Consider the following 54,769-nt stretch of genomic DNA (forward strand, 5'->3'; position numbering starts at 1 on the left):
ATCCCCCACCCCAACAGGACCCTGTCCCGGGGACGCCCATCCCCCTGGACCCGCTCGGGGTCCGGGGCGCTGCACGGCGACGTCGCGCTCAGGAGCGCGTGACGCTCCCGCTCAGAATGGGGTCAGGCGAGGCCCTTGATGATCTCGCGCATGAGGTCGGCGGTCTCGGTGGGGGTCTTGCCCACCTTGACGCCGGCGGCCTCGAGGGCCTCCTTCTTCGCCTGCGCGGTGCCGGCGGAACCGGAGACGATCGCGCCGGCGTGGCCCATGGTCTTGCCCTCGGGGGCGGTGAAGCCCGCGACGTAGCCGACGACGGGTTTGGTCATGTTGTCCTTGATGTACGCGGCGGCACGCTCCTCGGCGTCGCCGCCGATCTCGCCGATCATCACGACGCCCACGGTCTCCGGGTCCTTCTCGAACGCCTCGAGGGCGTCGATGTGGGTGGTGCCGATGACCGGGTCTCCGCCGATGCCGATGGCGGTGGTGAAGCCGATGTCGGCCAGCTCGTACATCATCTGGTAGGTCAGGGTGCCGGACTTGGAGACCAGGCCCAGCTTCCCCGCACCGGTGATGTTCGCCGGGGTGATGCCGGCGTTGGACTTCCCGGGGCTGATCAGGCCCGGGCAGTTCGGGCCGATGATGCGGGTGGTGCCCTTCGACTGGGCGTAGTTGAAGAACTCGGCGGAGTCCTTGACGGGGATGCCCTCGGTGATGACCACCAGGAGCGGCATCGCCGCATCGATCGCCTCGAGCGCCGCATCCTTCGCGAACTTCGGCGGCACGAAGACCACCGAGACGTTCGCGCCGGTGGCCTCCATGGCCTCCCTCACGGTGCCGAAGACGGGCACCTCGTGGCCGCCCTCGAAGGAGACGGACTGCCCGGCCTTGCGCGGGTTCACGCCGCCGACGATCTGGGTGCCGGAGTCGAGCATGCGCTGGGAGTGCTTCATGCCCTCCGAGCCCGTCATGCCCTGGACGATGACCTTGCTGTTCTCATCAAGGAAGATAGACATGTCGGGTGCTGCTCACTTTCCTGCGGCGGCCGCGGCGACCTTCGCGGCACCGCCGTCCATGGTGTCGGCCTGGGTGACGAGGGGGTGCGCGAAGTCGGCGAGGATCTTGCGACCCTCCTCGACGTTGTTGCCGTCGAGGCGCACGACGAGCGGCTTGGTGGCGGCGTCGCCGAGCTTCTGCAAGGCGCCGACGATGCCGTTGGCGACCGCGTCGCAGGCGGTGATGCCGCCGAAGACGTTCACGAACACCGCGGTGACCTGCTCGTCGCCGAGGATGACGTCGAGGCCGTTGGCCATCACCTCGGCGCTCGCGCCGCCGCCGATGTCGAGGAAGTTGGCGGGCTTCACCCCGTGCGCCTCGCCGGCGTAGGCGACGACGTCGAGGGTGGACATGACCAGGCCCGCACCGTTGCCGATGATGCCGACCTCGCCGTCGAGCTTGACGTAGTTGAGGTCGAGGGCCTTGGCCTTCGCCTCCAGCGGGTCCTCGGTCTTGGCGTCGACCAGGGCCGCGTGATCCTCGTGGCGGAACTCCGCGTTGTCGTCGAGGGTGACCTTGCCGTCGAGGGCCACGATCTCCCCGGCGCCGGTCTTGACAAGCGGGTTGACCTCGACCAGGGTCGCGTCCTCCTCGCGGTAGACGTCCCACAGCTTCTGCAGCACGGGGGCGACCTTGGCGCCGGTCTCGGCGTCGAAGCGCGCGGCCTCGACGATCTCCTGCGCCTTCGCCGCGTCGATGCCCACGTTCGGGTCCACGGCCACGCGGGCCAGGGCCTCGGGGCGCTCGACGGCGAGCTGCTCGATCTCCATGCCGCCCTCGACGGAGCACATGGCGAGGTAGTTGCGGTTCGCGCGGTCCAGCAGCAGCGAGAAGTAGTACTCCTCGGCGATGTCCGCCCCGGCGGCGACCATGACGCGGTGCACGGTGTGGCCCTTGATGTCCATGCCGAGGATCTCGGCGGCCTTCTGCTCCGCCTCCTCGGGGGACTTCGCGATCTTCACACCGCCGGCCTTGCCGCGGCCTCCGGTCTTCACCTGCGCCTTGACGACGACGACCGGGGTGCCGAGCTGCTCGGCGGCAGCCTTGGCAGTGGCCGGATCCTCCGCGACGACTCCTCCGAGCACGGGCACGCCGTGCTTCTCGAAGAGATCGCGGGCCTGGTACTCAAACAGGTCCACGGGGTGCATTCCTCTCAATGTCGGCAGCGGGCGGCAGGCCGCCTTCGGCCTCGATGCCGCCCCTGAGAACACGGCCAGCCTAACGCGCTCGGGCCCTGCAGACCGCGGCCCGGAGCAGTGTGCGCGGAGTCTCACGTCGCGATCAGGAATGCGCCTTCCGGCCGCGGGGCGTCCAGGTGGCGGCGCTACCATGCCGGGATGAGCCGACGCTCCCGCAGCCTCCTGGGGCGCATCAAGGACCACCTCGTCATCAGCGTGGTCACCATCGGCGTGCTCTTCATCGTGCTGCGCCTGGCGGGTCTGCGCTCGACCTTCGCGAGCTTCATGCTCTCGCTGCTGATCACCATCGGCCTGAACGTCGGGCTCTCCTACTACGCCGACTACCGCGCTCGTCGGCCCCGCTCCCCCGCTCCTCGGGGCGGCGGCGACATCCGCTGGCGCGAGGAGGACCGCTGATGTCCGACTGGAAGACCTACGCGAAGGCGGCGCGGAACACCGCCCGCAAGCAGGGGCCCGACGTCGCCGGTTACGTGCGCGCCGCCGGGAAGGCTCTCGAGGCCGGGGCCGGCGAGGAGCGGCCGCGCACCGCGCACCAGGAGCGGCCCCTCGGGGAGCGGCTCCAGAAGGACGCCGCCGCCTACTACACCGTCGCCGAGCGGCGGGTGAAGCGGGCGAACCTCATCCCCCGCCTGCTGCGGGCTTTCCGCGACGCCGTGCTGATCGGTGCCTCGCTGCTCGCGATCTGGGCGGTGCTCGCCGCGGCGGGGATCCCGATCCCCTTCACCGGCGTGGTCATCGCGGTGCTCGTGATCATGGTGCTCTCCGCCGGGGTGTCCGTCTTCTCCGCGCGACGTCGCGACGCCGACGACGGGTCCGGCCGGGGCTGAGCCCGCCCCGGGCACGCCACGGGACCCTCGCCCACGGGACCTTCGCCGACGGGAGCGCGAACACCCGGACCTAGCCTGGAGCGGCCCCGTTCCGTCCCTGCCCGGACCGCCGCCGTCCCGGCGACGTCCTGCCCCGAGGTGCTCCCGACCGTGCCGTCCTCCCCCGCTTCTCCCCGTCGTCCCGCAGGTCCCGCCCCCGCCACCGGGCGCGGCGCGTGGCATCGCCGCGCCTCCCGCCCCATTCTCCTGTGGATGCTCGCCCTCGTCCTCGTGGTGATCGGGCACCAGTGGGTGCCGCAGGCGCGCTGGCTGATGGTCCACATGGTCACGCTGGGGCTGATCACCACGTCGATCATGATCTGGGGGCAGCACGTCGCGGAGGCGCTGCTGAAGACCCGTCTGGCCGAGGAGACGAGGGGCCGGCAGCTCGCCCGGCTGCGCCTGCTGACCGTCGGCGTGATGCTGACGATCGCGGGGATGCTGCCGGAGTGGCCGTGGCTCGTGGTCCTCGGCGCGCTGGCCGTCTCCGCGGCGCTGCTCTGGTACGCCGCGGCGCTCGGTGCGCAGATCCGGGCGGCGCTGGCGCCTCGCTTCGCCGCCACAGTCCGCACGTACGTCGCGGCGGCGTGCCTGCTGCCCGTCGGCGCCGTGCTTGGCGCGGTGATGGCCTTCAGTCCGGGCGAGCCCTGGCAGGGCCGGCTGCTGCTCGCCCATCAGGTCGTGAACGTGTTGGGCTTCGTGGGGCTCACGGTCACCGGGACGCTGCTGACGTTGTGGCCGACGGTGCTGCGCACGCGCCTCCCGGCGGACGCGGCGCAGCGCGCCTCGGGCGGGCTGCTCGGCATGCTGATCGCCGTCCTCCTCGCGGTCGCGGGGGCGCTGACCGGCTCGACCCTGATCGGCTGCGCCGCGCTCCTCGGCTATCTCGGCTCGTTCGCAGCCGTCGCGATCACCCTGGTGCGGGTCGCCGTACAGAGCGCACGCCAGGAACACCGGGTGCCGCCGGCGCTGTTCCCGATCCTGTCGATCGCCGCCGGGATGGGCTGGTTCGTCGTCGCGACGACGGGACTGCTGACGATGTGGTGGCGTTCGGCCGATGCGCAGATGGTGTCGTCGCTCGTCGCCGCCGACGTCCAGCAGCTCACCGTCCCGTTCGTCGCCGGCTTCCTGCTGCAGGTGCTGTTCGGTGCGATGAGCCATCTGCTGCCGGTGACCCTGGGCGGTGGTCCCCGGGCGACGTCGGCGGGTCTCGCCGTGATGAGCCGCGGAGCCGTGCTGCGCGTGGTCGCCTACAACCTGGTCGTCGCCTTGTTCGTGCTCGCCGAGGCGGGCACCGCCGGGTCCGGGGCGCTGTTCTCCGCTCTCACGCTCGGGACGGCGGAGGTCTCGGGCTTCGGCTCGCTCTCCCGCGTGATCCTGTCCCTGCTCGGCCTCGCGGTGCTGCTGGCGTTCGTGGTGCTGATGGTGCTCGCCGTCCGGGAGAACCGGCGCCACCGCGGCGCCGTGCCCGTGTCCCTGGAGCCCCCGACGTCGCAACCCCCCGCTCCCGCCGTCGAGCAGCTCGTCCCCCGCCTGGAGCGACGCGCGCTCACCGGGGCGCTGCTTGGCCTCGGCTCGGTGCTCGGAGCCACCGCGCTCGGCGGTTCCCTCGACCGTGCCCAGGGTTCTCTCCCGTCCTCGGCAGGTGCGGGCGCCGGAACCACCACGGCGGTGTCGCCCACCGGGAAGACGACCACGATCGCGGTGTCGATGGCCGAGATGCGCTTCGTCCCCGACCTGCTCGAGGTCCCGGTCGGGAACACCCTGGTGATCGAGCTGAGCAACGACGACCCTCACGACGTGCACGACCTCGTCCTCGCCACCGGCGCCTCGTCCGGCCGCCTGCAGCCGGGCGCGTCGACCGTCCTCGACGGCGGGGTGGTCACCCACGATCTGGAAGGTTGGTGCTCGATCGTCGGCCACCGTGCGATGGGCATGACCCTCACCGTCGTCGCGACCGGTGCGTCTCCGGGAGCGACCGAGGGCGATGCGGCCCACGGCAACGACTCCGGTGCCGACGAGCTGGCCCGTGTGCCCGCCGACATGACCGCCGCGCCCGGATCGGGCTACACGACGCGCGATGCGCGTCTTCCCGCGCCCTCCGGGACCCCGCAGCGGCTCACGCTCCAGGTCACCGAGGTCGCCGCCGAGATCGCGCCCGGGGTCACCCTGGACGCGATGACGTACGACGGCACCGTCGTCGGACCGGTGCTGCGCTCCGAGCTCGGAGCCCGGCTCACCGTCGACCTCGTCAACAACGGGTCGATGGGGCACTCCCTCGACCTGCACGCCGGTCGCGTCGCGCCTGATCCGGTGATGCGCACGATCCCGCCGGGCGAGCGGCTCGAGTACTCGATCACCACCGACCATGCCGGGATCTGGCTCTACCACTGCTCCACCATGCCGATGTCGGTGCACCTCGCCGCCGGGATGATCGGGGCGCTCGTGGTCCCGCCACCGGAACTCGCCACCGCCGACCGCGAGTACGTGCTGGTCCAGTCGGAGCACTATCTCGTCCCGGCCGGCGCAGCGGGCTCCGACTCGGCGATGCACGAGGGCGCCCTGCCGGTCAGCCCCGCGAAGATCGCCGCCGAGAGGCCCGACCTCACCGTCTTCAACGGCCACGCCACCCAGTACGTCCATGCCCCGCTCGAGGCCCGGGTGGGTGAGCGGGTAAGACTCTGGGTACTCGCCGCGGGCCCCTCGCGCGGAATCTCCTTCCACGTGGTGGGCGGCGTCTTCGACACCGTCTTCAAGGAGGGCGCCTACCTGCTGCGCCCCGAGGACGGCAGCGGCGGCGGGGCGCAGGCGCTCGACCTCGCTGCCGCCCAGGGCGGCTTCGTGGAGCTGGTCTTCGACGAGCCGGGCACGTACACCGCCGTGAACCACTCTTTCGTAGAGATGGAGCGCGGGGCGCGGGCGCTGATCCGCGTCACCGCCTGAGCCGCGGGCCGGGCGGCGCGAGGGGGCTCAGAGCTTGGTGATCGGCGCGTAGCGCAGCAACAGGCGCTTGGTGCCGTGCGGGGCCTTGAACTGCACTTCGACCTGGGTCTTGTCGCCCTGACCGGCGACCTCCGTCACCGTGCCCATCCCGAAGGAGTCGTGGGTGACCCGGTCCCCCGGCGCGAGCTGCGGCAGCGAGGCGGCCGGGGTGGGCTTGCGCCCCGACCCGAGGCTCGGCCGCTTCACATCGGAGCGACCGCCGCCGATCCCGCCGCTGAACGAGGGGCCCCGTCGGCCGCCCCCGCCGTAACCGCCGGAGGAGGACCCCCCGTAGCCGCCGGAGGAGTAGCCGGCACCGCTCAGGGTCGAGCCGGAGCGGGCCACGTCGAGGGTCTCCTCGGGCACCTCGTCGAGGAAACGGCTGGCGGGCATGAACTGCGCCTGTCCCCAGGTGGCGCGCATCTGCGCCCGGGTCAGGTACAGCTTCTCGCGCGCCCGGGTGATGCCCACGTAGGCGAGACGCCGCTCCTCCTCGAGCTCATCGGGATCCGAGAGGGTGCGGTTGTGGGGGAAGGTGCCGTCCTCCATGCCGGTCAGGAACACCACGGGGAACTCGAGGCCCTTCGCGGTGTGCAGGGTCATGAGGGTGACGAACTGGTCCTCGGCACCGGGCAGCTGGTCTGCATCGGCGACCAGCGAGACCTTCTCCAGGAAGCTGTCCAGCAGCGAGGCGGCGGGGTCGGCAGAGATACCGTCCTCCTCCTCGAGCTCGCTCGCGATCGCCGCCTCCGCCTCGACCTGGGCCTCGAACTCGGCGGCGACGGAGAGCAGCTCGGCGAGGTTCTCCAGGCGCGACTCGTCCTGGGGGTCGTCGCTGCCCTGCAGCTCGGCGTAGTAGCCGGAGCGGGTCAGGACGGCCTCGAGCAGCTCGGCGGGGCCGTCGCCCCGCTCGGCCTGGGCCTGGAGGTCCTCGAGCATCGCCACGAAGACCCGCACGGCGTTCAGCGAGCGGGTCGCGATCCCGGGGGCCTCCTCGGCGCGGCGCAGCGCCTCGCCGAAGCCGATCCGCTCCCGCTCGGCGAGCATCGCGATCGCGGCCTCGGCCCGGTCCCCGATGCCGCGCTTGGGGACGTTGAGGATGCGCCGGAGGTTGATCTCGTCGGCCGGGTTGGCCAGCACCTGCAGGTAGGCGACGGCGTCCTTGATCTCGCGGCGCTCGTAGAAGCGGGTGCCGCCGACCACTCGGTAGGGCAGGCCCACGCGGATCAGCTGGTCCTCGAGCGCGCGGGACTGGGCGTTGGCGCGGTAGAAGATCGCCACATCCCCCGCCCGGCGGCCGTCGTCGACGAGCGCGTCGATCTGCCGACCGATGTATCGGGCCTCCGACTGCTCGTCGTCCGCGACGTAGAGCGTGATCTTCTCGCCGGAGCCCTGGTCGGTCCACAGGTTCTTCTCGCGGCGGCCCTGGTTGCCGGAGATCAGCGCGTTGGCGGCGCTGAGGATGTTCTGGGTCGAGCGGTAGTTCTGCTCCAGCACGATCGTGCGCGCGGAGGGGAAGTCCTGCTCGAACTCGATGATGTTGCGGATGGTCGCGCCGCGGAAGGCGTAGATCGACTGGTCCGAGTCGCCCACCACGGTGAGGGAGGCGTGCGGGTCGTTGCCCACCAGCTCCCGCACCAGCTGGTACTGGGCGGTGTTGGTGTCTTGGTACTCGTCGACCATGAGGTGGCGGAAGCGGCGCCGGTAACCCTCGCGGATCGCGGGGTTCTCGCGCAGCAGCGTGACCGTCAGCCCGATCAGGTCGTCGAAGTCGACGGCATTCGCCTGGCGCAGGCGCTCGGTGTAGTTCGTGTAGATCCGCGAGAGGGTCTGGTCGAAGCCGTCCTTCGAGAGCTCGGCGCGGTCCGCGAAGTCGATCGGGTCCACGAGGTCGTTCTTCAGCGACGAGATCCGCGAGGCGATCATCCGCGGGGCGTGCTTCTTGGTGTCGAGCTCGAGGTCCTTGGCGATCGTGGTGATCAGCCGGAGGGAATCCGCGCTGTCGTAGATCGTGAAGGAGCTCTTCAGGCCCGCGGCCGCGGCGTCGCGCCGCAGGATCCGCACGCAGGCGCTGTGGAAGGTCGAGACCCACATGCTGCGGGCGATCGGGCCGACGAGCTCCTCGACCCGCTCGCGCATCTCGGCGGCCGCCTTGTTGGTGAAGGTGATCGCGAGGATCTCCCCCGGCAGCGCTTCGCGGGTGCGCAGCAGGTGGGCGATACGCCGGGTGAGCACGCGGGTCTTGCCCGAGCCGGCGCCCGCGACGATCAGCAGGGGGCTCCCCCGGTGCTCGACCGCCTCGCGCTGGGCAGGATTGAGGTCGTCGACGAGGCCCGCGAGGTCTGCCAGCCCTGCGGCGGGCGCTGCCGCGCGCGCGGGCGCCGGGGCGAGCACCGGGGCCGGAGGGAGCTCGGCGAACGGGGGCTCGTCCTCCTCCGGCGGAGCGTCCTCCTCGTGGGGCGGGATCTCCTCGTCGAGCGGCGGCTCCGCCCCGACGGGAGGCGCTCCGCCGCCGGACGGGGGCGCGACCTCCACGCCGTCCAGGCGGCGGAAGGCGTCGGGCAGGGAGAGATCGTCGAAGAGGGAACTCATGAGGACCTCAGGATAGAGCGAGGGTCAGACGAGCACGGCGACGAACACGTTGACGATGATCGCCAGCGGGATGCTGAACCACACGGCCGACGGGGTCTCCTCGCGGCGGCGGTTCGCGATGTAGGCCAGGACGGCGGCGGCGATGCCGATCAGGAGCTTGATGCCGAGCTTCATGTGGTTCGGGTCGCCGACCACGGAGACCAGCGCGGCGAGGATGATCCCGAGCATCAGGGCTCCGGCGATCGCGTGGGCCATGCCCGGATTCGGGGTGCGGGTGCGGGCGGCCGCGACCCAGGTGCCGAGGCCGACGGCCCAGCAGATCAGATGGAGGGCGACGAGGACGGAGAGGAGGATCGACATGCGTCCAGATTACGGTCCGCCGCCTGGGAGGACCCGCTCCGGACCGTGCGAGAATCGCCGCATGTCCGCGGCCGACGACCCTGCTCCCGAGACCCCGGCTCCCTTCCTCGCGGAGCTCGCCGAGGATTTCGAGACCCCGACCCCTCCCCGGGTCTCCCCCGCCCGTGCGGTCGCGGCCGCGCTGTCCGTGCTGCTGGTGCTCGCGATCCTGGCCTGGGCGCTGCCCTGGGCGACCGGCGCCACCTGGCCGCTGATCCTCGAGGCCCTCACCACGATGCCCGCCTGGGCGCTGCCGGCGATGCTCGTGCTGGGATCCGCGGCGCTCGTGCTCGAGGCGCTCACCGTGCGCACGGCCGTGGCCGGCTCCCGGCTCGGGACGGTCCTGCCGGCGCATGCCGCGGCGACCGGCCTCGGTCTCGCCCTCCCCGGGGGGACCGTCCTGGGCCTCGGACTGTTGGGCTGGCTGCTCCGCCGGGCCGGAGTCGCCGTCGGCGCGATCGTCACGGGGATCCTCGCCGCCTCGCTCGTGGACCTCGTGGTCTCCTCGATCCTCGTCCCTCTGCTGGGCCTCGGCGCGTACGCCCTCTCGGCGACGGCGCTGCCCCTGCCGGGCGGGATCTGGGCGGCGGTCCTCGTCGTCGTGGGGAGCGTGCTCGCCCTGGCCCTGACCGGCCTCGGCCTGCGCCGCAGCGTGCTCGCGGCGGTGCTCGAGCGCCTCGCCCAGCTGGGAGACGCGATCCCCACCGCGGGCGTCCTCGCCCAGCGGGACGCTCTCGTGGACCTGCTGCGCCGTCGGCCCCTCTCCCTGGCGCTGCCCACGCTCGCCGCGCGGATCATGCAGTGGACGGCGCTGCTCCTCGCGCTGCGTGCCGCCGCTGTGGAGGTGCCGCTGCTGCTGACCATCGCCCTCTTCGCCCTCGGCCGCGTACTCGCGCTCGTCCCGATCACCCCGGGCGGGGCGGGGATCACCGAGACCGTCGGCGCGGCGGCGCTCGTCGGGCTCGGGGTGGTCGCGGCGGACGCCGCCGCGGCGATGCTGCTGCTGGCCGTCGCGACCCTCGTGGTGCCGCTGGTCGGCGGCGGGATCGCGGTCGCGGCCGCGATGGCCCGCTCCTTGGGCTCGGCTCAGCCCTCGTCATCCCGCTCGTCGTAGTCCGGGGTGTCGATCCCGAGCGTGTGCGAGGGATGGGCGGGGAGCACCGCCGCGGACTCGGCCGCGAGCGGGTAGCCGCCGATGCTCGCTCCCTCCCGGGTGCCGATGAACTCGGCCACCTCGTCCACGTGACGATGCGCGTCGTCGCCGCGGCCCAGGAAGCCCGCCCCCGCATAGCCGCCGAGGCGTCGGCCGCTGACCCGCTCCTCGGCGAGAGCGGCCTGCTCGAGCCGGCCCGCCGCGACGCGCAGGCCGCTGCTCAGGCGCCCCAGCTCCGCGTACTCCTGCCCGGTCCAGCGGTCCAGCAGGTCCTCGCCGAAGCGCCGGGTCGGGGCGTCCTCCGAGCGGGAGAGCTCTCCGAGGGAGTTCGCCAGGCGCAGGCGCAGCAGGGTGAGGCGGTCCGCCGCCCGACGCATCTTCTGCGCCTGGGAGCGCAGGTCACGCACTGGTGCGGGCATCCCGTCCCTCCTCACCGCCGGGGTCGCGCTCATCGTAGCGGGAGGTGGTCGACCCAGTCGTCCAGGATGCGCAGGGCACGGGCGCGGGCGTCCGCGTCGGAGAGGAAGACGTCGTGCCGGGCCCCGTCGACCGGCTCGATGCGCACCCGCGGCCCGAGGCGGCGTGCGGCGGCCGCGAGGGAGCGGACGTCGAGCACGGTGTCGGCACGGCGCATCGGCTCGGAGAAGCGGTGCGCGATGCGGGTGCGCCGCGAGTGCAGGACCAGGATCGGCAGGGCGAGGGGTCCGGCGGCACGCAGCCGGCGCTGCCCGTCGAGCACGGCGGCGAGGGTCGCGGCGGGGAACGGGTGGCCGCCCGGCGGCTTCATCGCGAGGTCGTAGTCGTACAGCCCGCCGTGATCGCGGTGCGTGGTGCGGGCGTAGTGCGAGGCGCCGACGGGCAGGATCGGCCGGCGATGCAGGCGCCCCGCGAGCGCCCGCACGGGGGCATCGGCGAGGCGCCGCGTGGCCGGTCCGAGGTGCATCTCGAGCCAGGGAGAGTTCAGGGCGAGGGCCCGGACGGTGCCGGGGCGGCGCTGCGCCCACAGCGCGGCGGTGAGTCCACCGGTGGAGTGGGCCAGGAGGATCGGGGGGCGGTCGCGACCGATGATCCGCAGCGCGCGGTCGATCTCCTCGTCGTAGCGGCTGAGATGGTCGACCTCGGTGGCGGTCTGCCCCGCCAGCAGGGCGCGGCCGTGCTTGCGCAGGTCCAGGCCCCAGACATCGAGGCCGCGGGAGCCGAGGTGCTCCATCAGCTCCCGGTCGAAGACGTAGTCGGACCAGCCGTGCAGGAGCAGGATCGGGGGGAGCTGGTCCGCTCCCTCGCGCTCGCGGTGCACCAGGACCGCGACGACAGGGCCCTCGTCATCGGGGGCGAGGTCGAGCTCTCGGCGTGTGTAGCCGGCGCCGAGGACCCGATCCGGGATCACTCCGTGCGGGAGGTGGAGCGCAGCATGTCCACCACCTCGTGGCGGTGGTAGCGGCGGTGCCCGCCGAGAGTGCGCATGTAGGAGAGCTTCCCGGCCTGGGCCCAGCGGGTGACCGTCTTGGGGTCGACGTGGAACATCTTCGCGACCTCGGCAGGAGTGAGCAGCTCCTCCGGAGCGTCGTCGCGCTCCGTGGTTCCGTTCGACATGTCTCGGGCCCTCCTGCGTGGCAAATGGATGGGGAGAGTACCGCCCGGGGGTACGGCGGCTCATGGACTCCAGGGTACCGCTCACCGGAAGACGACACGCAATCCCTTTCACGACGAGTCACAAGGGATCTCCAGCACTCCGGGCCGTGGGGGTTCGCCGGATCCTGGTACCGCCATGTACTCTTGGGATCCGAATCAATGCCATCTTCCGGGTCGAACAGAACACCCGGGCAGCAGACGCACAGGGGGTCAGATCCATGGGTCGCGGCCGACAGAAAGCCAAGCACACCAAGGTGGCACGGGACCTCAAGTACTACAGCCCCCCGACGGATCTCACCGCCCTGCAGCGCGAGCTTCAGTCGCAGCGCGGCGAGACCACCACTCCCGCCGAGAGCGACGAGTGGACCGAGGACAGCGACGAGTGGGCCGAGGAGGACGCCCCCTCCGCCCATCGCCGCTGAGGCTGTCCGGCGATCGCCGGCACCGTGACGACTGCCGAGGGCCGACCCACCGGGTCGGCCCTCGCATCGTCTCTGCTCGTCTCCGGGGACGGCCCCGGTCGGTAGGGTCAGACCCAGCCGGGGTGCTGGCCGACGAGCTGCACCGACCCGCCCTCGACACCCTTGGCGCCGGTGACGATGCGCTCGAGCTCCCGGGAGGGGGCACCGAGGCCGTCCGCCGCCAGCACCTCACCGATCACCCGGGCCCCGAGCCCGCGCTCGGCGAGGAGGGCGAGCACCGCGTCGGCCTGCTCGGGGGCGACCACGGCCACCATCCCGAGGCCCATGTTGAGGGTTCCCTCGAGGTCCGTCTGAGGGACCGAGCCCCACGCGGCGACCTGGGAGAAGATGGCGCCGGGGGTCCAGCTCGCGCGGTCCAGCCGTGCCCCGAGGCCGACGGGCATCACCCGGGCGAGGTTCGCGGCGAGGCCGCCGCCGGTGACATGGCTGAGCGCGTGGACCGCCCCGCGGGTGCTCTCCGCGCGCAGCACGGCGAGGACGTCGGCGGCGTAGATCCGGGTGGGCTCCAGCAGTTCCTCCCCGAGGGTCCGGCCGAGGTCCTCGATATGCGCGGCGAGGTCGAGGCCCTGCGCCGCCACGATGGCGCGCACCAGGGAGTAGCCGTTGGAGTGCAGTCCCGAGGCGTCCATCCCGATCACGACGTCGCCCGCTCGGACCCGCTCGGGCCCGAGGAGGTCCTCGGCGTCGACCACGCCGACGGCAGCGCCGGCCACGTCGTAGTCCTCGGGCGCCATCAGGCCGGGGTGCTCCGCGGTCTCGCCGCCGACGAGGGCGCAACCGGCCAGCTGGCAGCCCTCGGCGATGCCGCGCACGATGTCCGCGATCCGCTCGGGGACCACGGCGCCGCAGGCGATGTAGTCGGTCATGGCGAGCGGCTCCGCGCCGACCACCACGATGTCGTCGACCACCATGCCCACGAGGTCCCGACCGATGGTGTCGTGCACGTCGAGGGCGCGGGCGATCGCGATCTTGGTGCCCACGCCGTCGGTCGAAGACGCCAGCAGGGGGCGGCGGTACTCCTTGAGCGCGCTGACGTCGACGAGCCCGGCGAAGGCGCCGATCCCCCCGAGGACCTGCGGTCCGTGCGTCGCGGAGACCGCAGACTTCATCAGCTCGACGGCGCGGTCGCCCGCGGCGGTGTCGACGCCGGCGGCGGCGTAGGTGAGCGCCGGACCGGGTTCGGTGGGCTGGGTGGTGTTCATGCGTCCTTCCCGACGAGAATGCCCTGGGCCGAGGCGACCGGATCGGGCAGGGCGACCGGGTACGACCCGGAGAAGCAGGCCGTGCACAGGGACTCGCGCTCCTGTCCGGTGGCGGCGATCATCCCCTCCTCGGAGATGTAGCCGAGGGAGTCGGCGCCGATGGAGCGGGCGATCTCCTCGGTGTCCAGGCCGTTGGCGATGAGCTCGGCCCGCGAGGCGAAGTCGATGCCGTAGAAGCATGGCCAGCGCACGGGCGGCGAGGAGATCCGCACGTGGACCTCCGCGGCTCCGGCCTCCCGCAGCATCCGCACCACGGCCCGCTGGGTGTTGCCGCGCACGATCGAGTCGTCGATCACCACCAGGCGCTTGCCGGCGATGACCTCCTTGAGCGGGTTGAGCTTGAGCCGGATGCCGAGCTGGCGGATCGTCTGGCTGGGCTGGATGAAGGTGCGGCCGACATAGGCGTTCTTCACCATCCCCTGGCCGTAGGGGATGCCCGCCTCCTGGGCGTAGCCGATCGCCGCGGGGGTGCCGGACTCGGGGGTCGGGATCACCAGGTCCGCGTCGACGGGATGCTCGCGGGCGAGGCGCCGGCCCATCTCGGCCCGGGACTCGTTGACGCTGCGGCCCGCGATGCGGGTGTCGGGCCGGGCGAGGTACACGTACTCGAAGACGCAGCCCTTGGGCTGGGCCGGCAGCACCTGCTCGCTGCGCAGTCCCTGCTCGTCGATCACGATCATCTCGCCGGGGGCGACCTCGCGAACGAAGCTCGCGCCGCAGATGTCCAGCGCCGCGGTCTCCGAAGCGACCACCCAGCCGCGCTCGAGCCGGCCGAGGACCAGCGGGCGGATCCCCTGCGGGTCGCGGGCGGCGTAGAGCGTGGTCTCGTCCATCACGGTGAAGCAGTAGGCGCCCCGCAGCCGCGGCATGACCTCGCGCAGCGCGTCCTCGAGAGGACCCTCGGTGTTCAGCAGGGCGGTCACCAGGGCGGTGTCGGTGGTGTTCCCGCGGGCGATCTCGCCGCGGCGCTGCTCGCCGTGCCGCTCGCGGACCAGGTCGAGCAGCTCCTCGGTGTTGACCAGGTTCCCGTTGTGGGCGAGCGCCACGGTGCCGACGGGCCGAGGGCCGAGGGTGGGCTGCGCGTTGGACCACACGGATCCGCCGGTGGTCGAGTAGCGCGTGTGCCCGATCGCGATGTGGCCCTGCAGCGTCTCGAGCGAGGCCTCGTCGAAGACCTGCGAGACCAGGCCCATGTCCTTGTAGACCAGGATCTGCGAGCCGTCGGAGGTCGCGATGCCCGCCGACTCCTGACCCCGGTGCTGCAGCGCGTACAGCCCGTAGTAGGTCAGCTTCGAGACGTCCTCGCCGGGGGCGAAGACGCCGAAGACACCGCAGGAGTCCTGCGGCCCCTTCTCCCCGGGGAGCAGGTCATGGGAGAGATTTCCGTCGCCGCGTGCCACCGGCACATTCTGACACAGAGGCGCGGTTCAGGATCTCGGCGTCCGCGGGCCCCGGTGGCGGATCGCATCGATCAGCGCGGCGATCGCGGCGAGCGGGACGCCGACGAACATGATCGCCAGCAGGATCAGGTTCAGGACCGAGGGCAGGTCCGGCAGTCCGAGGAAGGGTGAGGCCAGGAGCGCGCCGACGGCGGGCACCGCGAGGCAGATCGCGACCCACAGCCCGAGGGCGGGGGTGCGTCCGCGGCGCACGAACACCGCGGTGCTGGTCTCCGTTGTGTCCGACGCATCCGTCGTGTCCGTCACGTCCGGGGACTCCGTCTCCGCGGGCGCGGCCTCCGGGGTTCCGGTCCCCGCGGCGGTCTGCGGGTCCTGCGCGGTGGGGTCGTCCTGGGGGTTCACAGCACTCCTGCGGCCTCGACCGCGGCGGTCGCCACGGCCGGATCGGTGGTGGAGGAGCCGGCGGTGCGTGCGGAGAGGTGCACGGAGCCGACGCCGGTGGCGCGCACGAGGGGGACCACGTCCGCGGGACGCACCCCTCCCCCGGCGCAGATCTCGAGCAGGTCCTCGGCAGCCTCGACCATGAGCGCGAGGTCCGCCGCGCCGTCGAGGGCGCGCGCCGCGCCGCCCGAGCTCAGCACCCGGTGGACACCGAGGCCGAGCAGGGTGGTGACAGCCTCCGCGCGCGCCGCGGCGTCCGGCAGGACGTCGACGGCCCGGTGGCAGGTAAAGGTCACGCCGCGGGCGGCGGACTGGGCGGCGCGCAGCGCCCCGTCGCGGATCGTCTCGAGACCGGGCACGTCGAGGGCCCCGTCTGCCGTGAGCGCGCCGAGGACGACGCCCGCGGCGCCCGCGGCGACGGTCTCGGCCGCCTGCTCCGCCATGAGCTCGATCTCCTCGTCGGTGTAGACGAACTCCGCGGGACGTCCTAGGAAGTCGCCCTCGCCGGCGCGGCAGCGGATCAGCACGTGCACGTCGAAGTGGGGCTTCGCGTCCCGGGCCGCGACCAGCGCGGCGGCCCGCTCGACGCAGGCGCGGACCAGCTCGGGCGGTGGGGTGATCCCGCCGCGGTCGAGGTCGGTGCACAGCTCGACGCGGTCCGCGCCGGCCGCTGCGGCGGTCTCGAGCCCGGCCAGGTCCTGGACCGCGATCTCGACGGCGATGCTCATGACTCCTCCGGGGTGCGGACGGCGCGGCGTGCCCCGGGCAGCGGCAGCATCTCGGAGAGGTCGCTGCGCTCCCCGCTCGCGCGGACGCGGCCGTCGGCGACCGCCTCCGCCCAGGTCACGGAACCGGTCGCGAGACCCAACCAGGTCTGCGCGTCGGTCTCCACCACCGCGGGCGGGGTGCCGCGGGTGTGCCGGGTGCCGGCGATCGCCTGCACCGCGGCGAAGGGCGGCACGCGCACCTCGACGGCCCCACCGGGGTACTCCTCGGCGAGGTCCTCCAGGGTCGAGCGGACGGCCGGGGCGAGCACGGTGCGAGGTGCGGTGCCAGGGTCGAGGGCCCAGGCCCGCAGCGCCGCCCGCCCGGTCCCGGGATCGGTGCGGCGAGGACTCACGGCAGCAGGTCGTGGACCGCGATGGTGTCGGCCCGGTCGGGGCCCACGCCGATCGCGCTGATGCGGCAGCCGGCGAGCTCCTCGAGGCGGCGCACGTAGTTCTGCGCGTTCTCGGGCAGGTCCTCGAAGGTCCGCGCCTCGGAGAGGTCCTCGCTCCAGCCGGGCAGGGTCTCGTAGACGGGCACCGCATGGTGGAACTCGGTCTGGGTCATCGGCATCTCGCGGTGGATCACGCCGTCCACGTCGTAGCCGGTGCAGATCGGGACCTCGTCGATCCCGGTGAGCACATCGAGCTTGGTGAGCACGATGTCGGTGAAGCCGTTGATGCGCACTGCGTGGCGGATCATCAGGGCGTCGTACCAGCCGCAGCGGCGGGGACGGCCGGTGTTCACGCCCACCTCGCCGCCGGTCTTCTGCAGGTACTCGCCCCACTTGTCCTCGAGCTCGGTGGGGAACGGACCCGCACCCACACGGGTGGTGTACGCCTTGACGATGCCGATCACCCGGTCGATCCGGGTGGGGCCGACGCCGGTGCCGGTCACGGCGCCGCCCGCGGTCGGGTTGGAGCTGGTCACGAAGGGATAGGTGCCGTGGTCGACATCCAGGAAGGTGGCCTGGCCGCCCTCCATCAGGACCACCTCGCCGCGGTCGAGGGCATCGCCGAGCAGCACGGTGGTGTCCACCACCATCGGGCGCAGGCGCTCCGCGTAGGACAGCAGCCCGTCGACGATCTCGTCGACCTCGACCGCGCGACGGTTGTAGAGCTTGACCAGCAGCTCGTTCTTCTGGCGCAGGGCGCCCTCGACCTTCTGGCGCAGGATCGACGCGTCGAAGAGGTCCTGGACGCGGATCCCGAGGCGGCCCACCTTGTCGATGTAGGCGGGCCCGATGCCGCGGCCGGTGGTGCCGATCGCGCGCTTGCCGAGGAAGCGCTCGGTCACCTTGTCGAGGGTCTGGTGATAGGGGGCGACGATGTGCGCATTGGCGCTGATGCGCAGCCGCGTGGTGTCCACGCCACGCGCCTCGAGCACTCCGATCTCCTCGAAGAGCGCCTCCAGGTTGACCACCACGCCGTTGCCGATCACCGGGGTGACCTGCGGGGACAGGATGCCTGCGGGAAGGAGCTTGAGCTCGAACTTCTCCCCCGCGACGACCACGGTGTGCCCGGCGTTGTTGCCGCCGTTGGGCTTGACGACGTAGTCGACGCGCTCTCCGAGCAGGTCGGTCGCCTTCCCCTTCCCCTCGTCGCCCCACTGGGCTCCGACGATCACGACGGCGGGCATGGCGACTCCTGGGGCGAGGGGTGGGGTGCGGGTGCAGGACCTCGGCGATCCTACCAAGCAGAGGCTGGGCTCAACGGAGCAGGGTCGGGTCGGCCTCGCGGACGAAGTCGGCGATCCGATCGGCCTCGACGGTATCGCCGATGCGGGACGAGGCCTCGCCCAGCATCACCAGGGCGCGGAGGAAGCCCCGGTTGGGGGCGTGGGAGGCGGGGATCGGGCCCTGGCCGCGCCAGCCCGCCCGACGTAGCGCATCGAGTCCGCGGTGGTAGCCGGTGCGGGCGTAGGCGTACGCCTGGACGTCCTCGCCGTCGGCGAGCGCCTCCTCGGCCAGGGTCGCCCAGGCCAGCGGGGACTCGGGGTGCCGCGCGGCGACGTCGAGGGGCTCGGCGTCCTCGAGCTCGGCGGCGACCTCGACGTCCACGAAGTCGTCGGGGAGCCGGGTCTCGGGGATCCCCAGGAGGTTGGTGCCGGTGAGGTTGTCGGTACGATCAGCCATGCACGCATCGTAGGCGCCGTCGCCTGACGATCCCTCGGACCGAACAGAAAAGACCTATGGCACGAACGCAGGACGGCTCGGAGCTCCTCACCGGGCCCGGAGCAGGGGGGCTGCTCCGCTCCGCCGTCGGGAACTCCGGCGGGGTGCTGCACAGCTGGCAGCTCGACCATGTCGATCACCGACCCGGTCGCAGCACCAAGGCCCTCTACCGCACCATGGTGTCGTGGCCCGAGCTCGACGGCCCGCAGGCTCCGGCCCGCGAGGAGCTCTTCGGAGCGAGCGCCCACATCGGCGAGCGCGAGAAGGACCTCTACGTCGCCGAGCAGACCCTGGTGATGACCGACGGCGACATCAACGTCCGGGTGTGGCGCTATCCCCACGACCCGTGGCTGCCGATGCTGCCGCAGGTCTGCTACCCCGATGTGGTCGGTCGGACCCTCGCCGGGCTCGGCGTGACCCTCGGCCCGGACCCGACGGCCCCGATCGTCATCGACGTCGTCTCCTACCGGCCCGGGCGCCGCGCCGTGCTGCGCGCCGCACAGGGAGGTCATGCGGTCTTCCTCAAGGTGATGCAGCCCCATCGCAGCGGCGAGATCGTGGATCGGCACGAACGGCTGCTGGCCGCCGGGGTGCCGGTGCCGACGGTGATCGCCCACCACGACGGCCTGGTGGTGCTCGAGGAGCTCCCCGGGCGCCCGCTCTCCCGGGCCGTGATCGACGAGGGCGTGGACGCCTGCCGCGCCGAGGACCTGGTCGCCCTGCTGGACCGGCTGCCGGCCTCGATGTACCCGCTGCCGCTGCGCCCGCCGTGGACGGACTCGGTCGAGTTCTACGCCGGGATCGTCGCCTCCTCGCTGCCCTCGCTCGGGCCACGCCTCGATGCCCTCGTGCGCACGATCCGCGACGGCCTCGCCGCCCTCGAGCAGCGCATGGACATGCGCCCGCACGACGTGGTGCACGGCGACTTCTACGAGGCGCAGGTGTTCGTGCAGGACGGTCGCGTGGTGGGGATGCTCGACATCGACACCGTCGGCCCGGGCCGCCGTGCGGACGACCTCGCCTGCCTCCTGGCCCATCTCAGCGTCCTCGCCGACTACGGCAACGCGGGACGGATCGACCGCGCGATGCAGGAGCGGGTCGAGCTCGCGATCCGCACCTGGCACACGGTCTTCGCCGATCGCGTGGATCCCACCGAGCTCGCGCTGCGCTCGGCCGGCGTGGTGCTGTCGCTGGCCACCGGTCCGCATCGGCAGCAGGAGGCCGCGTGGGAGGCGGCGACCGAGGCGATCGTGCGCGTCGCCGAGGAGTGGGTCTCGGCCGCGCGCTCCGCCGAGACGGCCCGCCTCGCGCGGACCCCTCCCCCCGCTGCGGCACCGGTTCCCGCGACGCCCTCCGCGCCTGCCGTCCCGTCCGCCACACAGCCCGCGCCGGTCCCGTCGGCGGCACCGTCCGCACGGTCCGCAGCCGTCCCGTCGGCCGCACCGTCCGCCCCCGTCCCGTCGGCCGCACCGCGCTCGGCCGGGCCGGAGTCCGCCGCACCTCCCCGGCATTCCGCCCCCGCACCGTCGGCCGGGCCGGTGCCGTCCGCCGGTCCGGTGCCGTCGGCGGCCCCGGACCCCGCAGGCCCGTCGGACCCCGACGACGACGCCCCCACGCAGGAGCGTCGCATCAGCTCGATCCTGCCCCGCTGACGTGCGCGCGGTGCTGCAGCGGGTCGACGGGGCCCGGGTCGAGGTCGACGGCGACGTCGTCGGCGAGATCACCGGCGAGGGCCTGCTCGCCCTCGTCGGCGTGACCCACGACGACGGGCCCGAGCAGGTCGCCCTGATCGCCCGGAAGATCGCCGAGCTGCGGATCCTCGCGGGCGAGCGCTCGGTGCTCGACGCCGGGGCCTCCGTGCTGGTCGTCTCCCAGTTCACGCTCTACGCCGACGTGCGCAGGGGCCGCCGCCCCTCGTGGAGCGGCGCCGCGCCCGGTGCGATCGCCGAGCCCCTCGTCGAGCAGGTCGCCGACGCCCTCCGCGAGCGCGGGATCACGGTCGCGACCGGCCGCTTCGGGACCCACATGCGGGTGGGTCTGACCGGCGACGGACCGGTGACGATCCTGCTCGAGGCCTGAGCACCCGGAGCCTCGGCTGGAGGATCAGCCGCGCAGCATCCGGTGGAGCTCGGGGACCGTCGCGGCGTAGGGCAGGTCGGCGGCGCGCTCGGCGTCCCCGCCGTAGCCCCAGCCCACCAGCACCGCGTCGAGGCCGTGCACGGCGGCACCTTCCGCGTCGTGCAGCCGGTCCCCCACCATCACGGCCCCGTCGGCCGCGGAGACGCCGAGCCGCTCGAGGACGCTGGCGATCACCTGCGCCTTGTGGGTGCGGCCCGCGGCGAGATCGGTGCCGCCGATCAGGTCGAGGTCCGCGGTGAGGCCCTGGTGCTCCAGCACCCTGCGCGCTGTGGTCTCGGGCTTGTTGGTCGCGATCGCGACGGTGCGGCCGTCGGCCCGCAGCCCGGAGATGAGGTCCGCCATCCCGGCGTAGGGGACGCTGAACGTGTATCCCTCGGCGAGGTAGTGGTCGGTGTAGGCCAGGCGCAGCGCCTCGGCCCGCTCGGCGTCCAGCCCCAGCTCGGAGCGGAAGGAGTCCACCAGCGGCGGCCCGATGAAGGACTGCAGGCGCTCCGCACCGGGATGCTCCTCGCCGCAGGCGGCGAAGGCGTGCTCGAGGGCGGCGAGGATGCCGGGCGCCGACTCGACGACGGTGCCGTCCAGGTCAAGCAGCACGACGGGCACGGAGGTGAGATCACGGGAGGTCACTGCGGTCATGGCCCGACCATATCCAGGAGGCCGGTCATCGGCCTCGATGGCCCGAGGCGCGGGCACCGGGCCGATGGCGAGCCGCGGCCCGGCCGGCACCCGCGCCGCCGAGCGCCCGCCGGCCGCGTCGGGATTCGACCCCGCCCATGGCCACCGATGGCCACCGAATGCACGGCCGGCCTCGGCCCGCGTAGGCTGGGCCCATGACCTACACACTCGTGCTGCTCCGCCACGGCGAGAGCGACTGGAACGCCAAGAACCTGTTCACCGGCTGGGTCGACGTGGCCCTCACCGAGAAGGGCCGCGAGGAGGCCGCCGGCGGCGGTCGCCTGCTGAAGGAGGCCGGCATCCTCCCCGATGTCGTGCACACCTCGCTGCAGCGCCGCGCGATCATGACCGCGAACCTCGCCCTCGACGCCGCGGACCGCCACTGGATCCCGGTGCGCCGCGACTGGCGCCTCAACGAGCGCCACTACGGGGCGCTCCAGGGTCTGGACAAGACCGAGATCCGCGAGAAGTACGGCGAGGAGCAGTTCATGGCGTGGCGCCGCTCCTATGACACCCCGCCGCCGGAGATCGAGTTCGGCTCCGAGTTCTCCCAGGACCAGGATCCGCAGTACGCCGATCTCGGCGAGAAGCTGCCGAAGTCCGAGTGCCTCAAGGACGTCGTCGAGCGCTTCCTCCCCTACTGGGAGGAGGGCATCAAGCCCGATCTGGCCGACGGCAAGACCGTGCTGATCGCCGCCCACGGCAACTCGCTGCGCGCGCTCGTGAAGTACCTCGACGGCATCTCCGACGAGGAGATCTCGGGCCTGAACATCCCCACCGGCCAGCCGCTCGTGTACGAGCTCGACGAGGACTTCCAGCCCGTCGAGAAGGGCGGCCGCTACCTCGACCCGGTCGCCGCGAAGGCCGCCGCCGAGGCCGTCGCCAACCAGGGCAAGAAGTGAGCTGACCCCAGCCGACGAGAACGGCGCCCCCACCGAGCGGTGGGGGCGCCGTGTCGTTGCCACGGGCCGTCAGCGCCTCCGACGGGTGCCGAACAGGCCGCGCGTGATCTCGCGGCCCAGCACGGTCCCGGCCGAGCGCAGGAAGGACTTCACGGCGGGGTTCTGGAAGAAGCCCTCGTCCTTGCTCGCCGTCTTCGCGGCGGGCTTCGCGGCCCGCTCGGCCGGAGCGGCCGTGCCGTCGGCCGCGGGGCCGGCACCCTTCCCCGCTGCGGCGTCCTGGGCCTCGGCCTCCTTCGCGGCCCGCTGCTGCAGGATCTCGTAGGCGGACTCGTTGTCCACGGCGGTGCCGTACTGCGCCTGCAGCGGGGAGGCGGCGACGGCGGCCGTGATCACCTCGGCACCGGCCGGCTCCATCGAGCTCTCCGGTGCCCGCACGGCGGTGATCGCGACGGGCGTCGGCGCGCCGTCCTCGCTCATCACGGTCACGATCGCCTCGCCGGTGCCGAGCGCCGGGATGACCTCCTCGAGGTCGTGCTCGGAGGTGGGGAAGGTTTTCGCGGTGGCCTTGAGCGCCTTCGCGTCGTCCGGGGTGAAGGCGCGCAGCGCGTGCTGGACGCGGTTGCCCAGCTGGGCGAGGACGTCGCCGGGGATGTCCTTCGGGGTCTGGGTGATGAAGAAGATGCCGACGCCCTTGGAGCGGATCAGCCGCACCGTCTGGACCACCTGGTCCAGGAACGCCTTGGAAGCGTCCTTGAACAGCAGGTGCGCCTCGTCGAAGAAGAACACCAGCTTCGGCACCTCGGCATCGCCGACCTCGGGCAGCTCCTGGTACAGCTCGGCCAGCATCCACATCATGAAGGTCGAGAACAGGGCGGGTCGGGAGGCGACGCCGGGGAGCTCGAGGCAGGAGATGATCCCGGTGCCGCCCTGTGTGCGCAGCAGCTGCTGGGTGTCGAAGGCGGGCTCGCCGAAGAAGACGTCCGCGCCGGAGGCCTCGAAGGCGGTGAGGCTGCGCAGGATCACCCCGGCGGTCGCGCTCGAGATCCCACCGATGCCCTTGAGTTCGCCCTTGCCCTCGTCGGAGGTGAGGAACTGGATGAGGGCGCGGAGGTCCTTGAGGTCCAGGAGCGCGAGCCCCTGCGCGTCGGCGTAATGGAAGATCAGCCCGAGCGAGGACTCCTGGGTCTCGTTGAGCTCGAGCACCTTGGACATCAGCACCGGCCCGAAGTCGGAGACGGTGGTGCGGATCGGGACGCCCTCGCCCTGCCCGCCCAGGGTGTAGAACTCCGTCGGCGCGGCGCGCGAGACCCACTCCTGGCCGCGGGCGGCGGCGCGCGCGGTGAGCTTCTCCGAGGCGGCACCCGGCACGGCGATGCCCGAGAGGTCGCCCTTCATGTCCGCGACGAAGACCGCCGCCCCGGCATGGGCGGCCTGCTCCGCGATGACTTGGAGGGTGCGGGTCTTGCCGGTGCCGGTCGCGCCCGCGATGAGGCCGTGGCGGTTGAGCATCGCGACCGAGAGGTTCACCGGCACGCTCGGATCCGGCTCCCCCGCGCCGCCGTCCGCGAGGAGGGCGCCGAGGTGGATGCGCGCCCCCTCGAAGGCGTAGGCGCTGCGGATCTGCTCGGCCTCGGCGGAGCCGGCGGGCACGGCGGGAGCCGCGGCGGGAGCCTCGGGCGCCGCCTGCGGCTCGGGGACGGCGGAATCCTGCTGCGGGCTGGTCATCGGGGCCTCCTCGCCGGCGGACCGGCTGCATCGCGATCGGGACGGGTCGATCGTAGCGGGGTGGCGGGGATCACCCAGTACCGTGGCCCCATGACCACCGCCCCACCCGTGCTCGTCGAGTCCGAGGACGAGCTCGAGCCCGCCGCGGTAGCGGCCATGCTCACCGCGCCGTCCTATCCCTCGCTGCTCGAGCTGCTCGGCATCATCGGCGCCGACGCCGAGGACCTGCTGCCCCTCGTCGGTCCGGCGACCGCGGACCACGCGCTCCTCGCGGAGGTCACCTCGCTCGCGAACCAGCTGCGCGCCGCCGCCGGGCTCGAGGTGCCCGAGGTCGACCTCGCCGCCCGCAAAGATGAGCTCGACGCTCTCCAGCAGGGCATCGCCCCGGGTGAGGGGCTGCTCGCGATCCTCGCGCTCACCGTCTCCACCGCGACAGTGCGGCGCTGGCATGGCGCCCGCGGGCTCTCCCCGGAGCTGTCGTGGACGGTCCTCGCGGATCTCGGCCGGCAGATGCGGGTGCACCGCACGGGTACGGGGCGGCTGGGCCTGCACCAGCTGAACTGGGTCACCGGGAACTGGGCGGGCCGTCTGGTGCACCTGGGTCGGCTGCAGTTCGACCTGAGCCGTCGGCGCGTCGCCCGGCTCGAGCACGGCGCGGAGCGCACCGGCCCGGACGAGCCGCAGCGCTGGGTCGTCGGCACCCACATCCCCGCGACGGGCCCCCTGGACCCCGCCGAGGTGGACGCCTCCTTCGACGCCGCCGTCGCCTACTTCACCGAGCACTACGCCGATCTGAACGCGGACCGCCCGGCCGACGCCCCGCGCTTCGGCCACGAGTTCACCTGCGACTCCTGGCTGCTGAGCGACCAGTTCGAGGAGATCACCGGGTCCGAGTCGAACCTCGCCCGCTTCGCCGCGCGCTGGCAGCTGATCGGCACCGACCCCCAGGGGGCCGACGGCGCCCTCTTCTTCACCTTCGGGCTGCGCCCGCCGGTGGATCCCGCCGCGCTCCCGCGCCGCACCCGGCTCGAGCGCGGCGTGGCCGATCGCCTGGCCGACGGGCGGGGCTGGACCACCGGGAGCGGTCGCCTGCTGCGCTGACTCCCCCGGGCACCCGGCCCGCCTCAGAGGTCCCGGGCGCGCTCGTGGTAGAGCTCGATCACCTGGTCGAAGGCGAGCACGGGGTCGATACCGCGGCGCATCGAGATCGCGAAGGCGCTGCGGGTGAGCGCGAAGCTGACCTGCACGACGATGATCGCGAGCTCCCGGGAGTACTCCTCCTCGAGCGCCTCGTCGAGCACGTCGACGAGGTCGGTCTGCATCGCCTGCAGATTGCCGGTGGAGATCGAGTGCAGGCTCGGCTCCTGCGCCATGACCCGCTTCTTCAGCTCACGCAGCTCGGGGTCGACGGGGATCCGGGAGATGCCCTCACGGATGACGGCCAGCAGGGCGGCCCGCACCGGCAGCGTCTCGAGCTTCTCCCGCAGGGATGCGACGGCTCGCGGCCCCTCGTCCCCGACGACGCCGAGAATCGCGGACTCCTTCGTGGACCAGTGGTTGAAGAAGGTGCGGGGAGAGACGCCCGCGCGCCGGGCGATCATCTCGGAGGTCACCCCCGAGAGCCCGTCCTCGGCGACCAGCTCGAGGGCCGCCCGGTGCATCGCCAGCCGGGTCGCGTGCTTCTTCTGTTCCCGTAGCCCGGCGGGTGCGGTCTCGTTCTCGCTCACGGGGACATCGTAGGTCCGAGAGATCACAGAATCTGCACTCGATGCAATAGTGCAGTCAATGCAACAACCAGTTAGCATGGCTTCGTCGAGGCACGAGGACGTGCAGCGGCCGCCGACGCACCTCCCGCGCGCGCCATCCGCATCCGTCCACTCATCTCCCCGAGGTACTCGTGAGCACATCTCCCACCGCGACCACGACGCCGGCCGCCTTCACCGGCCTGGACCGCCAGGGCAAGCTCGTCTTCGTCGGCCTCATGCTCGGCATGTTCGTCGCCTCCCTCTCCCAGACCATCGTCGGCCCCGCGCTGCCGCGGATCGTCGCCGAGCTCGGCGGCGTGGAGTACTACAGCTGGATCGCGACCGCCGCGATGCTGGTCTCCGCCGTCGCGGTGCCGATCGTCGGCAAGCTCTCCGACCTCTACGGCCGCCGCTGGTTCTATCTCGGGGGGCTGGCCGTCTTCATGATCGGCTCGATCCTCTCGGGCATGGCGACCGACTTCTGGTTCCTGGTCTTCGCCCGCGCGGTGCAGGGTCTGGGCATGGGCACCCTGATGCCGCTGAGCCAGACGATCATCGGCGACATCATCCCGCCGCGTCAGCGCGGCAAGTACCAGGGCATCATGGGCGCCGTCTTCGGCGTGACCTCCGTGGTGGGCCCGCTGATCGGCGGCACGGTCACCGACAACCTGGGCTGGCGCTGGCTGTTCTACCTGACCCTCCCCATCGGCATCGCCGCCTTCGTGTTCATCCTGCGCTTCCTGCACCTGCCCACCTCTGCGCAGCACGGCAAGGTCGACTACCTCGGCATGATCACCCTGACCCCCGGGCTCGTGATCGGACTGCTCGCCACCACCTGGGGCGGCAACAACTACGCCTGGGACTCGGGCGTGATCATCGGGATGTACGCGGTGGCCGCCGCCTTCCTCGTCGCCTTCGTGATCATCGAGACCCGCGTCGAGGAGCCCCTGCTCCCGATGCACCTCATCACCCGCCCCGTGGTCGCCCTCTCCGTCGCCGCCTCCTTCGCGATCGCCGTGGCGATGTTCGGCGCGATCATCTACATCCCCGTCTACGCGCAGGGCGTCATGGGCGTCTCGGCCACCAACTCCGGCGCGATCCTCATCCCGCTGTCGGTGGCGATGATCCTCACCTCGATCCTGGTGGGTCTGCTCATCACCCGCTTCGGCACCTACAAGATCTTCCTGGTCCTCGGCGGAGCTGTGCTGGTGGGCGGCTACCTGCTGCTGGCCGACATCCAGTACGGCGACTCCCCCTGGCATCTCACCCTCGCCATGGTCGTGATCGGCCTGGGCCTGGGCCTGTCGATGCAGGTGTACACACTGGTGGTGCAGAACGCGGTGCCACAGAAGGAGCTCGGCATCGCCACCGCCTCGATCCAGTTCTTCCGCAACATCGGATCGACCATCGGCACCGCCGTGCTCGGCACCGTGATGGCTTCCCGGATGGGCCCGGCCATCGAGGAGCAGCTCAGCAGCCTGCCGCCGGAGCAGCTCGCTGCCCTGCAGCAGTCCGGCGGCAGGGCGGACGCCTCCTCGCTCGAGGCTTCCGTGCTGGATCCCGCGGCGCTCGCGCAGCTGCCGGAGTTCCTCGTGGAGCCGATCCGCGCGGGCATGGGCGACGCGATGCACGGCGTCTTCCTCACCGCAGTGCCCTTCGTGGTCCTCGCGCTGTTGCTCTCGCTGTTCGTCAAGCAGGTCCCGCTGCGCGACACCCTGCACGACGCACCCTCAGGGAGGGATGCCGAGACGGAGCACGAGCTCCTCGACACCACCACGGGCGCCCTGGCCGAGGTGGGGGCGAGCGAGTCCGTCACCACCACGGGCGAGATCCGCGTGGTCGACCCCGCGACCGCGCAGCAGGGCGATCCCGCGCGACGCTGATCACCGCCTGCTCGGCCTCATCCTCGAGACCACCGCTCCTCCCATCCCGGAGGGTCGGTGGTCTCGTCGTTCTCGGCCCCGGAGCATGCGCGGGACACGCGACGCGTCCGTGGGTCCGCGCGGCGTGGTCGCGGGCCGAAGTCCGGACAGGCCTCCATGACACGATGGACGGATGCTGCTCGTGGATCACTTCCCGCCCATCCTGCCCGCCACCCTCGCGGACCGGCTCGCCACGCGCCTGCCGCTCGCGGCCGACGTCGCCCCGGTGACCGCACTGCTCACCGCCGCGCTGCGCCGCCACGACCCCGAGGCCGCGGCCGACGAGACCGCGCTGCGCTCCCGCATGGTGGGGCTGAAGTCCTGGTCCCGCCGCCAGGTGGTCGTCGTGCCCGTCGGCGCCGACGGCTCCCCCTCCCTCGACCAGCCGCCGCTCGCCTGGATCGCACTCGAGGACCGCGCGAGCGGGCGCACCAACGTTCAATTCGTGATCGCCGCCGACGCTCCCGAGCGGGAGGCCCTCGCCGCCTCGCTGCTGGACTGGGCGGTCGAGGTCGGCGGCTCCTTCGCCCGTGCCCGCGGCGTGGAGGCCACCAAGCTCACCACCGACGCGAACGAGCTCGACACCGACCGTGCACAGCTCCTCGCCGCGGCCGGCTACGAGATGGTGCGCTCCTGGCTGCACATGCGCCGCCCCGTCGCCCCCGAGGAGGCGACCTCGCTACCCGCCCCGCGCGAGGGCACGCGGGTGCGGCGCGTGCATCGGCACGACTCGGGACTGCCCGTCGCGCAGGACGTCCGCACTGTGCACCGGATGCTCGAGAAGTCCTTCGCCGACCATTTCAACTCCTACCGCGAGTCCTTCGCCGAGTTCGTCCAGCGCCTCATCGAGGCCCCGGACGAGGCGGACTGGGACCACTGGTGGATCGCGGAGATCGAACGGGAGGGGCGCTGGCTGCCCGCTGGCGGCCTCGTCGCCGCCCCGATGAAGGCCACCCCGACCCGCGGCGCGGGCACGTACCTGGAGTACCTGGGCGTGCACCGCAGCGCCCGCGGCCACGGGATCGCGAAGTCGCTTCTGCGCGCCGCGATCCGCGATGCCGCCGAGCGCGGACGCGTGTTCGTGGACCTCGAGGTCGACGACGACTCCCCCACCGGCGCCGACGGGATCTACGCCTCGATGGGTTGGGAGACCTTCGAGCGCACCCGCTCCTGGCACGCCGTCGCCCCCGCGCATCCCTCGCGGCTGCTCGAGCCGCCATCGGCGATGTAAGACCACTTCCGCCCATCAACTGAGCGTGAACATACGCCAGACGTATACTGGAGCTCAGTAAAGGGAGTCGTCGTGAAAGATCTTGAGCTCGTGAGGACGATCGCGAGAGCTCCCCTGCGCACGATGCGGTTCCGGGACCCGCAGGCTCACGGCACGAACACGTGGCGCCAGCTGGACTCGCTCGTCGCCAGCGGCGCCCTCCTCCGCCTGTCCACCGCGACCTGGAACGCCTCGACGCCGTGCTCGAGAACACCGAGCTCGGCCGAGCACTGGTCACAACATCGAAGCAGACGCATGTCGACCTCCTGCTGCGCCCCGGCCAGGGTGACGCTCTCGAGGTCGCACGGCTCGCGGCCGACCAGCTCCTCCCTCAGCTGGATCGCGAGAGCCACGACGATGGGCCGGGAGACCTTCGAACGGACCCGCTCTCGGCACGCCGTTGCTCTGTCCCACCCCACGCGGCTGCCCGAGCCGCCGATGGCCTGAGCGCCCCCGTCATGGCTCCCCAGGTGGTGTGCCTGTGCGGCTCGCTGAGGCTCGCCGCGCTGTTCCGCGCGGAGAGGCGTCGTCTGACGGCCCAGGGCGTGATCGTCCTGGGTCCGGAGGAAACGGAGCATGAGCTGACCGCCGAGCATCGCGCGATGCTCGGAGAGCTGCACCTGCGCAGGATCGATCTCGCAGACGAGGTGCGGATCATCAGCGTCGACGGATGCCTCGGAGAGGCGACGCGTCGGGAGATCGACTACGCGAGGTCCCGCGGAAAGGTCCTCAGCGCCGTCGAGCCCGATCTGCTCCGCTGACCTCGGCCGTCCGCGCGTCGGGGACGGGCAGCGGCCAGTGCTCCTCGTGCGTGAGCGGGACGGCGACGACCTGGACCTCGTCCTCGTAGACGATCCGACCCGGCTTCTCGGTCCGAAGCTCGACCCAGGGGATCTCGTAACGGTCCAGCAGCGCTACGTATCCGCTCGTCATGTCCAGGAGCTCGCGGGCCTCCGCCCTGAACCAGGAGCGCGCGCCCGGGTTCGTCGTCGGGCTGTAGCAGTCCCGGATCTCGCTGCTCGGATCCGTGTAGGCGAGCTCGGCGCGCGCGTTCTGTTGGCGCAGCCATTCCTCGTCCGCAGCGGACAGCAGGCCCGCTCGGCGGAGGCCGTTGGTCATCGCGAAAACGCCGGGAAACCTGCCCCGCCCATTCGGGACCGCGCTCTGGAATCGATGGAACACCTCTCCAGCCTACTCACGGGGGCATGATGGCGCATACGAACGAGCCGGGGCCCGAGCCTGCGCGCGATGCGGCGGCCCGGGCCCCGGTTAGTCCTCGGAGTGCGCGGCTCAGACCGCCGCGCTCACTCCCACTCGATGGTCCCCGGGGGCTTCGAGGTGATGTCGAGGGTGACGCGGTTGATCTCGCGGACCTCGTTGGTGATGCGGGTCGAGATGCGCGAGAGCACCTCGTAGGGCACCTTGGCCCAGTCGGCGGTCATCGCGTCGTCGCTCGTGACCGGGCGCAGCACGACCGGGTGGCCGTAGGTGCGGCCGTCGCCCTGCACGCCCACGGAGCGGACGTCGGCCAGGAGCACGACGGGGCACTGCCAGATGCTGCGGTCCAGGCCGGCGGCGGTCAGCTCGGCGCGGGCGATCGCGTCGGCCGTGCGGAGGATGTCCAGGCGCTCCTTGGTGACCTCGCCGATGATGCGGATGCCGAGGCCGGGGCCCGGGAAGGGCTGGCGCCAGACGATCTCGTCGGGAAGGCCCAGCTCGGAGCCGACGGCGCGGACCTCGTCCTTGAACAGGGCGCGCAGCGGCTCGACGAGCTCGAAGGAGAGGTCCTCGGGCAGGCCGCCCACGTTGTGGTGGCTCTTGATGTTCGCCGCCCCCTCGCCGCCGCCGGACTCGACGACGTCGGGATAGAGGGTGCCCTGCACCAGGAATGCCTTGGCCTCGACATGCGCCGAGTCACCCTCCCCCTCCACGACGCCCTGCTCACGGAGGATGTCCGCCTGGGCGCCCTCGAAGGAGCGGATGAACTCGCGGCCGATGATCTTGCGCTTCTCCTCGGGGTCGGTGACCCCGGCGAGCGCGGCGAGGAACTGCTCCTCGGCGTCGACCATGACGAGCCGTGCCCCGCCGGTGGACTCGCCGAAGGCCTTCTCGATCTGCGCGGACTCGTCCTGGCGCATGAGGCCGTGGTTCACGTACACGCAGGTGAGGCGGTCTCCGATGGCGCGCTGCACAAGCGCGGCGGCCACGGCGGAGTCGACGCCGCCGGAGAGGCCGCAGATCGCGGTGCCCTCGCCCACCTGGGCGCGGATCCGCTCGACCTGCTCCTCGATGACGTTGCCGGTGGTCCAGGTGGGCTCGATGCCCGCGCCGCGATGCAGGAAGTTCTCGAGCACCTCCTGGCCGCGGTCGCTGTGGCCCACCTCGGGGTGCCACTGGACGCCGTAGAGGCGCCGCTCGGTGTCCTCGAAGGCGGCGACGGGCGCGCCCGCGGAGGTGGCGACCACGCGGAAGCCCGACGGTGCGGCGGTCACGGAGTCGCCGTGGCTCATCCACACGTTCTGGTCGAGGTCCTGGGCGCGCAGCAGCTGCGAGTTGGCGTCGATCTCCTCGAGCCGGGTCGCGCCGTACTCGCGCACGCCCGTCGGGGCGACGGTGCCGTCGAGGGCGGCGGCCATCGACTGGAAGCCGTAGCAGAGGCCGAGCACGGGCACGCCGGCCTCGAGCAGGGCCGGGTCGAGGCGCGGAGCGCCCTCCTCGTACACGGAGGAGGGGCCGCCGGAGAGGATGATCGCGCGGGGCTGTTTCGCGAGGACGTCCGCGACGCTCATGCTGTGCGGGACGACCTCGGAGTAGACGCGGGCCTCGCGCACGCGACGGGCGATGAGCTGGGCGTACTGGGCGCCGAAGTCGACGACGAGGACGGGGCGCTGGTCGGTGTCGGTCACCCGGATGAGTCTACGTGCTCAGGCGTCCTGGTCCTGCAGGGTGGGACGCCGGGCGAGATCGCGCTCGACGGCCTGGTGCGTCCAGCGCTCGCCGAAGAAGGAGAGCACCGGCACGACGCCGAAGAGCATCAGCAGCAGCATGCGCGGCAGGCTCCAGCGCATCTTCATCCACAGGTCGAAGCCGAGGATCACGTAGATCATGTAGATCAGCCCGTGGATCGGGGACCAGATCGAGGAGATGTGCTCCCAGGTCGGGGAGGTCGAGGTGAACCAGGCGTCGCCGCCGAAGACCAGGTAGCGCATGGTCATGATGCCCACGAGCACCAGCAGCGCGATGCCCTCCACGATCGAGGCCACGCGGAAGCGGGCGAAGGAGGTGCGGGCGGCGGTGGCGTCGAGGGGGCGGGGGGTGGGCACGGGTCACACGTCCTTGGTCGGGGTCTGGATCGGGGCGGGGGTCGTGGCCGCGAGCCGCTCCTCGAGCGCCTCCCGCTGCGCGGCGAGCTCGTCGAGGTACGCCTGGCGCACGGAGCGCCACCACAGGTAGAGGAAGAAGGCGCCGAAGAGCACCCACTGCGCGGAGTAGCCGATGTTCTGCCAGTCCAGTCCGCGGGTGAAGGCGGAGCCGCCCTCGGGCATCGGGCGGAGGCCCTCGGCGGTGTCGGTCTGGGCGACGTACCCGGCGTACATCGGGGCACCCCACTCGTTGACCAGCAGCGGAGTGGCGATCTCGGCGGCGACGCCGTCCGTCACTCCGCCGGTCGCGGACTCGCTCGCCTCGAGCCGCCCGGTCACCTCGACCTCCCCTGCGGGGGCGGCGGGCGCGAGCGCGGGGTCGATCTCCCCGTCGGCCCCAGTGACCTCGGCGGCCGGCACCCAACCGCGCGCGACGGGGAGCCGCGCCGTCGTGCCGTCGGCCGTGACGACCTCGAGGGCGGACACGACGATCACGGCCTCGGTGTCGTCGATCAGCCGGCCAGGCACGAGCACCTGCTCGCCGGGGAGGAACTCGCCGCGGGCGGTGACGATGTCGCCGACGATCTGGTTGGTCACCGCATCGCCCACCGCGAGGACCTGCTGGATCTCGCCGAGCTGCTGGGGGCCGTCCACCCGATCGGAGAGCGCGCGATGCGCCCGGTCCCACTGCCAGGTGGCGAGCAGCCCGCACACCACGGTCGCCGCGACCATCAGGGCGAGCAGCCCGAGGAAGCGGGGACGGAGGGCGGTGAGGAGCATGCGCCCATCGTAGGAGCGCGCCCTGTGAGGCGCGGCGACCGGGGTGCGGGTCCTCACACCTGCCACGACAGATCCGGGGGGACGCCGCTCGGGGGGACCTCGGGCCTCCCCCTCCCGCTCCCGCCGCCGTAGGCTGGAGGGCGTGTCGCAGAGTGTCTACATCGCCAGCCCTGAGGGGATGACCGGCAAGTCGATGGTGGCGTTCGGCCTCCTCGAAGCCCTCGCCTCCCGTTCCGATAGCGTCGGGGTGTTCCGCCCCGTGGTCAAGGCCGACGAGGCCCGCGACTACGCGATCGACCTCCTGACCGCGCACCCGGCGGTCACCCAGTCCTACGAGGACGCCGTCGGGGTGGACCACCAGTTGGTGCTGTCCGACCCGGAGGCCGCCCACGAGCAGATCCTGCGCCGCCACCGCGACCTCGCCGAGCGGTACTCGCTGCTGGTGGTCCTCGGCTCGGACTACGACGATCTCGCCAACCCCACCGAGCTGTCCTTCAACGCGGAGGTCGCCGCGAACATCGGCGCCCCGGTGGTGGTGGTGCTCTCCGGGATGGAGCGCAGCCCCGATCAGCTGGCGGCCCTCGCGGTCGTCTCCATCGGGGAGTTCACCTCGCACCATGCGAGCCCGATCGCGGTGGTCGTGAACCGCTCCGACCCCGCCTCGCTCGAGGCGATCCAGCGTGCCGTGGCCGACCGGGTCGAGGTGCCGCTGGTCGCCGCGATCCCCGAGAACCCCGTGGTGATGGCCCCGACGGTGCAGGCCATCAAGGACTCGGTCGACGGCACCCTGCTGCAGGGCAGCGAGGAGTGGCTGGGTCGCGTCTCGACGGGCACCGTGATCGCCGCGATGAGTCTGCCGAACGTGCTCAGTCGGCTCACCGAGAACTGCACCGTGGTCGCCCCCGGGGACCGCTACGACCTCCTGCCGGGCCTGGTCATGGCGCAGCAGTCGGGCACCTTCCCCTCGCTCGCCGCGATCGTGCTGACCGGCGGCTACGACGTGCCGGACGAGGTCAACCGCCTGATCGCCGGCGTGCAGCAGGATCTGCCGATCGTCGCGACCGAACTGGACACCTTCGACACGGCACTGCGGGTCTCCCGCACACGCGGCCGCCTCTCGGCGGGCAGCCCGCAGAAGGTCGACGCGGCCCGCCGCGCCGTCGGCGAGCACCTGCGCGCCGCCGAGCTGCTGGGCGTGCTCGACGTCGCCCGCAGCGAGGTGGTCACACCGATGATGTTCGAGTTCGAGCTGCTGGCCCGCGCCCGCGGGGAGAAGAAGACCATCGTGCTGCCCGAGGGCGACGAGCCGCGCATCCTCGCCGCGGCCGAGGCGATCCTCGCACGCGGTGTCGCCGCGCTCATCCTCCTCGGCGACGAGACGGCGATCCGCGCGAAGGCCGCTCAGCTCGGCCACGACGTCTCCGAGGCGCGGATCGTCTCGCCGCAGGATTCCGAGCTGCTCGAGAAGTACGCCGCCGAGTACACGCGGCTGCGCGCCCACAAGGGCATGACCCTCGAGAAGGCGCGGGACATCGTCCAGGACGTCTCCTACTTCGGCACGATGATGGTGCAGATGGGCGAGGCCGACGGCATGGTCTCCGGCGCCGTGCACTCGACGGCGCACACCATCCGTCCCAGCTTCGAGATCATCAAGACGAAGCCGGGCGCGAAGATCGTCTCCTCGGTGTTCCTCATGGCCCTCGAGGACCGCGTGCTGGTCTACGGCGACTGCGCCGTGAACCCGGATCCGACGGCCGAGCAGCTCGCCGACATCGCCGCGCAGTCCGCCGCCACCGCCGCGCAGTTCGGCATCGAGCCGCGCGTGGCGATGCTGTCCTACTCGACCGGCACCTCGGGCACGGGCGCCGACGTCGACAAGGTGCGCGAGGCAACCTCGCTGGTGCGCGCCGCGGATCCCTCGCTCGACGTGGAGGGCCCGATCCAGTACGACGCCGCGGTGGACGTCTCGGTCGCCAAGACCAAGCTTCCCGACTCCTCGGTGGCCGGGCGGGCGACGGTGTTCGTCTTTCCCGACCTCAACACCGGCAATAACACCTACAAGGCAGTACAGCGCTCCGCCGGCGCGATCGCGATCGGCCCTGTGCTGCAGGGCCTGAACAAGCCCGTCAACGACCTCTCCCGCGGCGCCCTGGTCGACGACATCATCAACACCGTGGTGATCACCGCGATCCAGGCCCAGGCGGCCGACGCGGAGTCCGCGGCCACCCCCACCGAGCAGAAGGACCACGCATGAGCGTCACCCCGTCGACCAGCACCTCCTCCGACAGCGCGGAGGGTGCCCCCCGCATCCCTGACGCTGCGACCGTCCTGGTGCTGAACTCGGGCTCCTCCTCGCTGAAGTTCCAGCTGCTGGATCCCGCCCGTGAGGAGGTCTTCGCCTCCGGCATCGTCGAGCGGATCGGCCAGGACCACGGCAGCGCCCGGCTCGAGACCGCTTCGGTCACCCAGCCGTACCAGGGCGAGGTGCCCGATCACGTGGTCGCCATGCAAGTGGTCATGCAGCTGTTCGAAGGGGCCGGGCTCTCCCTCGAGGAGGCGAACGTGGTCGCCGTCGGGCACCGGGTCGTCCAGGGCGGCGCGCGCTTCTCCTCCCCCACCCTCATCGATTCCTGGGTGCGGGACCAGATCGCGGATCTCGGCTCGCTCGCCCCGCTGCACAACCCGGCCGCCGTCGACGGGATCGACGCCGCTCGCCGGCTGTTCCCAGGAATCCCGCACGTGGCGGTCTTCGACACCGCCTTCTTCACCTCCCTGCCGGAGGCGGCGCGCACCTACGCGCTGAACAAGCAGGTCGCCGACGAGTACCGGATCCGCCGCTACGGCGCCCACGGCACGAGCCACCGCTACGTCTCCGAGCAGGTCACCGCCCACTTCGCAGCCCAGGGGAAGGGCGGCTCCGACTTGCGCCAGATCGTGCTGCACCTCGGCAACGGCGCCTCCGCCTCGGCGGTGCGCGGCGGGGAGCCGGTGGACACCTCGATGGGCCTCACCCCGCTCGAGGGCCTGGTCATGGGCACCCGCACCGGGGACATCGACCCGTCGGTGTACGCCCATCTCTCCCGCAGCGCGGGCATGGACATCGACGAGATCGACACCCTGCTCAACAAGCAGTCCGGCATGCAGGGCCTGTGCGGGATGAGCGACTTCCGCGACATCACCGCCGCGATCCGCGACGGGAACCAGGAGGCGGAGCTCGCCATGCAGGTGTACGTGCACCGCCTGCGCAAGTACGTCGGCTCCTATGCCTTCGCGCTCGGCGGGCTCGACGCGATCACCTTCACGGCCGGGATCGGCGAGAACGTGCCGGAGGTGCGCGAGCGGGTGCTGGCGGACCTCGAGGGCTTCGGGATCCGGCTCGATGCGGCCCGCAACGCCGAGCGGGCGAAGGGTGTGCGGGTCATCTCGGCCGACGACTCCGCGGTGACCGTGCTCATCGTCCCCACCGACGAGGAGCTCGCGATCGCGCAGCAGGCCCTCGCGGTCGCCCGCGGCTGAGGGTCGAGGCGAGAGCCCCATGGCCCGGATCGACGCGCTGTGGCCGGAGGCCGCCGAGGACCTCCGCGAGGAGCAGATCCTCGCGGCCTACGCGCCGCCGCAGGTCCCCTGGCTGCGGATGAACTTCGTCGAGAGCCTCGACGGGGCCGTGACCCGGGAGGGGCTCTCCGGCGGACTCGGCGGCGCCGCGGACCGCCTGGTCTTCGACCTGATGCGGTGGTGGGCCGACGTGGTCCTGGTCGGGGCGGGCACGGCGCGCACGGAGGGCTACGGGTCGATGCGCCTGCCCGACGACGCCGCGTCCTGGCGCCTCGCGCACGGCCTCGCGGAGCAGCCCGTCCTCGCCCTCGTCTCGGGTCGGCTCGACCTCGACCCGGCTTCGCCGCTCTTCGTCGGCGCCCCGGTCCGCCCGCTCGTGCTCACCGTCGGGGAGGCGCCCCGCCGGGCGAGGGAGCGTCTCGCGGAGGTGGCCGACGTGGTCGACGCCGGGACCTCCGTGGTCGATCCGGCCAGGGCCCGCGCCGTGCTGGCCGATCGCGGCCTCGGGCGGATCCACGCCGAGGGCGGGCCGACCCTCTTCGGCACCTTCCTCGCCGCGGGCGCGGTCGACGAGCTGTGCCTCACCCTCGCCCCGACGCTCGAGGCCGGGGGCGTGGGCCTGATCGCCCGTTCCCCGGAGTCCGCGCCGACCGCGATGCGGCTCGCCGGGATCCTCCGCGGCGACGACGAGCTGCTGCTGCGCTACACGGCCCGACCCGCGGATCAGGAGTCCCCGCGCGCCTCGGCGTCCGGGGACCCGTCCTCCTCCAGGACCGAGGCCCCGCTCTCGTAGACCGAGGTGGGCTGGTAGAAGCTGTAGGACGCCGCGGAGGAGGTGTACACCGAGCCGACGCCGTGCTCGGACGCCACCGGCTCGGTGCGGGGAGCGCCTGGCTCCTCCGTCGGCGCGGCAACACCCCCGGCGGCGCCCGTCGGAGCGCCCGCGGGATCCTCCCTCGCCGTCGCGGAACGTGCCGCAGCGGCGGTGAGCACCGAGGCCACGGCGGCGAGAGCCGCGGCACGGGCCGCGTCCTCCCGGGACGAGCGACCGCGCGGATCCGTGATCCTGTCCGCCGTCATCCCGGTCGCGGTCGACGCGCTCCGCCGGGTGCGCAGGACGGTCCCGGTCCGGGGGGTCGTCCCGCGGGTCCGCGGCTGATCGCTCCCGGCGCCGCCGTTCCCCGCGTTCGTGAGCTTGATCGTGACGGCGACGACCCCGAACATCACCAGCACGAACACGAGGATTGCCTCCATCGCCGCTCCCCCTGTCTCCTGCCGGATGTCTCCTGCCGATCCGGCACCGTCCCACCGCGGAACGGACTCAGTATGCCAGGCGCCGGCTCCGCACGACAACGCGTCGCCAGCCCGCTGGACAGCCGGATATCCTGTGCTCCGCGTCCGCACGACCGAGGGGAATCGATGTCCTATCCGCCCGTTTACGGCCTGACTCCTGACTACTCCCAGCTCCCGCCACGTCGACGCCGAGGGGTGAAGCGCACGGTGTTCGGCGCGCTCGGGCTGGTGGCCAATGCCGTCGGACTGGTCGTGATGCCGATCGTCGCGGCGGTCCTCAGCGGCGTGGTGCTCTACTCCGCCAATACCGAGATGACTCCGCTGGATCCTGCCGGGGACACCTTCGAGGCCTCGACCTGGTCGATGTACTCCATCGCCGTGCCGCAGGAGGACCTCGACACGACGACCTGCGAGATCAAGGGCGAGGACATCTCGGTCGAGCGCGCCGAGCCGTCGGACACGTCGTTGGGATCGGTCGACGGCGTGCCCTACTACGACCTCTACACGGTGACCGTCTTCGGCGACCAGGAGGTCAGCGTGACCTGCACCGGCGGCGAGGCCGTCGCGCTGTGGGGTGCGGGCATGGGCGGATTCCTCCTCACCGTCGGCGTCGGCTTCCTGCTCCCGGTGGTGCTGGGGTTCGTCGCGCTGGTGATGACGATCTGGGGGATCGTCGCCCTGGTCCGCTCCGCCTGAGCAGGGCTCCGCCCCTCCGCCGGGGAGGGAGCGGAGGGCCTCAGGCGGTGGTGACGACCTCGATGCGCTGGAACTCCTTGAGGTCCGTGTAGCCCGTCGTGGCCATCGCGTGGCGCAGGGCGCCGACCAAGTTGGTGGTGCCGTCGGCCGCGAGCGAGGGGCCGAAGAGGATCTGCTCGAGCGTGCCGGCGGTGCCGACCTGCACGCGGTGGCCGCGGGTCAGCGTCGGGTGGTGCGCCTCGCTGCCCCAGTGGTGGCCGCGGCCGGGGGCCTCCTCGGCCCGGGCGAGGGCCGCGCCGACCATGAGCCCATCGGCCCCGCAGGCGATCGCCTTGACGAGGTCGCCGGAGCGGCCCAGGCCGCCGTCGGCGATGACGTGCACGTAGCGGCCGCCGGACTCGTCCATGTAGTCGCGGCGCGCCGCGGCGACGTCCGCCACCGCGCTCGCGAGCGGCACGGTGATGCCGAGGGTCTCCTGGGTGGTCTGCGAGGCGCCGCCGCCGAAGCCGACGAGCACGCCCGCGGCGCCGGTGCGCATGAGGTGCAGGGCCGCGGTGTAGGTCGCGCAGCCGCCGACGATGACGGGCACGTCGAGCTCGTAGATGAAACGCTTGAGGTTCAGCGGCTCCCGACCGGTGGAGACGTGCTCCGCGGAGACCGTGGTGCCGCGGATGAAGAAGAGATCCACACCGGCGTCGACGACCGTCTTCCAGTGCTCCTGCGTGCGCTGCGGGGAGAGGGACCCTGCGGCGGTCACGCCCGCGTCGCGCAGCTGGCGGATGCGGTCGCGGATCAGCTCGGCCTGCACCGGGGCGGAGTAGGCCTCGCGCATGACGGCGACGACGTCCTCGTCGGAGGCGGCGGCGATGCGATCGAACTGGGCCGTCGGGTCCTCGTAGCGCGTCCACAGGCCCTCGAGGTCGAGCACGCCCAGCCCGCCGTGGCGGCCGAGCGCGATCGCCGTCTCGGGGGACATGAGGGAGTCCATCGGCGCGGCGAAGATCGGGATGTCGAAGTGGTAGGCGTCCACCTGCCAGGACGTCGAGACGTCCTCGGGGTCGCGCGTGCGCCGGGAGGGCACCACCGCCACGTCGTCGAAGCTGTAGCTGCGGCGTCCCCGCTTGTTGCGGCCGATCTCGATCTCGTTCATCACGCGGGGCAGTCTATCGGCGCGTGCCGATCCGGGACGCTCACAGCGGCCAGGTCTCCTTGGCGTCCGGGGTCTTCCCCTGCTTCTGCAGGTAGCGGTTGAAGCTCTCGGCGCTCTCGCGATGCCACGCGATCTGCTTCTGGTGCAGCTCGGCGAGGTCCGCCCGGGCGATCTCGGGGAACTTCGCGGCGAGCGCGCGCAGCACGTCGAGGGTCGCGGAGACGTCCACGTCGGCGGTGTGGAGCGCGCCGTCCTGCTGGACCCCGTACAGCTCGATCAGGTCCACGAGGCGGCGCTTGCCCTTCCGCCAGCGGTCCAGGGCCCGGTCGATCACGAGCGGGTCGACGACGGGGGCGATGTCGTGCCCGAGCCGCTCGGCGAGGGTGGGCAGGCCCAGGCGACGCAGCTCGTTCTCGAGGATCTGCAGGTCGAAGCTGCCGTTGAAGGCGACGATCGGCACATCCGCCCGGAGCGCGTCCGCGAGCATCTCCGCGACCTCGGCGAGGGCCTCGGCGGGCGCCATCCCGTGCTCCCGGGCGTGGGCGGTGGAGATGCCGTGCACCCGCTGCGCCGGCTCGGGGATGTCCATGCCGGGGTCGATCAGCCAGGTGGCGACCGTCTCGTGCGCCCGACCCGGCCCGACGGAGTGCACGAGCGCGACGGTGACGATGCGATCCGCGGCGACGTCGGTGCCGGTGGTCTCCGTGTCGAAACCGAGCAGGGGACGGTCCAGCCAGGAGGAGGTGCTCATGCCCCCACCCTAGGGGCACTCCCCCACGGACGAGCCCCTGCGGGCGGGACGGTGGACGGCGGGGTCCTGGGGAGGGATGATCCCCCTTTGACGGCCAGGTCCGCGACCGCTTCGGGGTGGTGTGGCTGATCGGGTTCGAGCACGGCGGCGACGAGGCCGCCCCGGCTCAGCGCGCCGAGTAGTTCGGGGCTTCCATGATCGCGGCCATGTCGTGCGGGTGGGACTCCTTGAGGCCCGCCGGGGTGATGCGCACGAACTGCCCGCGCTCCTTGAGCTCGGCGACATTCTGCGCGCCGACGTAGAACATCGACTGGTGCAGGCCGCCGACGAGCTGGTGCACGACGGAGCCGAGCTGCCCCTTGTAGGCGACGCGGCCCTCGATGCCCTCGGGGACGATCTTGTCGTCGCTGGAGACGTCGGCCTGGAAGTAGCGGTCCTTGGAGAAGGACTTCTTGCCGCGCGAGGCCATGGCGCCGAGCGAGCCCATGCCGCGGTAGGCCTTGAACTGCTTGCCGCCGACGAGGACGACCTCGCCCGGGGACTCCTCGGTGCCGGCCAGGAGGGAGCCGAGCATGACCGTGTCGGCGCCTGCCACGAGGGCCTTGGCGATGTCGCCCGAGTACTGCAGGCCGCCGTCGCCGATGAGCGGGACGCCCGCGGGCTTGGTGGCCTTGGAGGCCTCATGGATCGCGGTGATCTGGGGGACGCCGACGCCGGCGACCACGCGGGTGGTGCAGATCGAGCCGGGTCCCACGCCCACCTTGACCGCGTCGGCGCCCGCGTCGACGAGCGCCTGCGCGCCCGCGCGGGTGGCGACGTTGCCGCCGATCACCTGCACGCCCGCGAAGGCCGGATCGGACTTGATGCGGGCGATCATCTCGAGCGCCAGGCGGGCGTGGCCGTTGGCGGTGTCGACGACGAGCACGTCGACGCCGGCATCGAGCAGGGCCCCCGCGCGCTCGAGCGAGTCGCCGAAGAAGCCGACGCCCGCGCCGACGAGCAGGCGGCCCTGGGCGTCCTTGGAGGCGTCGGGGAACTGCTCGGACTTCACGAAGTCCTTCACGGTGATCAGGCCGGTGAGCTTCCCGTCGGCGTCGATCAGGGGGAGGCGCTCGCGCTTGTTCCGGCGCAGCAGGGCGGTCGCCTCCTCGTGGGAGACGTCGCTGGGGGCGGTGAACACCTCGGTGGTCATCACCTCGCCCACGCGGGTGGTGGCCCACTCGGCGACGGGGATGAAGCGCAGGTCGCGGTTGGTGCAGATGCCGAGGAGGCGCTTGTCCTCGTCGACCACCGGCAGGCCGGAGACGCGGTACTGACCGCAGACGGCGTCGAAGTCCTCGAGGGTCGCGTCCAGGCCGATGGTGACCGGGTTCGTGATGCGACCGGTCTGGGTGCGCTTGACCAGGTCGACCTGGTGGGCCTGGTCATCGATCGAGAGATTGCGGTGGAGGATGCCGATGCCGCCGTGGCGGGCCATGGCGATCGCCATGCGGGACTCGGTCACGGTGTCCATCGCGGCGGAGGCCAGCGGGATCCGCAGGGTGATCTCCTTGGTGAGCCGGCTGGAGGTGTCCGCCTCGGAGGGGATCACGTCGGTCTCCCCCGGCAGCAGCAGCACGTCGTCGTAGGTGAGTCCGATGAAACCGAAGGGATCCGCGCTCGTCATGCACCGATGGTAGCCGCGCAGGGCGAGGGGGTGCAGTGTCGCTCGCCACGTCCTCCCGCCCGCTCCGAATCCCGCCTGACCTGCCTGGACGCCCTGACGGGCCGCGATATCCATGCACGCCGCGGACGGAACGAGCCGAGGATCACGTCGCCGCGCGGGCCGCGACGCCGAGGCTGTCGTTCATCTGTCGTTCACACCCCCGTCATCTTGGGCCTAGAGTGGCCGCGGCCCCCGATCCTCCTCACCCCCGGGACACGCAGATGCCAGGCATCCCCTCGCAGACCTCCGCCGAGACGCCCGTCGCCACGGGCCTGCTGGGCCCCGATCGCACCTGGCATCTCGGCGCCGGTCTGATGACCGTCGCGACCGTCGTGGCCTTCACGATCTGGTCCTTCCTCCATGCCGGGCGCGACGTCAACGCCTTCCTCCTGATCCTCGCGATCGCCTTCGGGCTGTTCATGGCGTTCAACATCGGCGGCAACGACGTGGCGAACTCCTTCGGCACGAGCGTGGGTGCCGGCACGCTGACGATGAAGCAGGCGCTCGTGGTCGCGGCGGTCTTCGAGGTCTCCGGCGCGGTGATCGCCGGCGGCTCCGTGACCGAGACCGTCCGCAGCGGGATCGTGGACCTCGACGGCCTGACCGTCGACCCGCTGGGCTTCGCGCTGATCATGATGTCGGCCCTGCTGGGCGCGGCGGTGTGGCTGCTGCTGGCCACCAGGATGGGCTGGCCGGTCTCCACCACCCACGCGATCATCGGCGGCATCGTCGGCGCGGCGGTCACCACCGGCCTGGTCACCGGCACCGGCGGCCTCGCGATGGTGCAGTGGGGAGAGATCGGCAAGATCGCCGTCTCCTGGGTGCTCTCCCCGCTGCTGGGCGGCATCGCCTCCTTCCTCCTGTTCGGGGCGATCAAGCGGCGGATCCTCGCCCCGGCCGCCCGGGCGATCGCGCTCGGCTCCCGCGGCTACGACGACGCGGAGGACGACGAGGACGACGACGAGAACGACGAGTCCGAGGACGGCGAGCAGCACCACATGCCCGTCACCGAACGGATGACCGAGCTGCAGCAGTCGGCCTTCGCGGAGTCCGCGGCGCTCGACCTCACCCCGGGCGGCCCCGGCGCGGAGCTCGTCGCGAGCGCCGCGTCCCTGTCCAAGAAGGAGCGCAAGGCAGCCCGCAAGGTGGAGCGCCGCGCCGCCTACCACGCCCTCGAGAAGCGGGTCCCGCCGCTGGCCGCCGCCGCGGCCGTGCTGCTCTCCGCGATGCTGGTGTTCAAGGGCCTGGACAACCTGGGCCTGCAGATCCCGCTGGCCGGCGGCCTCCTCGCGCTGGCGATGATCGCGCTCGGCGTGTGGATGGCGACGACGATCTTCGCCCGGGCGCTGAAGAAGCAGTCGATCTCCCGCGCCACCTTCATCATGTTCAGCTGGATGCAGGTGTTCACCGCCTGCGCCTTCGCCTTCTCGCACGGCGCCAACGACATCGCCAACGCGATCGGGCCGTTCGCGGCCGTGCTGGACGTGCTGCGCACCGGGGCGATCTCCCAGGAGGCGGCGGTGCCCACGGCGGCGCTCGTCGCCTTCGGCATCGCGCTCGTGTCGGGCCTGTGGTTCGTGGGCCGCAAGGTGATCCACACCGTCGGATCGGGCCTGACGGCCATGCACCCCTCCTCCGGCTTCGCGGCCGAGCTCGCGGCGGCGACGATCGTGCTGCTCGCCTCGGTGCTGGGCCTGCCGGTCTCCTCGACGCACATCCTCATCGGCGCGGTGCTCGGGGTCGGCGTCGTGAACCATGCCGCGAACTGGAGGCTCATGCGCCCCATCGCGCTCGCCTGGATCATCACCCTGCCGGCCGCGGCGGGGATCGGCGCGGTCGTGGTGCTGGTGCTGCGCGCGATCTTCTGACCCCTGGGGCGGCGTTCACCCGGAGCGCCGCGGTACCCGCTCACCGCGGCTGCTCGACCCTCCGCCAGGCCGGGGACGTCGCGAGGTGGGCGAGCGCGAGCCCGAAGGCGGCGCCGATGATCGTCTGCAGCGCGTCGAGGGTGAGCGTCGCGGCCGCCGCGGCCTGGCCCGCGTTGACGAGCGTGAACGCGGAGTACATCGCGTAGCCGGGGACCATGATCACGACGGCCGGCACCGAGATCGCGGTGCGCGGCACGTGGCGGGTGCGGGCGACGGCGTAGGCGAGCAGGCCCACCAGCACGGTCGCCGCGAGGGTCGCCACCTGGATCGGCACGCCGGCTTCGGTGAGCAGGAAGCGGCCGGAGTTCGCGAGCAGCGACACCGCCGCGGCGGTGAGCGCGATCAGCCACGGCGAGTTGAAGATCAGGGCGAAGCCGAGCACGCCCACGAAGGTCGCCGCGGCGCGCACCGCGAGCAGCACGGGCGGGGAGAGGCCGAGCGGTTCCGCGACGACCGGCTCGACGCCCACGGCGAGGCTCACGGTCCACGCGGCGGAGGCGGCGGCGAGGATGATCAGCGCCGCGTAGGTGAGGCGCTGCAGCCCGGCGGAGTAATCGGCGCGCACGAGGTCCAGCAGGCCGGTGATCATCGGGAAGCCGGGCACGAGGAAGAGCACGGCGGCGAGATGGCCGCCCATGAGGTCTCCCGTCGCCCAGCCCGCGGCACCCGCCCCGCCGACGGCCAGCAGGTAGCAGCAGGCGGCGACGACGGCGCCGATCACGGTGGTCAGCAGGTGGTTCCAGGCGCGCAGCTGGGCGGTGCGGCGCGCCGCCTGGCCCACGGTCGCGGCGATCCCGGCGGCCACGGCCTCGAGGGGGCCGGCCTGGTTCAGGACGGCGAAGGCGGCGCAGGCGAAGCCGGCGGCGAGCGCGTTCGTGACTCGGCCGTGCAGGGGGCCGCGGGCGCGGAGAGCGGCGAGGGCCGCGTGCACCTCGGCGGCGGTGGTGCCGTCGTCGGGGAGCGCCTCGACGAAGCGCTGGGTGCGGTGGAGGCGGTCGACGTCGACGCCCACGTGGCGGGGCTGGGTGAGCCGGGTGCGGTAGCGGCCGTGGAGCGTCGCGGTCGCCGTGATGTCGGTGTAGGTGACGATCGCGGTGAACGAGTCGAGGCCGAGCGCCCGGGCCGTGCGGCTCATCGCCCAGCGCACCCGGTAGGACGCCATCCCGGCGGAGAGCAGCTCGGCGCCGACGGCGGCTGCCGCCTCGGAGCGCACCGTGAGCGAGTCGGGCATCCCGATCGGGCTGGTCGTGGTGGGCACGGGCTCGCGCCGCGGCGGGCGCCCCTCCTCCTCCGTCACGGCGTCGGGTCCCCCTCCCGCGGCTCCTCCTTGCCGCCGAGCACGCGCCGCACCCGGTCGAACTCGGCCTGGAAGGCCGCCTCGTCGTGCGTGTACTCGGGGCGCCACGGCATACCGAGCCGCTCCGCGAGCTCCTGGTGCGCGCGGGCGCGGCGGTCCTGCCGACGGGCGGCGAGCAGCTCCCGGCGCGGCGGCGCGGGCCGCAGCCCGGCCGCGGCCTGCAGGGCGCGCAGCCCGTCGAACGACGCCTCGTCCCAGCCGATCTCGGGGATGATCCAGTCCGTCACGTCGCCGTCGCCCCCGCCGCGCGCGACACCCCCGGCGGACCGCACGCCGATCACCGCGAGGCTGCCCCGCTCGGGCTCCCCCACGGCGTGCACGACGTCCGCGAGGGCGGCGCGGCCGGACGTGCGCAGCCCCCGTCGCAGCACGAGCGTGCCCGCCGCCTCGTCGAGCAGCACGAGGCGGTGCGTGAGCAGCACCGGCACGAGAGCCCACAGTGCGAACATCGCCCAGAGCAGCAGGCCGCCCAGCAGCAACTGCACCCCCGCGGGGTCGAGGGCCGCCTCGAGCACGCCGTCGTGCCCAGCGGCGAGCCGGCTCCGGCGCAGCTGCTGGATCGCGACGCCGCCGAAGGGAGAGAGCACGGCGGCGAGGAGCGGCAGCCCCCACAGCGCGAGCGGCAGGTAGCGGGAGCGGATCGACGGCCCCACGAGCACCGCCCCGCCGCGGGTGCGCCGCGGGACTGGGGGCGCGGCGTCGACGGGGGCGGAGGGGCTGGTCACGAGGTCAGCGTACGTCGGCTGCGGATGCGGCGCGCCGCCCCGGTGACGGGATCGGTGAACGCCAGCTCGCGGGCCAGCAGCTGCAGCGGCTCGGCGGGCTCGGGGCGGGGCGAGGGGTAGAGGTCGTCGCCGCGGATCGGGGCGCCGCGGAGCGAGAGCTGGGCACGCAGCTGGTGCGTGCGGCCGGTGCGGGGGCGGAGGCGCAGCAGCAGCGAGGAGTCGGCGTCGGCCGTCAGCACCTCGAGCTCGGTGAGGGCGTTGGGCTCCCCTGCCTCGCGCCGCGTCGTCAGCTCGCCGCGGGGCTTGACGAGTCGGTCGCGGAGCTCGGCCCGCTCCCCCGGCTCCCGCGGGATCGTCGCGCCGGGTCCCGGGTCGACGCGGGCGAGGTACTCCTTGTCGACCTCGCCGCGCGCGAACAGCTGCTGGTAGACGGAGCGCTCGGCGGGCACGATCCCGAAGGCGAGCACCCCGGCGGTGCGCCGGTCGAGGCGGTGCAGCGGCACGAGGGTCGCGACGCCCGTCTCCCGTCGCAGCCGCACGAGGGCGCTCCCGAGCACATGGGCACCGCGGGGCATGGTCGCCATGCCGTGGGGCTTGTCGAGGACGATCAGGTGCTCGTCGGCATGGAGGATGTCGAGCGCGACCTCGGGCACCTCCTCGGCCCGCAGCTCGCGATGGAACCACAGCCGGTCGCCGGGGCCCACGGGGGTGTCCGCCGTGAGCGCCCGCCCGTCGGCGTCGACGATCTCCCCGGCGGCGAAGCGGTCCCGCAGCGGCGTCGCCGCGGGGTCGGCGAGTGCGGGGAAGCGGGCCAGCAACGCCTCGAGCGCGGCGCCGGTGGTGGCCCCCGGGGGGAGGGTCCAGCCGACGGGGTCGAGCCCGTGCCGCTGCGGCAGGGGCGCCGGCCGACGCCGTGCGGTGCGCCTCGCGGCCCGGCCCGGGCGCTCGGCGGGGCCGCGGCCCCCTGCCGCGGCGGGGCTGCCGCTCACAGCCCCCACACGGCGAAGGTCAGGACGTTGTGGCCGATGTAGAAAACTGCGAGGCACAGCGCCACCAGGGTGGGATGACGGTCGACGACGCCGAGCGCCCGCGGGGCCTGCCGGCGCAGCTCCGCGGGACTGATGGCGTCGATCCGGTCGATGCGCACCCCGGCCGCCGCGGCGTGGCGCAGGCACGCCTCCTGTGCGCGCGGCCCGAAGAACCGGTTGGAGACGGCGACGAGGCGGTGGCCCTCGGCGTCCAGCAGGTACACCCCGTCATAGGCGGTCTCCGAGAGGTCGAGCCCCTCATCGGAACCCGCCCCCCGCTCGATGGCGCGCACGGCCAGCACCCCGCCCACCTCGTCCCAGCGGGCGCTGCGCGTGCGGCGGGCGAGGCCGCGGAGCGTGAAGCCGTCGGAGTCCACCTGGAGCCAGGCGGTCAGAACGCGCAGCACCCCCACCACGGAGGCGATCACCACCAGGGCCCACAGGAGCAGCGGCAGCTGGAAGAGGAAGGAGTCGCGCAGCGCGGGGACGGTCCACAGCCGCTGCCCCACGAAGCTGATGATCACGAGGAACTCGAGCACGATCACGAACACCAGCGCGACCCCGAGGGTGCCGAACACCACCGGGGCGGGCGGCCCGAAGGTGCGGGTGGGGCGGTCGTCGTCCGGGAGCGGAGTGGCGTCCGTGCTGCTGGTCACCACTCCTCCTGAGGCGGCTCGATCCGGTGGGACAGCGTCATCCTAGGCCGAGCCGCCCCCTCGCGAGCACCACCGGCAGCCCGCGGACATCCCCGGCCTCCCGGTCGCGGCGGGATGTGTCCTGTCTCCGTCGTCCCCGTCGTCTCCGGACACGACGACGGGCGGGCCTCCCGGTCTCCCGGATGGCCCGCCCGTCGGCGGTCTGTCCCGCGATGATCACGCGAGGATCAGACGAGGATCAGGACTCGTCCTCGTCCTTCTTCTCGATCACGAGGGTCTCGGTGGTGAGCACCAGACCGGCGATCGAGGCGGCGTTGCGCAGCGCGGACCGGGTGACCTTGACCGGATCGATGATGCCGGCGGCCACGAGGTCGACGTACTCGCCGGTCGCGGCGTCCAGGCCGAATCCGGCCTGGGCCTCCTTGACCTTCTCGACGACGACGTAGCCCTCGAGGCCCGCGTTCTCGGCGATCCAGCGCAGCGGCTCGACCACGGCGACGGCGACGGCGCGGGCGCCGACGGCCTCGTCACCGGTGAGGCCGAGATCCTCGGAGAGAACGGCGGAGGCCTGGACGATGGCGCTGCCGCCACCGGCCACGATGCCCTCCTCGATGGCAGCGCGGGTCGCGGAGACCGCGTCCTCGATGCGCATCTTCTTCTCCTTGAGCTCCACCTCGGTGTGCGCACCGACCTTGATGACGGACACGCCGCCGGCCAGCTTCGCGAGGCGCTCCTGGAGCTTCTCGCGATCCCAGTCGGAGTCGGTGTTCGCGATCTCGGCACGGATCTGCGCGACGCGGTCGGCCACGGCCTGCTCGTCACCCGCCCCGCCCACGATGGTGGTCGAGTCCTTGGTGACGACCACGCGACCGGCGTGGCCGAGCACCTCGGTGCCGACGGTCTTGAGGTCGAGGCCGAGGTCGGAGGTGACGACCTGGGCGCCGGTGAGCACCGCGATGTCCTGGAGCATCGCCTTGCGACGGTCGCCGAAGGCCGGGGCCTTGACGGCCGCACCCTTGAAGGCGCCGCGGATCTTGTTGACGACCAGCGTGGACAGGGCCTCGCCGTCGACGTCCTCGGCGATCACGAACAGCGGCTTGCCGCCCTCGACGACCTTCTCCAGCAGCGGCAGGATGTCGGCCACGGCCGAGATCTTGCCCTGGTGCAGCAGCACCTGGGCGTCCTCGAGCACGACCTCCTGGCGGTCCGCGTCGGTGACGAAGTGCGGGGAGATGAAGCCCTTGTCGAACTGCATGCCCTCGGTGAAGTCCAGCTCCATCGCGGTGGTGGAGGACTCCTCGACGGTGATCACGCCGTCCTTGCCGACCTTGTCGAACGCCTCGGCGAGCAGCTCGCCGATCTCGCGGTCCTGGGAGGACACCGCGGCGACGTTCGCGATCTGCGCCTTGCCGTCCACCGGGGTGGCCAGCTCGCCGAGCTTCTCCGAGACGGCGTCGACGGCCTTCTCGATGCCGCGCTTGAGCGCGGAGGGAGCGGCGCCGGAGGCGACGTTGCGCAGGCCCTCGTGGACCAGCGCCTGGGCGAGGACGGTCGCGGTGGTGGTGCCGTCACCGGCGACGTCGTTGGTCTTGGTGGACACCTCCTTCGCGAGCTGCGCGCCGAGGTTCTCATACGGATCCTCGAGCTCGATCTCGCGAGCGATGGTCACGCCGTCGTTGGTGATGGTGGGGGCGCCCCACTTCTTGTCGAGGACGACGTTGCGGCCCTTGGGGCCGAGCGTCACCTTGACGGTGTTGGCGAGCTTGTCCACGCCGCGCTCGAGGGCGCGACGCGCGTCCTCGTTGTACAGAATCTCCTTGGCCATAGGGATGCTCTCGCTCAGTTCTCGATGATCGCGAGGATGTCGCGAGCGCCGAGGACGAGGTACTCCTCGTTGCCGTACTTGAGCTCGGTGCCGCCGTACTTGGAGAACACGACCTTGTCGCCGACCTTCACATCCATGGGGATGCGGTCGCCCTTGTCGTCGAAACGACCGGCGCCGACGGCGACGACCTCGCCCTCCTGGGGCTTCTCCTTCGCGGTGTCCGGGATGACCAGGCCGGAGGCGGTGGTCTGCTCGGCCTCGAGCGGCTTGACGACGACGCGATCCTCGAGGGGCTTGATGGAGACCGACATGCGGCTCACTCCTTCATGAAGAGTTGACTCTGATGAGTTCGGGGAACCAGGGAGCGCGGATCCCGGTCGTCGTCGCGGTGCCGAACGGGGCGTTCCCTGACTGGCAGCCTCTGGCACTCTCGGCTGTCGACTGCCAACGACGACCACTTTAGGACCGAGCTGGCACTCATGCAAGACGAGTGCTAACACCTGGTCCCGACCCGTCGCCGTCGCCCCGGACACCGGGTCCTCGCCTCGCCCCACCGTCGCCCGCGGCCGCTCGGGAGAGCCCCAGGTCACACCCTTTTTGTGAACCTGGCAACTGGGGAACCTCGGTCCCGTGACCGCCGGTCCCCGGCGCGGTAGAACGGACTCAGAGAACCTGCCGGCGCACCTGCGATCCAGGGCCCGGCCGATCACCCCGCTCCGACTCGAAGGATCTGCCGATCATGACTCTGCTCCGCTCCCTCCGCGACTCCCTCCACCGCTTCTCCCGCGGCGCCGACCGCATGCAGGGGCAGGACGTCGAGCGCCCCGATCTGGTCCCGGGCCGTCGGGTCGGCGGGAACTTCGCCGCGCTCACCAAGGCGCATTCGAACCAGGGCGTGACCACCCTGGGCATGAACCGCTGACGCGCCCCGCACCGCGGACGCACCTCAGGGGCTGAGTCCCGCCCGTCGTCGCAGGCGGCGCTGCCCGAGGTGGCCGAGGATCATCCCCAGCACCGCGGCGGCGATCACCCCGATGATCAGCACGACCCCGGGGTCGAGGGCGCCGACAGCTCCGTCGATGCCGATCTCGAGCGCCAGCAGCGCATCCCCGTGCTCCCGGCGGTACCACTCGCTGCCCCGCAGCGGCGAGGTGGGCAGCAGCGCCCACACCCCCAGGCAACTGACGAGCAGCAGCAGATCGCCGAGGCCGCCGACGACGCGCAGCACGTCGGCGCGGAGCCGACCGGTCGGGCTCTCATGCATCGCGAGCGGGTCCCGCCCGAGCTGCGCCGGTCCGGCGAGCGCGCCGACCACCACGAGGGCGAGCAGCAGGGCCGTCGCCTGGGCCGCCCCGATCCGTGGGATGCCGAGCTCCCGGAGACTGTCGGGCTGAGTGCCCAGGACCCATACCTGCACCCAGGTGGCGGCGACGATCAGCATCGCCGCTCCCTGTGCCGAGAGGCGCATCGCGGTGCGCCGCACGGCGAGACGGCCCAGCTCCCGGCGGCTCGCCTCCCGCGCCGTCCGTTCGCGGCGGTCGGCCGCGGCCCGGGCCCGTATCGCCGCCGCCTCCTCGTCCGAGGGCGGCTCGGGGCGCTCGGCGGGATCGATCCAGCCGGCGCGCAGGTCGGCGAGGACCCGGGCGAGCAGGGGCGCGAGCACGAGCCGGGAGCGGAGCACCGAGACCGGGATCAGCCGCTCACGGGTCGGCGCCGGCAGATCCTGCAGGATCCCGACGATCCGCTGCACCTCGCCGGGGCGCGGTGCCCGGGGAGCCACCTCGAGCCCGCTCATCAGGTCCAGCTGCTCGATCTCCCGGGCCGCCTCCTCGAGGCGCGGCATCATCACCGGGTAGCCGGCGCGGCCCAGCGCCGGGAGGTCGAGCGCGGCGAGCCGCCTCCGCAGCTCCCGGATCAGCTCCTGCACGGCCGCCGGGTCCGCCCCGACGAGCTCGGGGCGCACCCGCCGGCGGCGCAGACCCTCGAGCGTCTGCTCGGCGAGGTCGAGGACCACCGCGGCGCCGTCCTCGATCCAGCGGGCGAGGGTGGTCGCGGGGAGCTGCCGGGCGAGCAGGGCGAGCGTCTCCCCGTCGGTCGCATCGGCGGGGAGGCCGACGGGGAGGCTCGGCATCGCCTCCCCTTCGGCGAGGCCGTCGAGGTCCTCGAGGGTCCGGACGTCCTCGAGGCGGCGCACCTCGACGCCCTGCTCCCGCAGCAGGTCGCGGTACTCCTCGAGGATCCCCTGCAGCACGGTGAGGCGACGCACCGACTCCCGGGGGACATGGAGGGCGATCAGCAGCTCCCCGGCGGCGACCCAGAGGAAGGTCTCGTCGAGCAGGCCGCGCATCCAGCGGGGCACGGGACGGCCCGGGCCGAGGTGCTTCTCGGCCCATCGGTCGATCAGCGGTTCGAGCATGGGGACATCCTGCCCGAGGGACCTCCCCGGCGGGGCCGCGGCGTCCTGCTCAGCGCCCCGCGGCCGCCACGATCGCCGCGACCTGGCCGGCGTCGAAGCGGTACACCGGCACGCCCGGATCACCGAGGGTGTCGCCCGCGCTCGGGAACACCGAGGTGACCACGCGCGGCACCCCCTCGCCGAGCTCGATCAGGCTCGCCCCGGACAGTGCGAGGGACTGCTCGCTCTCCCCCGCCCCGACCGGGTCGACCACGTTGGTCACGCCGGGTGCGACGTGCACCGGGATCCCGCCGATCGTGCCGGTCATCTCGTGGTGGTAGTGGCCGGAGAGCACCATCCGCACATCGCTCCCGGCCAGCACCGCGGCGAGCTCGTCGAGCCCGTCGAGGTCGAGGCCGCGCAGCAGGGTCGTGGCGGCGACGAGAGGCGGGTGGTGCAGGGCGAGGACGGTCCCTCCGGGCGCGGGCTCGGCGAGCACGCCCCGCAGCCAGTCGAGCTGCTCGGGGTCGAGATGGCCGTAGCCGGCGCCGGGCACGCTCGTGTCGAGCACGACCACGCGCGCCCCGCCCTCCAGGGCGACGACGCGGTCCTGGCTCTCGGCCACCCGCTCCCCCGCCGCGATGGTCTCCCCGTACACGGCGGAGACGTCGTGGTTGCCCATGACCACGACGAGCGGTGCGCCGAGCCCGGCCGCGAAGGGGTCGAGGATCTCGTGGAGCAGGCGGTAGCTCGCGGCGGTGCCGTCCTCGGAGGCGTCGCCGGTGTGGACGACGACGTCGACGTCGGCGAGCCCCTCGAGCCGGCCCAGCAGGCCGCGCAGGGCGGCGGCGGTGTCGATCCGCTCGTAGTGGCGGGCCGCGGGATCGCCGTAGAGGTGGGTGTCGGTCAGGTGGAGGATGCGCATGCCGGGAACCGTAGCCGCGCCAGGTGACCGGGAGGTGACGTGGCGGACCTGGGGGTCAGCCGAGAGCGGCCACCCATTCGGTCGTCCCGTCGGTGAAGACCTGGTGCTTCCAGATCGGGACCCGCTGCTTGACGGTGTCGACGAGCTCGTCGCAGGCCGCGAAGGCCTGCTTGCGGTGGGCGGCCGCGACGGCGCACACGAGCGCCGAGTCGCCGATGGCGAGCGGGCCCACGCGGTGCGCGACGGCGATCAGCACGTCCGGGTAGCGCTGGGCGATCTCGCCCGCGACCTCGGCGAGGACCTGCTCCGCCGAGGGGTGGGCGGTGTACTCGAGGCGTGCGACGCCGCGCCCCTCGTCGTGGTCGCGGACCACGCCGTCGAAAGTGACGACGGCGCCGCAGCGGGGATCGGCGACGGCCGCGGCCATGTCCGTGGTCCGGATCTCCCCCTCGCCGACGCTCGCGTGCCGGGTCCGCTCCTCGGCCGGACCCAGTGAAGGATCCGCACTCATCGGCCGGTCCCCTTCCGTGAGCGTGCCGTCCTCGTGCCCGCCGCCGTCGCGCTGCTCGAGCAGGTGGTCCAGCAGCGGGTCGAGCACGGCGATGCCGTCCTTCACCCCGCCGCGGGAGCCGGGCAGGTTGACCACCAGGGTGCGGCCCGCCATGCCCGCGAGTCCGCGGCTGAGCAGGGCGGTCGGTGTCTTCTCGGCGCCGCGCCGGCGTACCGCCTCGAGGACCCCCGGCATCTCGCGGTCGATCAGCGGTGCGGTCTGCTCGGGGGTGACGTCGGTGGGGCTGATCCCGGTGCCGCCGGAGGTGATCACCACGTCGGCGCCGGCGTCGATCGCCGCGGAGAGCGCGCGGCCCACCGCGGGGCCGTCGGGCACGACCTGCCGCTCCACCGGGTCCAGTCCCCGCTCGCGGAGCCAGGTCTCGAGCAGCGGGCCGGTGCGGTCCTCGTAGGTGCCGTCGGCCGCGCGGGTCGAGGCGATGAGCACGAGGCCCCTTCCCCGGAGCAGCGGTGCGGCGCCCGGATCCTCGCGGGCGGTGCAGTCGGCGTCGGTGCGCCGGGCGGGCATCTCCCTCATCGCGGGTCCTCCTCGCGGTGCCAGTCCCCGCTGCGTCCGCCGGACTTGGCGAGCACCCGGATCTCGCCGATCTCGGCGTGGTGGTCGACGGCCTTGATCATGTCGTACAGGGTCAGCGCCGCCGTGCTGACGGCGGTGAGCGCCTCCATCTCGACGCCGGTGACGCCCTTCGTGCGCACCGTCGCGGTGATCTCGACCCGGTCCCCGCGCGGCAGGAGATCCACCTCGATGCCCGTGAGCGGCAGCGGATGGCACAGCGGGATCAGCTCGCTGGTGCGCTTGGCACCCATGATCCCGGCGAGGCGCGCGGTGGCGATCGCCTCGCCCTTGGGCAGGTCGCCGCTCGCGATCCGCGCGACCACGTCGGCGCGGGTGCGGAGCACGGCGGCGGCGGTCGCCTCCCGGGCGGTGACGGGCTTGGCGGTCACGTCGACCATGTGGGCGGATCCGTCGGCCCGCACGTGCGAGAGGTCCTCGGTCATGACTCTCCTCCAGGGATCAGCAGGGTCTCGAGCAGGTCGCCGTCGTGCACCGCGCCGACGCCGACGGGGATCCGCACCAGGGCGTCGGCCGCGGCGTAGCCGCCGAGCAGGTGCGAGGACGCCCCGCCGAGGAGGCGCACCCGTCCCGAGGGCAGCACGCGCGCCCGCCGGTACTGGTCCAGCGCCTCGGGTGAGGCCTCGACCGCGTCCGGACCCTCGAGCTGGAGCGGCAGCTGCAGGCGCCGACGGTCCGGGGCCCCGAGGGCGGGGCGCACGATCAGCTCGCAGCTGA

General features: G+C 72.6%; 55 protein-coding genes (1 of these 55 cut by a window edge). 18 read left to right on the top strand and 37 right to left on the bottom strand.

Features of this window, described 5'->3' with window-relative positions:
• Window positions 1-122: 122 nt before the first annotated feature.
• Both sucD and sucC read right to left on the bottom strand, forming a co-directional pair.
• Window positions 123-1,013: a succinate--CoA ligase subunit alpha gene (sucD, locus tag V1258_RS11130; RefSeq protein ID WP_329749752.1), complete on the bottom strand. Its 891-nt coding sequence runs from the start codon at window positions 1,011-1,013 to the stop codon at window positions 123-125.
• A gap of 12 nt (window positions 1,014-1,025) precedes the next feature.
• The gene (gene sucC, locus V1258_RS11135) at window positions 1,026-2,192 is read right to left on the bottom strand and encodes an ADP-forming succinate--CoA ligase subunit beta (RefSeq protein WP_329747239.1); all 1,167 of its coding nucleotides are present in this window, start codon (window positions 2,190-2,192) and stop codon (window positions 1,026-1,028) included.
• A gap of 198 nt (window positions 2,193-2,390) precedes the next feature.
• Here sucC and V1258_RS11140 point away from each other — a divergent pair, with 198 nt between their 5' ends.
• The 3 genes from V1258_RS11140 (at window position 2,391) to V1258_RS11150 (ending at window position 6,061) form a co-directional block, all read left to right on the top strand.
• Window positions 2,391-2,648 (top strand): hypothetical protein, encoded by a 258-nt coding sequence (locus V1258_RS11140; RefSeq protein WP_329747238.1) that lies wholly within the window; start codon window positions 2,391-2,393, stop codon window positions 2,646-2,648.
• A complete protein-coding gene (locus V1258_RS11145) occupies window positions 2,648-3,079 on the top strand; it encodes a hypothetical protein (protein WP_329747237.1) in 432 nt (143 codons plus the stop codon). The genes V1258_RS11140 and V1258_RS11145 overlap by 1 nt, the downstream gene beginning before the upstream one ends.
• Window positions 3,080-3,331: 252 nt before the next feature.
• Window positions 3,332-6,061 (top strand): multicopper oxidase domain-containing protein, encoded by a 2,730-nt coding sequence (locus V1258_RS11150; protein ID WP_329749753.1) that lies wholly within the window; start codon window positions 3,332-3,334, stop codon window positions 6,059-6,061.
• Between the two features lie 27 nt (window positions 6,062-6,088).
• Here the strand turns inward: V1258_RS11150 and pcrA are convergent, their stop codons facing one another.
• Both pcrA and V1258_RS11160 read right to left on the bottom strand, forming a co-directional pair.
• Entirely contained in the window at window positions 6,089-8,692 is a 2,604-nt protein-coding gene (pcrA, locus tag V1258_RS11155; protein WP_329749754.1) for a DNA helicase PcrA, read from the bottom strand.
• Window positions 8,693-8,716: 24 nt separating this feature from the next.
• Window positions 8,717-9,052, bottom strand: coding sequence for a hypothetical protein (locus tag V1258_RS11160; RefSeq protein ID WP_329749755.1), 336 nt, complete (start codon window positions 9,050-9,052; stop codon window positions 8,717-8,719).
• A 61-nt stretch (window positions 9,053-9,113) separates the two neighbouring features.
• Between V1258_RS11160 and V1258_RS11165 the strand changes: the two genes are divergently transcribed.
• Window positions 9,114-10,205, top strand: a complete 1,092-nt coding sequence (locus tag V1258_RS11165) for a lysylphosphatidylglycerol synthase domain-containing protein (protein WP_329749756.1) — start codon at window positions 9,114-9,116, stop codon at window positions 10,203-10,205.
• On the opposite strand, the gene V1258_RS11170 is transcribed toward V1258_RS11165, so the two are convergent.
• Genes V1258_RS11170 through V1258_RS11180 form a run of 3 tightly spaced genes read right to left on the bottom strand, consistent with a single transcriptional unit; the run spans window position 10,178 to window position 11,837 of the window.
• On the bottom strand, window positions 10,178-10,663 hold the full coding sequence (locus tag V1258_RS11170; RefSeq protein ID WP_329749757.1) for a hypothetical protein: 486 nt from the start codon (window positions 10,661-10,663) through the stop codon (window positions 10,178-10,180). The genes V1258_RS11165 and V1258_RS11170 overlap by 28 nt on opposite strands.
• 29 nt (window positions 10,664-10,692) lie before the next feature.
• Window positions 10,693-11,631 (bottom strand): alpha/beta hydrolase, encoded by a 939-nt coding sequence (locus V1258_RS11175; protein WP_329749758.1) that lies wholly within the window; start codon window positions 11,629-11,631, stop codon window positions 10,693-10,695.
• Window positions 11,628-11,837, bottom strand: coding sequence for a BldC family transcriptional regulator (locus tag V1258_RS11180; RefSeq protein ID WP_329747230.1), 210 nt, complete (start codon window positions 11,835-11,837; stop codon window positions 11,628-11,630). The genes V1258_RS11175 and V1258_RS11180 overlap by 4 nt, the downstream gene beginning before the upstream one ends.
• Before the next feature lie 257 nt (window positions 11,838-12,094).
• Between V1258_RS11180 and V1258_RS11185 the strand changes: the two genes are divergently transcribed.
• The gene (locus V1258_RS11185) at window positions 12,095-12,298 is read left to right on the top strand and encodes a DUF3073 domain-containing protein (protein ID WP_329749759.1); all 204 of its coding nucleotides are present in this window, start codon (window positions 12,095-12,097) and stop codon (window positions 12,296-12,298) included.
• A gap of 107 nt (window positions 12,299-12,405) precedes the next feature.
• On the opposite strand, the gene purM is transcribed toward V1258_RS11185, so the two are convergent.
• From purM to V1258_RS11220, 7 genes are all read right to left on the bottom strand, one after another.
• A complete protein-coding gene (gene purM, locus V1258_RS11190; RefSeq protein ID WP_329749760.1) occupies window positions 12,406-13,560 on the bottom strand; it encodes a phosphoribosylformylglycinamidine cyclo-ligase in 1,155 nt (384 codons plus the stop codon).
• Complete coding sequence (purF, locus tag V1258_RS11195) at window positions 13,557-15,020, bottom strand: amidophosphoribosyltransferase (protein WP_329749761.1); 1,464 nt, start codon at window positions 15,018-15,020, stop codon at window positions 13,557-13,559. The genes purM and purF overlap by 4 nt, the downstream gene beginning before the upstream one ends.
• A 27-nt stretch (window positions 15,021-15,047) precedes the next feature.
• Window positions 15,048-15,422, bottom strand: a complete 375-nt coding sequence (locus V1258_RS11200) for a hypothetical protein (protein ID WP_329749762.1) — start codon at window positions 15,420-15,422, stop codon at window positions 15,048-15,050.
• Window positions 15,419-16,189 carry a copper homeostasis protein CutC gene (locus V1258_RS11205; RefSeq protein WP_329749763.1) on the bottom strand — a complete coding sequence of 257 codons (771 nt, stop codon included), beginning with the start codon at window positions 16,187-16,189 and terminating at the stop codon, window positions 15,419-15,421. Before V1258_RS11205 ends, V1258_RS11200 begins: the two co-directional genes overlap by 4 nt.
• Complete coding sequence (locus tag V1258_RS11210; RefSeq protein ID WP_329747224.1) at window positions 16,186-16,581, bottom strand: sterol carrier family protein; 396 nt, start codon at window positions 16,579-16,581, stop codon at window positions 16,186-16,188. The genes V1258_RS11205 and V1258_RS11210 overlap by 4 nt, the downstream gene beginning before the upstream one ends.
• Window positions 16,578-17,864 carry an adenylosuccinate synthase gene (locus V1258_RS11215; protein WP_329749764.1) on the bottom strand — a complete coding sequence of 429 codons (1,287 nt, stop codon included), beginning with the start codon at window positions 17,862-17,864 and terminating at the stop codon, window positions 16,578-16,580. Before V1258_RS11215 ends, V1258_RS11210 begins: the two co-directional genes overlap by 4 nt.
• A 70-nt stretch (window positions 17,865-17,934) precedes the next feature.
• Window positions 17,935-18,360, bottom strand: coding sequence for a DUF3151 domain-containing protein (locus tag V1258_RS11220; protein ID WP_329749765.1), 426 nt, complete (start codon window positions 18,358-18,360; stop codon window positions 17,935-17,937).
• A 56-nt stretch (window positions 18,361-18,416) separates the two neighbouring features.
• Between V1258_RS11220 and V1258_RS11225 the strand changes: the two genes are divergently transcribed.
• Together V1258_RS11225 and dtd are read left to right on the top strand one after the other, a co-directional pair.
• Window positions 18,417-20,051: a phosphotransferase gene (locus V1258_RS11225; RefSeq protein ID WP_329749766.1), complete on the top strand. Its 1,635-nt coding sequence runs from the start codon at window positions 18,417-18,419 to the stop codon at window positions 20,049-20,051.
• Between the two features lies 1 nt (window position 20,052).
• Window positions 20,053-20,478, top strand: coding sequence for a D-aminoacyl-tRNA deacylase (gene dtd, locus V1258_RS11230; RefSeq protein WP_329749767.1), 426 nt, complete (start codon window positions 20,053-20,055; stop codon window positions 20,476-20,478).
• 24 nt (window positions 20,479-20,502) lie between these two features.
• On the opposite strand, the gene V1258_RS11235 is transcribed toward dtd, so the two are convergent.
• Window positions 20,503-21,174 (bottom strand): HAD hydrolase-like protein, encoded by a 672-nt coding sequence (locus V1258_RS11235; protein ID WP_126984671.1) that lies wholly within the window; start codon window positions 21,172-21,174, stop codon window positions 20,503-20,505.
• Window positions 21,175-21,368: 194 nt separating this feature from the next.
• On the opposite strand from V1258_RS11235, the gene V1258_RS11240 reads away from it, so the two are divergent.
• The gene (locus V1258_RS11240; RefSeq protein WP_329749768.1) at window positions 21,369-22,115 is read left to right on the top strand and encodes a phosphoglyceromutase; all 747 of its coding nucleotides are present in this window, start codon (window positions 21,369-21,371) and stop codon (window positions 22,113-22,115) included.
• Between the two features lie 69 nt (window positions 22,116-22,184).
• Here V1258_RS11240 and V1258_RS11245 read toward each other — a convergent pair whose 3' ends face one another.
• Window positions 22,185-23,840: a helicase HerA-like domain-containing protein gene (locus tag V1258_RS11245; RefSeq protein WP_329749769.1), complete on the bottom strand. Its 1,656-nt coding sequence runs from the start codon at window positions 23,838-23,840 to the stop codon at window positions 22,185-22,187.
• Between the two features lie 90 nt (window positions 23,841-23,930).
• Between V1258_RS11245 and V1258_RS11250 the strand changes: the two genes are divergently transcribed.
• Window positions 23,931-24,941, top strand: a complete 1,011-nt coding sequence (locus V1258_RS11250) for an acyltransferase domain-containing protein (protein WP_329749770.1) — start codon at window positions 23,931-23,933, stop codon at window positions 24,939-24,941.
• A 23-nt stretch (window positions 24,942-24,964) separates the two neighbouring features.
• On the opposite strand, the gene V1258_RS11255 is transcribed toward V1258_RS11250, so the two are convergent.
• Complete coding sequence (locus V1258_RS11255; RefSeq protein ID WP_329749771.1) at window positions 24,965-25,567, bottom strand: TetR/AcrR family transcriptional regulator; 603 nt, start codon at window positions 25,565-25,567, stop codon at window positions 24,965-24,967.
• A gap of 170 nt (window positions 25,568-25,737) precedes the next feature.
• Here V1258_RS11255 and V1258_RS11260 point away from each other — a divergent pair, with 170 nt between their 5' ends.
• Together V1258_RS11260 and V1258_RS11265 are read left to right on the top strand one after the other, a co-directional pair.
• Complete coding sequence (locus V1258_RS11260; RefSeq protein ID WP_329749772.1) at window positions 25,738-27,468, top strand: MDR family MFS transporter; 1,731 nt, start codon at window positions 25,738-25,740, stop codon at window positions 27,466-27,468.
• Between the two features lie 172 nt (window positions 27,469-27,640).
• Window positions 27,641-28,738, top strand: coding sequence for a GNAT family N-acetyltransferase (locus tag V1258_RS11265; protein ID WP_329749773.1), 1,098 nt, complete (start codon window positions 27,641-27,643; stop codon window positions 28,736-28,738).
• Window positions 28,739-28,884: 146 nt separating this feature from the next.
• Here V1258_RS11265 and V1258_RS11270 read toward each other — a convergent pair whose 3' ends face one another.
• The gene (locus tag V1258_RS11270; protein ID WP_329749774.1) at window positions 28,885-29,130 is read right to left on the bottom strand and encodes a hypothetical protein; all 246 of its coding nucleotides are present in this window, start codon (window positions 29,128-29,130) and stop codon (window positions 28,885-28,887) included.
• A 105-nt stretch (window positions 29,131-29,235) separates the two neighbouring features.
• Here V1258_RS11270 and V1258_RS11275 point away from each other — a divergent pair, with 105 nt between their 5' ends.
• On the top strand, window positions 29,236-29,538 hold the full coding sequence (locus tag V1258_RS11275; protein ID WP_329749775.1) for a hypothetical protein: 303 nt from the start codon (window positions 29,236-29,238) through the stop codon (window positions 29,536-29,538).
• On the opposite strand, the gene V1258_RS11280 is transcribed toward V1258_RS11275, so the two are convergent.
• From V1258_RS11280 to V1258_RS11295, 4 genes are all read right to left on the bottom strand, one after another.
• The gene (locus V1258_RS11280) at window positions 29,507-29,896 is read right to left on the bottom strand and encodes a hypothetical protein (RefSeq protein WP_329749776.1); all 390 of its coding nucleotides are present in this window, start codon (window positions 29,894-29,896) and stop codon (window positions 29,507-29,509) included. The genes V1258_RS11275 and V1258_RS11280 overlap by 32 nt on opposite strands.
• 185 nt (window positions 29,897-30,081) lie before the next feature.
• The gene (gene guaA / locus V1258_RS11285; RefSeq protein WP_329749777.1) at window positions 30,082-31,683 is read right to left on the bottom strand and encodes a glutamine-hydrolyzing GMP synthase; all 1,602 of its coding nucleotides are present in this window, start codon (window positions 31,681-31,683) and stop codon (window positions 30,082-30,084) included.
• An 18-nt stretch (window positions 31,684-31,701) separates the two neighbouring features.
• Complete coding sequence (locus V1258_RS11290; RefSeq protein WP_329747209.1) at window positions 31,702-32,100, bottom strand: DUF3817 domain-containing protein; 399 nt, start codon at window positions 32,098-32,100, stop codon at window positions 31,702-31,704.
• A gap of 3 nt (window positions 32,101-32,103) precedes the next feature.
• Complete coding sequence (locus tag V1258_RS11295; RefSeq protein ID WP_329749778.1) at window positions 32,104-32,919, bottom strand: SURF1 family protein; 816 nt, start codon at window positions 32,917-32,919, stop codon at window positions 32,104-32,106.
• A 142-nt stretch (window positions 32,920-33,061) separates the two neighbouring features.
• Here V1258_RS11295 and pta point away from each other — a divergent pair, with 142 nt between their 5' ends.
• From pta to V1258_RS11310, 3 genes are read left to right on the top strand one after another with little or no spacing between them, the layout of a single operon-like run.
• Window positions 33,062-35,173, top strand: coding sequence for a phosphate acetyltransferase (gene pta, locus V1258_RS11300; RefSeq protein WP_329749779.1), 2,112 nt, complete (start codon window positions 33,062-33,064; stop codon window positions 35,171-35,173).
• Complete coding sequence (locus tag V1258_RS11305) at window positions 35,170-36,435, top strand: acetate kinase (protein ID WP_329749780.1); 1,266 nt, start codon at window positions 35,170-35,172, stop codon at window positions 36,433-36,435. The genes pta and V1258_RS11305 overlap by 4 nt, the downstream gene beginning before the upstream one ends.
• A 19-nt stretch (window positions 36,436-36,454) precedes the next feature.
• Window positions 36,455-37,267: a pyrimidine reductase family protein gene (locus V1258_RS11310; protein WP_329749781.1), complete on the top strand. Its 813-nt coding sequence runs from the start codon at window positions 36,455-36,457 to the stop codon at window positions 37,265-37,267.
• Here V1258_RS11310 and V1258_RS11315 read toward each other — a convergent pair.
• A complete protein-coding gene (locus tag V1258_RS11315) occupies window positions 37,198-37,728 on the bottom strand; it encodes a hypothetical protein (RefSeq protein WP_329749782.1) in 531 nt (176 codons plus the stop codon). The two genes, V1258_RS11310 and V1258_RS11315, sit on opposite strands and share 70 nt — an antisense overlap.
• Before the next feature lie 165 nt (window positions 37,729-37,893).
• On the opposite strand from V1258_RS11315, the gene V1258_RS11320 reads away from it, so the two are divergent.
• Window positions 37,894-38,463, top strand: coding sequence for a hypothetical protein (locus V1258_RS11320; protein ID WP_329749783.1), 570 nt, complete (start codon window positions 37,894-37,896; stop codon window positions 38,461-38,463).
• 40 nt (window positions 38,464-38,503) lie between these two features.
• Here V1258_RS11320 and V1258_RS11325 read toward each other — a convergent pair whose 3' ends face one another.
• From V1258_RS11325 to guaB, 3 genes are all read right to left on the bottom strand, one after another.
• Window positions 38,504-39,613 carry a GuaB3 family IMP dehydrogenase-related protein gene (locus V1258_RS11325; protein WP_329749784.1) on the bottom strand — a complete coding sequence of 370 codons (1,110 nt, stop codon included), beginning with the start codon at window positions 39,611-39,613 and terminating at the stop codon, window positions 38,504-38,506.
• 40 nt (window positions 39,614-39,653) lie between these two features.
• Window positions 39,654-40,364, bottom strand: a complete 711-nt coding sequence (locus V1258_RS11330) for an exonuclease domain-containing protein (protein ID WP_329749785.1) — start codon at window positions 40,362-40,364, stop codon at window positions 39,654-39,656.
• A gap of 166 nt (window positions 40,365-40,530) precedes the next feature.
• The gene (gene guaB / locus V1258_RS11335) at window positions 40,531-42,030 is read right to left on the bottom strand and encodes an IMP dehydrogenase (protein ID WP_329749786.1); all 1,500 of its coding nucleotides are present in this window, start codon (window positions 42,028-42,030) and stop codon (window positions 40,531-40,533) included.
• Window positions 42,031-42,290: 260 nt separating this feature from the next.
• On the opposite strand from guaB, the gene V1258_RS11340 reads away from it, so the two are divergent.
• A complete protein-coding gene (locus V1258_RS11340; protein ID WP_329749787.1) occupies window positions 42,291-43,937 on the top strand; it encodes an inorganic phosphate transporter in 1,647 nt (548 codons plus the stop codon).
• A gap of 40 nt (window positions 43,938-43,977) precedes the next feature.
• On the opposite strand, the gene V1258_RS11345 is transcribed toward V1258_RS11340, so the two are convergent.
• The 6 genes from V1258_RS11345 to groES all read right to left on the bottom strand — a co-directional run bounded on the left by V1258_RS11345 (window position 43,978) and on the right by groES (window position 49,899).
• Window positions 43,978-45,255 carry a threonine/serine ThrE exporter family protein gene (locus tag V1258_RS11345; RefSeq protein ID WP_329749788.1) on the bottom strand — a complete coding sequence of 426 codons (1,278 nt, stop codon included), beginning with the start codon at window positions 45,253-45,255 and terminating at the stop codon, window positions 43,978-43,980.
• Between the two features lie 35 nt (window positions 45,256-45,290).
• On the bottom strand, window positions 45,291-46,079 hold the full coding sequence (locus V1258_RS11350) for a hypothetical protein (protein WP_329749789.1): 789 nt from the start codon (window positions 46,077-46,079) through the stop codon (window positions 45,291-45,293).
• Window positions 46,076-47,068, bottom strand: a complete 993-nt coding sequence (locus tag V1258_RS11355) for a pseudouridine synthase (RefSeq protein ID WP_329749790.1) — start codon at window positions 47,066-47,068, stop codon at window positions 46,076-46,078. Before V1258_RS11355 ends, V1258_RS11350 begins: the two co-directional genes overlap by 4 nt.
• On the bottom strand, window positions 47,065-47,763 hold the full coding sequence (locus V1258_RS11360) for a hypothetical protein (protein ID WP_329749791.1): 699 nt from the start codon (window positions 47,761-47,763) through the stop codon (window positions 47,065-47,067). The genes V1258_RS11355 and V1258_RS11360 overlap by 4 nt, the downstream gene beginning before the upstream one ends.
• Before the next feature lie 238 nt (window positions 47,764-48,001).
• Window positions 48,002-49,588 carry a chaperonin GroEL gene (gene groL / locus V1258_RS11365; protein WP_329749792.1) on the bottom strand — a complete coding sequence of 529 codons (1,587 nt, stop codon included), beginning with the start codon at window positions 49,586-49,588 and terminating at the stop codon, window positions 48,002-48,004.
• A gap of 14 nt (window positions 49,589-49,602) precedes the next feature.
• Window positions 49,603-49,899 carry a co-chaperone GroES gene (gene groES / locus V1258_RS11370; protein WP_329747193.1) on the bottom strand — a complete coding sequence of 99 codons (297 nt, stop codon included), beginning with the start codon at window positions 49,897-49,899 and terminating at the stop codon, window positions 49,603-49,605.
• A gap of 428 nt (window positions 49,900-50,327) precedes the next feature.
• Between groES and V1258_RS11375 the strand changes: the two genes are divergently transcribed.
• On the top strand, window positions 50,328-50,510 hold the full coding sequence (locus V1258_RS11375) for a hypothetical protein (protein ID WP_329749793.1): 183 nt from the start codon (window positions 50,328-50,330) through the stop codon (window positions 50,508-50,510).
• A gap of 24 nt (window positions 50,511-50,534) precedes the next feature.
• On the opposite strand, the gene V1258_RS11380 is transcribed toward V1258_RS11375, so the two are convergent.
• The 5 genes in view from V1258_RS11380 to V1258_RS11400 are tightly spaced (at most 55 nt apart) and all read right to left on the bottom strand, a layout consistent with a single transcriptional unit that may run on beyond the window.
• Window positions 50,535-52,004, bottom strand: coding sequence for a hypothetical protein (locus V1258_RS11380; RefSeq protein ID WP_329749794.1), 1,470 nt, complete (start codon window positions 52,002-52,004; stop codon window positions 50,535-50,537).
• A 49-nt stretch (window positions 52,005-52,053) separates the two neighbouring features.
• Window positions 52,054-52,908, bottom strand: a complete 855-nt coding sequence (locus tag V1258_RS11385; RefSeq protein WP_329749795.1) for a metallophosphoesterase family protein — start codon at window positions 52,906-52,908, stop codon at window positions 52,054-52,056.
• Between the two features lie 55 nt (window positions 52,909-52,963).
• The gene (locus tag V1258_RS11390; protein WP_329749796.1) at window positions 52,964-53,995 is read right to left on the bottom strand and encodes a molybdenum cofactor biosynthesis protein MoaE; all 1,032 of its coding nucleotides are present in this window, start codon (window positions 53,993-53,995) and stop codon (window positions 52,964-52,966) included.
• Window positions 53,992-54,477, bottom strand: coding sequence for a cyclic pyranopterin monophosphate synthase MoaC (moaC, locus tag V1258_RS11395; RefSeq protein WP_329749797.1), 486 nt, complete (start codon window positions 54,475-54,477; stop codon window positions 53,992-53,994). Before moaC ends, V1258_RS11390 begins: the two co-directional genes overlap by 4 nt.
• Window positions 54,474-54,769, bottom strand: the 3' portion of a protein-coding gene (locus V1258_RS11400) for a molybdopterin molybdotransferase MoeA (RefSeq protein ID WP_329749798.1). The gene runs 976 nt beyond the window's last position; only the last 296 of its 1,272 coding nucleotides appear in the window; the start codon falls outside the window, past its right edge; the stop codon is at window positions 54,474-54,476. The genes moaC and V1258_RS11400 overlap by 4 nt, the downstream gene beginning before the upstream one ends.

This window comes from Brachybacterium sp. J153 (genome assembly GCF_036311905.1).
Lineage (GTDB): Bacteria > Actinomycetota > Actinomycetes > Actinomycetales > Dermabacteraceae > Brachybacterium.

Bases quoted from the DNA above. Each gene is read 5' to 3' on its own strand.
- sucD (WP_329749752.1), bottom strand. From the start codon at position 1,013: ATGTCTATCTTCCTTGATGAGAACAGCAAGGTCATCGTCCAGGGCATG.
- V1258_RS11140 (WP_329747238.1), top strand. From the start codon at position 2,391: ATGAGCCGACGCTCCCGCAGCCTCCTGGGGCGCATCAAGGACCACCTC.
- V1258_RS11145 (WP_329747237.1), top strand. From the start codon at position 2,648: ATGTCCGACTGGAAGACCTACGCGAAGGCGGCGCGGAACACCGCCCGC.
- V1258_RS11150 (WP_329749753.1), top strand. From the start codon at position 3,332: ATGCTCGCCCTCGTCCTCGTGGTGATCGGGCACCAGTGGGTGCCGCAG.
- pcrA (WP_329749754.1), bottom strand. From the start codon at position 8,692: ATGAGTTCCCTCTTCGACGATCTCTCCCTGCCCGACGCCTTCCGCCGC.
- V1258_RS11160 (WP_329749755.1), bottom strand. From the start codon at position 9,052: ATGTCGATCCTCCTCTCCGTCCTCGTCGCCCTCCATCTGATCTGCTGG.
- V1258_RS11165 (WP_329749756.1), top strand. From the start codon at position 9,114: ATGTCCGCGGCCGACGACCCTGCTCCCGAGACCCCGGCTCCCTTCCTC.
- V1258_RS11170 (WP_329749757.1), bottom strand. From the start codon at position 10,663: ATGCCCGCACCAGTGCGTGACCTGCGCTCCCAGGCGCAGAAGATGCGT.
- V1258_RS11180 (WP_329747230.1), bottom strand. From the start codon at position 11,837: ATGTCGAACGGAACCACGGAGCGCGACGACGCTCCGGAGGAGCTGCTC.
- V1258_RS11185 (WP_329749759.1), top strand. From the start codon at position 12,095: ATGGGTCGCGGCCGACAGAAAGCCAAGCACACCAAGGTGGCACGGGAC.
- purM (WP_329749760.1), bottom strand. From the start codon at position 13,560: ATGAACACCACCCAGCCCACCGAACCCGGTCCGGCGCTCACCTACGCC.
- V1258_RS11205 (WP_329749763.1), bottom strand. From the start codon at position 16,189: ATGAGCATCGCCGTCGAGATCGCGGTCCAGGACCTGGCCGGGCTCGAG.
- V1258_RS11215 (WP_329749764.1), bottom strand. From the start codon at position 17,864: ATGCCCGCCGTCGTGATCGTCGGAGCCCAGTGGGGCGACGAGGGGAAG.
- V1258_RS11220 (WP_329749765.1), bottom strand. From the start codon at position 18,360: ATGGCTGATCGTACCGACAACCTCACCGGCACCAACCTCCTGGGGATC.
- V1258_RS11225 (WP_329749766.1), top strand. From the start codon at position 18,417: ATGGCACGAACGCAGGACGGCTCGGAGCTCCTCACCGGGCCCGGAGCA.
- V1258_RS11235 (WP_126984671.1), bottom strand. From the start codon at position 21,174: ATGACCGCAGTGACCTCCCGTGATCTCACCTCCGTGCCCGTCGTGCTG.
- V1258_RS11240 (WP_329749768.1), top strand. From the start codon at position 21,369: ATGACCTACACACTCGTGCTGCTCCGCCACGGCGAGAGCGACTGGAAC.
- V1258_RS11245 (WP_329749769.1), bottom strand. From the start codon at position 23,840: ATGACCAGCCCGCAGCAGGATTCCGCCGTCCCCGAGCCGCAGGCGGCG.
- V1258_RS11250 (WP_329749770.1), top strand. From the start codon at position 23,931: ATGACCACCGCCCCACCCGTGCTCGTCGAGTCCGAGGACGAGCTCGAG.
- V1258_RS11265 (WP_329749773.1), top strand. From the start codon at position 27,641: ATGCTGCTCGTGGATCACTTCCCGCCCATCCTGCCCGCCACCCTCGCG.
- V1258_RS11275 (WP_329749775.1), top strand. From the start codon at position 29,236: ATGGCTCCCCAGGTGGTGTGCCTGTGCGGCTCGCTGAGGCTCGCCGCG.
- V1258_RS11280 (WP_329749776.1), bottom strand. From the start codon at position 29,896: ATGACCAACGGCCTCCGCCGAGCGGGCCTGCTGTCCGCTGCGGACGAG.
- V1258_RS11295 (WP_329749778.1), bottom strand. From the start codon at position 32,919: ATGCTCCTCACCGCCCTCCGTCCCCGCTTCCTCGGGCTGCTCGCCCTG.
- V1258_RS11305 (WP_329749780.1), top strand. From the start codon at position 35,170: ATGAGCGTCACCCCGTCGACCAGCACCTCCTCCGACAGCGCGGAGGGT.
- V1258_RS11310 (WP_329749781.1), top strand. From the start codon at position 36,455: ATGGCCCGGATCGACGCGCTGTGGCCGGAGGCCGCCGAGGACCTCCGC.
- V1258_RS11315 (WP_329749782.1), bottom strand. From the start codon at position 37,728: ATGGAGGCAATCCTCGTGTTCGTGCTGGTGATGTTCGGGGTCGTCGCC.
- V1258_RS11320 (WP_329749783.1), top strand. From the start codon at position 37,894: ATGTCCTATCCGCCCGTTTACGGCCTGACTCCTGACTACTCCCAGCTC.
- V1258_RS11325 (WP_329749784.1), bottom strand. From the start codon at position 39,613: ATGAACGAGATCGAGATCGGCCGCAACAAGCGGGGACGCCGCAGCTAC.
- V1258_RS11330 (WP_329749785.1), bottom strand. From the start codon at position 40,364: ATGAGCACCTCCTCCTGGCTGGACCGTCCCCTGCTCGGTTTCGACACG.
- guaB (WP_329749786.1), bottom strand. From the start codon at position 42,030: ATGACGAGCGCGGATCCCTTCGGTTTCATCGGACTCACCTACGACGAC.
- V1258_RS11340 (WP_329749787.1), top strand. From the start codon at position 42,291: ATGCCAGGCATCCCCTCGCAGACCTCCGCCGAGACGCCCGTCGCCACG.
- groL (WP_329749792.1), bottom strand. From the start codon at position 49,588: ATGGCCAAGGAGATTCTGTACAACGAGGACGCGCGTCGCGCCCTCGAG.
- groES (WP_329747193.1), bottom strand. From the start codon at position 49,899: ATGTCGGTCTCCATCAAGCCCCTCGAGGATCGCGTCGTCGTCAAGCCG.
- V1258_RS11375 (WP_329749793.1), top strand. From the start codon at position 50,328: ATGACTCTGCTCCGCTCCCTCCGCGACTCCCTCCACCGCTTCTCCCGC.
- V1258_RS11380 (WP_329749794.1), bottom strand. From the start codon at position 52,004: ATGCTCGAACCGCTGATCGACCGATGGGCCGAGAAGCACCTCGGCCCG.
- V1258_RS11385 (WP_329749795.1), bottom strand. From the start codon at position 52,908: ATGCGCATCCTCCACCTGACCGACACCCACCTCTACGGCGATCCCGCG.
- V1258_RS11390 (WP_329749796.1), bottom strand. From the start codon at position 53,995: ATGAGGGAGATGCCCGCCCGGCGCACCGACGCCGACTGCACCGCCCGC.
- moaC (WP_329749797.1), bottom strand. From the start codon at position 54,477: ATGACCGAGGACCTCTCGCACGTGCGGGCCGACGGATCCGCCCACATG.